General features: G+C 70.2%; 49 protein-coding genes (1 of these 49 cut by a window edge). 22 read left to right on the forward strand and 27 right to left on the reverse strand.

The features are described from left to right. Window positions 1–207, forward strand: partial view of an endo alpha-1,4 polygalactosaminidase gene (locus ACH4YP_RS19200; protein WP_361064418.1) — the 3' end only. It extends 624 nt beyond the left edge of the window; 207 of the gene's 831 nt are visible here — the last part of the coding sequence; its start codon lies beyond the left edge, outside the window; it ends in the stop codon at window positions 205–207. 348 nt (window positions 208–555) lie between these two features. Here ACH4YP_RS19200 and ACH4YP_RS19205 read toward each other — a convergent pair whose 3' ends face one another. The 3 genes from ACH4YP_RS19205 to ACH4YP_RS19215 are packed head-to-tail and all read right to left on the reverse strand — an operon-like array spanning window position 556 to window position 2,285. Further along, window positions 556–1,203 carry a DUF6247 family protein gene (locus ACH4YP_RS19205; RefSeq protein ID WP_398491326.1) on the reverse strand — a complete coding sequence of 216 codons (648 nt, stop codon included), beginning with the start codon at window positions 1,201–1,203 and terminating at the stop codon, window positions 556–558. 30 nt (window positions 1,204–1,233) lie between these two features. Beyond that, window positions 1,234–1,455: a DUF397 domain-containing protein gene (locus ACH4YP_RS19210; RefSeq protein ID WP_398491328.1), complete on the reverse strand. Its 222-nt coding sequence runs from the start codon at window positions 1,453–1,455 to the stop codon at window positions 1,234–1,236. Continuing rightward, window positions 1,452–2,285: a helix-turn-helix domain-containing protein gene (locus ACH4YP_RS19215; RefSeq protein WP_398491330.1), complete on the reverse strand. Its 834-nt coding sequence runs from the start codon at window positions 2,283–2,285 to the stop codon at window positions 1,452–1,454. The genes ACH4YP_RS19210 and ACH4YP_RS19215 overlap by 4 nt, the downstream gene beginning before the upstream one ends. Before the next feature lie 137 nt (window positions 2,286–2,422). Here ACH4YP_RS19215 and ACH4YP_RS19220 point away from each other — a divergent pair, with 137 nt between their 5' ends. Continuing rightward, on the forward strand, window positions 2,423–2,647 hold the full coding sequence (locus ACH4YP_RS19220; protein ID WP_398491332.1) for a hypothetical protein: 225 nt from the start codon (window positions 2,423–2,425) through the stop codon (window positions 2,645–2,647). Continuing rightward, entirely contained in the window at window positions 2,644–2,946 is a 303-nt protein-coding gene (locus tag ACH4YP_RS19225; protein WP_398491334.1) for a hypothetical protein, read from the forward strand. The genes ACH4YP_RS19220 and ACH4YP_RS19225 overlap by 4 nt, the downstream gene beginning before the upstream one ends. 44 nt (window positions 2,947–2,990) lie before the next feature. Here the strand turns inward: ACH4YP_RS19225 and ACH4YP_RS19230 are convergent, their stop codons facing one another. Both ACH4YP_RS19230 and ACH4YP_RS19235 read right to left on the reverse strand, forming a co-directional pair. Next, on the reverse strand, window positions 2,991–3,374 hold the full coding sequence (locus ACH4YP_RS19230) for a hypothetical protein (RefSeq protein WP_361064406.1): 384 nt from the start codon (window positions 3,372–3,374) through the stop codon (window positions 2,991–2,993). Next, window positions 3,371–6,445, reverse strand: coding sequence for an NACHT domain-containing protein (locus ACH4YP_RS19235; RefSeq protein ID WP_398491336.1), 3,075 nt, complete (start codon window positions 6,443–6,445; stop codon window positions 3,371–3,373). The genes ACH4YP_RS19230 and ACH4YP_RS19235 overlap by 4 nt, the downstream gene beginning before the upstream one ends. A gap of 314 nt (window positions 6,446–6,759) precedes the next feature. Between ACH4YP_RS19235 and ACH4YP_RS19240 the strand changes: the two genes are divergently transcribed. Next, window positions 6,760–7,413, forward strand: coding sequence for a VOC family protein (locus tag ACH4YP_RS19240; RefSeq protein WP_361064401.1), 654 nt, complete (start codon window positions 6,760–6,762; stop codon window positions 7,411–7,413). Between the two features lie 146 nt (window positions 7,414–7,559). Next, entirely contained in the window at window positions 7,560–8,387 is an 828-nt protein-coding gene (locus ACH4YP_RS19245) for an intradiol ring-cleavage dioxygenase (RefSeq protein WP_361064398.1), read from the forward strand. Between the two features lie 355 nt (window positions 8,388–8,742). Here the strand turns inward: ACH4YP_RS19245 and ACH4YP_RS19250 are convergent, their stop codons facing one another. The 4 genes from ACH4YP_RS19250 to ACH4YP_RS19265 all read right to left on the reverse strand — a co-directional run bounded on the left by ACH4YP_RS19250 (window position 8,743) and on the right by ACH4YP_RS19265 (window position 14,238). Continuing rightward, window positions 8,743–10,545: an ABC transporter ATP-binding protein gene (locus tag ACH4YP_RS19250; protein WP_361064395.1), complete on the reverse strand. Its 1,803-nt coding sequence runs from the start codon at window positions 10,543–10,545 to the stop codon at window positions 8,743–8,745. A gap of 132 nt (window positions 10,546–10,677) precedes the next feature. Next, complete coding sequence (locus ACH4YP_RS19255) at window positions 10,678–10,806, reverse strand: hypothetical protein (RefSeq protein WP_398491339.1); 129 nt, start codon at window positions 10,804–10,806, stop codon at window positions 10,678–10,680. A gap of 255 nt (window positions 10,807–11,061) precedes the next feature. Then, window positions 11,062–12,303, reverse strand: coding sequence for a DUF2993 domain-containing protein (locus ACH4YP_RS19260; protein ID WP_361064389.1), 1,242 nt, complete (start codon window positions 12,301–12,303; stop codon window positions 11,062–11,064). A gap of 123 nt (window positions 12,304–12,426) precedes the next feature. Continuing rightward, on the reverse strand, window positions 12,427–14,238 hold the full coding sequence (locus tag ACH4YP_RS19265; protein WP_398491341.1) for a bifunctional metallophosphatase/5'-nucleotidase: 1,812 nt from the start codon (window positions 14,236–14,238) through the stop codon (window positions 12,427–12,429). Window positions 14,239–14,464: 226 nt separating this feature from the next. On the opposite strand from ACH4YP_RS19265, the gene mshD reads away from it, so the two are divergent. After that, on the forward strand, window positions 14,465–15,391 hold the full coding sequence (gene mshD / locus ACH4YP_RS19270; protein ID WP_398491343.1) for a mycothiol synthase: 927 nt from the start codon (window positions 14,465–14,467) through the stop codon (window positions 15,389–15,391). Here the strand turns inward: mshD and ACH4YP_RS19275 are convergent. The 6 genes from ACH4YP_RS19275 to ACH4YP_RS19300 form a co-directional block, all read right to left on the reverse strand. Beyond that, window positions 15,351–16,025, reverse strand: a complete 675-nt coding sequence (locus ACH4YP_RS19275; RefSeq protein WP_398491345.1) for an ABC transporter — start codon at window positions 16,023–16,025, stop codon at window positions 15,351–15,353. The genes mshD and ACH4YP_RS19275 overlap by 41 nt on opposite strands. Before the next feature lie 5 nt (window positions 16,026–16,030). Beyond that, window positions 16,031–17,575: an ABC transporter permease gene (locus ACH4YP_RS19280; RefSeq protein ID WP_398491347.1), complete on the reverse strand. Its 1,545-nt coding sequence runs from the start codon at window positions 17,573–17,575 to the stop codon at window positions 16,031–16,033. Beyond that, entirely contained in the window at window positions 17,572–18,450 is an 879-nt protein-coding gene (locus ACH4YP_RS19285; protein WP_361064374.1) for an ABC transporter ATP-binding protein, read from the reverse strand. The genes ACH4YP_RS19280 and ACH4YP_RS19285 overlap by 4 nt, the downstream gene beginning before the upstream one ends. 89 nt (window positions 18,451–18,539) lie before the next feature. Beyond that, entirely contained in the window at window positions 18,540–18,704 is a 165-nt protein-coding gene (locus ACH4YP_RS19290; RefSeq protein ID WP_398491349.1) for a hypothetical protein, read from the reverse strand. Next, a complete protein-coding gene (locus ACH4YP_RS19295) occupies window positions 18,704–19,561 on the reverse strand; it encodes a zf-HC2 domain-containing protein (protein ID WP_361064450.1) in 858 nt (285 codons plus the stop codon). The genes ACH4YP_RS19290 and ACH4YP_RS19295 overlap by 1 nt, the downstream gene beginning before the upstream one ends. Before the next feature lie 53 nt (window positions 19,562–19,614). Continuing rightward, a complete protein-coding gene (locus ACH4YP_RS19300; protein ID WP_361064368.1) occupies window positions 19,615–20,166 on the reverse strand; it encodes an RNA polymerase sigma factor in 552 nt (183 codons plus the stop codon). Window positions 20,167–20,301: 135 nt separating this feature from the next. Between ACH4YP_RS19300 and ACH4YP_RS19305 the strand changes: the two genes are divergently transcribed. The 9 genes from ACH4YP_RS19305 to ACH4YP_RS19345 all read left to right on the forward strand — a co-directional run bounded on the left by ACH4YP_RS19305 (window position 20,302) and on the right by ACH4YP_RS19345 (window position 29,136). Next, window positions 20,302–20,691, forward strand: a complete 390-nt coding sequence (locus tag ACH4YP_RS19305) for a GntR family transcriptional regulator (RefSeq protein ID WP_361064365.1) — start codon at window positions 20,302–20,304, stop codon at window positions 20,689–20,691. After that, window positions 20,688–21,710 (forward strand): ABC transporter ATP-binding protein, encoded by a 1,023-nt coding sequence (locus tag ACH4YP_RS19310; RefSeq protein WP_361064362.1) that lies wholly within the window; start codon window positions 20,688–20,690, stop codon window positions 21,708–21,710. Before ACH4YP_RS19305 ends, ACH4YP_RS19310 begins: the two co-directional genes overlap by 4 nt. Beyond that, window positions 21,707–22,723 (forward strand): hypothetical protein, encoded by a 1,017-nt coding sequence (locus tag ACH4YP_RS19315; RefSeq protein ID WP_398491352.1) that lies wholly within the window; start codon window positions 21,707–21,709, stop codon window positions 22,721–22,723. The genes ACH4YP_RS19310 and ACH4YP_RS19315 overlap by 4 nt, the downstream gene beginning before the upstream one ends. After that, complete coding sequence (locus ACH4YP_RS19320; protein WP_361064357.1) at window positions 22,720–23,604, forward strand: hypothetical protein; 885 nt, start codon at window positions 22,720–22,722, stop codon at window positions 23,602–23,604. The genes ACH4YP_RS19315 and ACH4YP_RS19320 overlap by 4 nt, the downstream gene beginning before the upstream one ends. A 112-nt stretch (window positions 23,605–23,716) precedes the next feature. Beyond that, window positions 23,717–26,095 (forward strand): RNA degradosome polyphosphate kinase, encoded by a 2,379-nt coding sequence (locus ACH4YP_RS19325; protein WP_398491354.1) that lies wholly within the window; start codon window positions 23,717–23,719, stop codon window positions 26,093–26,095. After that, a complete protein-coding gene (locus ACH4YP_RS19330) occupies window positions 26,076–27,149 on the forward strand; it encodes a CHAD domain-containing protein (RefSeq protein WP_398491356.1) in 1,074 nt (357 codons plus the stop codon). The genes ACH4YP_RS19325 and ACH4YP_RS19330 overlap by 20 nt, the downstream gene beginning before the upstream one ends. Before the next feature lie 23 nt (window positions 27,150–27,172). Next, window positions 27,173–27,607 carry an NUDIX hydrolase gene (locus ACH4YP_RS19335; RefSeq protein ID WP_398491358.1) on the forward strand — a complete coding sequence of 145 codons (435 nt, stop codon included), beginning with the start codon at window positions 27,173–27,175 and terminating at the stop codon, window positions 27,605–27,607. A 388-nt stretch (window positions 27,608–27,995) separates the two neighbouring features. Continuing rightward, entirely contained in the window at window positions 27,996–28,835 is an 840-nt protein-coding gene (locus ACH4YP_RS19340) for a hypothetical protein (RefSeq protein WP_361064345.1), read from the forward strand. A 100-nt stretch (window positions 28,836–28,935) separates the two neighbouring features. Beyond that, window positions 28,936–29,136, forward strand: a complete 201-nt coding sequence (locus tag ACH4YP_RS19345; protein WP_361064342.1) for a hypothetical protein — start codon at window positions 28,936–28,938, stop codon at window positions 29,134–29,136. Between the two features lie 124 nt (window positions 29,137–29,260). On the opposite strand, the gene ACH4YP_RS19350 is transcribed toward ACH4YP_RS19345, so the two are convergent. After that, window positions 29,261–29,632 carry a metal-sensitive transcriptional regulator gene (locus tag ACH4YP_RS19350; RefSeq protein WP_383944179.1) on the reverse strand — a complete coding sequence of 124 codons (372 nt, stop codon included), beginning with the start codon at window positions 29,630–29,632 and terminating at the stop codon, window positions 29,261–29,263. Between the two features lie 203 nt (window positions 29,633–29,835). Here ACH4YP_RS19350 and ACH4YP_RS19355 point away from each other — a divergent pair, with 203 nt between their 5' ends. After that, window positions 29,836–30,456 carry a DUF47 domain-containing protein gene (locus tag ACH4YP_RS19355; protein ID WP_055614694.1) on the forward strand — a complete coding sequence of 207 codons (621 nt, stop codon included), beginning with the start codon at window positions 29,836–29,838 and terminating at the stop codon, window positions 30,454–30,456. 7 nt (window positions 30,457–30,463) lie between these two features. Next, on the forward strand, window positions 30,464–31,462 hold the full coding sequence (locus ACH4YP_RS19360) for an inorganic phosphate transporter (protein WP_361064336.1): 999 nt from the start codon (window positions 30,464–30,466) through the stop codon (window positions 31,460–31,462). A gap of 324 nt (window positions 31,463–31,786) precedes the next feature. On the opposite strand, the gene pstB is transcribed toward ACH4YP_RS19360, so the two are convergent. From pstB to pstS, 4 genes are all read right to left on the reverse strand, one after another. Next, a complete protein-coding gene (pstB, locus tag ACH4YP_RS19365) occupies window positions 31,787–32,563 on the reverse strand; it encodes a phosphate ABC transporter ATP-binding protein PstB (RefSeq protein WP_055612687.1) in 777 nt (258 codons plus the stop codon). 48 nt (window positions 32,564–32,611) lie between these two features. Next, a complete protein-coding gene (gene pstA / locus ACH4YP_RS19370) occupies window positions 32,612–33,673 on the reverse strand; it encodes a phosphate ABC transporter permease PstA (protein WP_361071061.1) in 1,062 nt (353 codons plus the stop codon). Beyond that, entirely contained in the window at window positions 33,670–34,671 is a 1,002-nt protein-coding gene (gene pstC, locus ACH4YP_RS19375) for a phosphate ABC transporter permease subunit PstC (RefSeq protein WP_361071064.1), read from the reverse strand. The genes pstA and pstC overlap by 4 nt, the downstream gene beginning before the upstream one ends. A gap of 104 nt (window positions 34,672–34,775) precedes the next feature. After that, window positions 34,776–35,900 carry a phosphate ABC transporter substrate-binding protein PstS gene (pstS, locus tag ACH4YP_RS19380; protein WP_361071067.1) on the reverse strand — a complete coding sequence of 375 codons (1,125 nt, stop codon included), beginning with the start codon at window positions 35,898–35,900 and terminating at the stop codon, window positions 34,776–34,778. 524 nt (window positions 35,901–36,424) lie between these two features. Here pstS and ACH4YP_RS19385 point away from each other — a divergent pair. Beyond that, window positions 36,425–37,996, forward strand: a complete 1,572-nt coding sequence (locus ACH4YP_RS19385) for an FAD-binding oxidoreductase (protein WP_398491362.1) — start codon at window positions 36,425–36,427, stop codon at window positions 37,994–37,996. A 108-nt stretch (window positions 37,997–38,104) separates the two neighbouring features. Here ACH4YP_RS19385 and ACH4YP_RS19390 read toward each other — a convergent pair whose 3' ends face one another. The 5 genes from ACH4YP_RS19390 to ACH4YP_RS19410 all read right to left on the reverse strand — a co-directional run bounded on the left by ACH4YP_RS19390 (window position 38,105) and on the right by ACH4YP_RS19410 (window position 43,031). Next, window positions 38,105–38,806, reverse strand: coding sequence for a phosphatase PAP2 family protein (locus tag ACH4YP_RS19390; RefSeq protein ID WP_361071073.1), 702 nt, complete (start codon window positions 38,804–38,806; stop codon window positions 38,105–38,107). Window positions 38,807–38,987: 181 nt separating this feature from the next. Further along, window positions 38,988–39,995: a bifunctional lytic transglycosylase/C40 family peptidase gene (locus ACH4YP_RS19395; RefSeq protein WP_361071076.1), complete on the reverse strand. Its 1,008-nt coding sequence runs from the start codon at window positions 39,993–39,995 to the stop codon at window positions 38,988–38,990. Window positions 39,996–40,031: 36 nt separating this feature from the next. After that, window positions 40,032–41,774, reverse strand: a complete 1,743-nt coding sequence (locus ACH4YP_RS19400) for a serine/threonine-protein kinase (protein WP_398491364.1) — start codon at window positions 41,772–41,774, stop codon at window positions 40,032–40,034. Window positions 41,775–41,796: 22 nt separating this feature from the next. Further along, on the reverse strand, window positions 41,797–42,540 hold the full coding sequence (locus tag ACH4YP_RS19405) for a trypsin-like serine peptidase (protein ID WP_398491366.1): 744 nt from the start codon (window positions 42,538–42,540) through the stop codon (window positions 41,797–41,799). Window positions 42,541–42,608: 68 nt separating this feature from the next. Further along, a complete protein-coding gene (locus ACH4YP_RS19410; RefSeq protein ID WP_398491368.1) occupies window positions 42,609–43,031 on the reverse strand; it encodes an ATP-binding protein in 423 nt (140 codons plus the stop codon). A gap of 198 nt (window positions 43,032–43,229) precedes the next feature. On the opposite strand from ACH4YP_RS19410, the gene ACH4YP_RS19415 reads away from it, so the two are divergent. Genes ACH4YP_RS19415 through ACH4YP_RS19425 form a run of 3 tightly spaced genes read left to right on the forward strand, consistent with a single transcriptional unit; the run spans window position 43,230 to window position 44,511 of the window. After that, on the forward strand, window positions 43,230–44,075 hold the full coding sequence (locus ACH4YP_RS19415; protein WP_398491370.1) for a helix-turn-helix domain-containing protein: 846 nt from the start codon (window positions 43,230–43,232) through the stop codon (window positions 44,073–44,075). A gap of 9 nt (window positions 44,076–44,084) precedes the next feature. Next, window positions 44,085–44,273, forward strand: coding sequence for a DUF397 domain-containing protein (locus ACH4YP_RS19420; protein WP_361071091.1), 189 nt, complete (start codon window positions 44,085–44,087; stop codon window positions 44,271–44,273). Further along, window positions 44,266–44,511 (forward strand): DUF397 domain-containing protein, encoded by a 246-nt coding sequence (locus tag ACH4YP_RS19425; protein WP_361071094.1) that lies wholly within the window; start codon window positions 44,266–44,268, stop codon window positions 44,509–44,511. Before ACH4YP_RS19420 ends, ACH4YP_RS19425 begins: the two co-directional genes overlap by 8 nt. 7 nt (window positions 44,512–44,518) lie before the next feature. Here the strand turns inward: ACH4YP_RS19425 and ACH4YP_RS19430 are convergent, their stop codons facing one another. Together ACH4YP_RS19430 and ACH4YP_RS19435 are read right to left on the reverse strand one after the other, a co-directional pair. Continuing rightward, complete coding sequence (locus tag ACH4YP_RS19430) at window positions 44,519–45,181, reverse strand: SRPBCC family protein (protein ID WP_361071097.1); 663 nt, start codon at window positions 45,179–45,181, stop codon at window positions 44,519–44,521. Beyond that, the gene (locus tag ACH4YP_RS19435) at window positions 45,178–45,564 is read right to left on the reverse strand and encodes a metalloregulator ArsR/SmtB family transcription factor (protein WP_361071100.1); all 387 of its coding nucleotides are present in this window, start codon (window positions 45,562–45,564) and stop codon (window positions 45,178–45,180) included. Before ACH4YP_RS19435 ends, ACH4YP_RS19430 begins: the two co-directional genes overlap by 4 nt. Before the next feature lie 308 nt (window positions 45,565–45,872). Between ACH4YP_RS19435 and ACH4YP_RS19440 the strand changes: the two genes are divergently transcribed. Beyond that, window positions 45,873–47,201, forward strand: a complete 1,329-nt coding sequence (locus tag ACH4YP_RS19440; protein WP_398491374.1) for a peptidase S8 — start codon at window positions 45,873–45,875, stop codon at window positions 47,199–47,201. The last annotated feature ends 155 nt before the right edge of the window (window positions 47,202–47,356 follow it).

The raw sequence follows: 47,356 nt of genomic DNA on the forward strand, positions 1-47,356 counted from the left end.
GACTTTGCCGTCGCCGAAGAGTGCGGCGAGTGGGAAGAGTGCGACACGTACACCGACGCGTTCGGTGACAACGTTATCGTGATCGAGTACTCGAAGAAGGGCATGTCGACGGCCTGCGCGGGCTGGGGCGACCAGCTGAGCATCGTCCGCCGTGACACGGACGTCTTGCCCGTCGGCAGCGCCGGCTACCTCCGCGCGACCTGCTGACGACCGTCACTCATCGCACCCCCGCAAGCCTTCGCGGCGAACACCTGGTAACGCGGGTGCAACTCGTCGGCCTGCGGGGGTGTGGTCGGTTGCCCTCTGAGAACCCAAGTCGCCTCGGTGGGGCCACTGAACACCGGCCCAGCCAGAACTGACCGACGCCGTCGCCCGTGCGACGAGGCGCGACGCCCTGGTACTGGCCCGCGTCCGCATCCGCGCGCTCTCGGTTGGAGGGTAGGAGAACGGGATATTAGGTGTTCTTGCTGGAATTCCAGAGCGTAAAGACGACGATCCCACACCCGATGAGTACGACGCCGGACATGTACAGGCGCTGCCGCCACAAGAGCGATTTCATGCCTTCCCGGAGTTCCTTGATGAGCATGCCGATTTCCTCCGGTCCGGCACACAGGGGCGATGTGTTGTCAGGCTGTGGGTCGGAGCGTGGCGGTCGTGTGCTGGGGTCGTGAGCTGTCGTGGTCGGCTGTGGCGGTGATGTCGGTCTGGCCTGCTTGGCGTATGAGTCCGATGGCGGGGTTGCGCGTAATGGTCATGGCGCGTGTAGACCAGCCAGCCTTTTAGTTGTCGAAGTACAGAATGCGCGGACCCTTGGGATCGGTGGACGACACCGACTCCACGCTCATGGCCTCCGGCAGGCCGGTATCGGCGTCGATCCCGCGCCTGAGCCTCGGAGAAGTCGGCGGTGTCTTCCGCACGGCGGTACAGATCCCTCACGCGCGCGTCGAGCCCGGGGTCACGGGCAATCGCGTACTCGCACCACCAGCGGGCGACGAAAGCGGGCACAGGGCCGAGGTCGTACGTGCCGGCGATCGCGCGCTGCCAGTGCTTGTCGAAGTCGGGGAGGAACTGAGGCGCGTCCTCGGCGATGGCCCTGCGCAGCGCCTTCGGGGTCCGCTCACCGGCGCCGAGGGACGCGGTTGATGAGCCGCCAAGGCGTTGGTGGTCGTGATCTCTGCCATGACGCCACCGTGGCGGGACCACACGCGTTCGCGTCTCGGTTTCCCGCGCGCTTCACCCGACGGCGTTCGCACCCGCCTCGCGCTTGACGCCCTCCGTGAACGCGGACCAGGACAACGCCGAGAACACCAGCGGTCGGGCCGCCGGGGTCTTGCTGTCGCGGACGGGGACGAGGTCGGGGTAGCCGTGGGCGACCTCGACGCAGTTCGAAGCTCCCCCGTCGCTGTAGGAGGACTTACGCCACACGGCGGTGCTGAGGTCGAGGGGTCGAGTCATGATCTGCACTCCTCCAGAAGGCGCTTGATGAACGCCGTCGACTCTGCCGGAGTCAGAGCCGCGTCCCTGACGAGATCGTAGGACAAACGGAAGGCCAGAACCTTGTCCGGATCGTCGACCAGTTCACCGAAGCCGTTGCCTTCCACGTAGGCGACGGGGTCACCGACTCGCTGCCACAGCAGAATGAGATCGCTGCTCATGAGGTCGTGGACGCCAGCAGTGAAGGGCAGCACCTGAACGGCGACCGACGGCAGTTCCGCCGCCTCCACCAGGTGCGACAACTGGTCCGTCCACACCTTCATCTGAGGGACAGGGCGCCGCAGCGCGCCCTCGTCCAGGATCACGCGAACGCTCGGCGCCGGTTCGCGGTACAGCAGCTCCTGCCGTCCCACGCGTAAGGCCACTTGCTCCTCGACCTCCTCGCCGTTGCCGGCCGTTGTCTGGGCTCCAGACAACCCAGACAACACCGCTCGGGCGTAGTCCTCGGTCTGCAACAGGCCGGGCACTCGCAGCTGGAACATCCACATGACCCGCGCGGTCGCCTCCAGCTCCATGAACGCCTTGTACTTGTCCTTGATGACGTCCTTGCGCGCGTCCCGCCACAGGCGAACCAGCAGGTCACCGGAGCCGTAGTGGGTGTCCAGGTCCTCCATGACCGCCCGCTTGGAGAGCCGCTCCCCGGTCTCCAACCGATACAGGTAACTCTTGTCGTACGACGTCTCCGCGGCCAGCTGCGCCAGCGTCCTGCCCGCCTTCTCCCGCAGGAACCGCAGTGTCCGCCCGAGTGCGACGCGCCCCGACTCCCGTTCCCCGTCAACAAGTTCGCCCATGTCACCCCTCGCCGTTGTCTAGGCGCCCAGACAACGGGCGACCCCTTCCGCAGCCTACGGCCGAGCAGTGACGATCGAGACACGAACGGTAATCACCGCTCGTCAAGCAAGCCCCTCTCTCCAGAAGGAGCACAGCCATGGGCGAACTTGTCGCGGCCCTCTGTCAGTTGCTGTTGCGCGTACTGCTGCCCGCCAGGGGCCGGCATCGGGCGACGCCCGCCACCGCCCCGCCCGACAGGCGCGAACCGTGGGCGCCCGCCGCACCCGCATGTCGGTGCCAACTCGCCTACGGGGCAAGGTCCTTCGAGTGGGACACGCCCCTCGTGCGCCCGTACCTCCACGACGTGGAGGTGTCCGCGTGACGGGTCCGCCGCGTCTGCTGCCGTGGACGACCCCTGAGGGCAAGCCCTGTTATCTGAGTACCGACAGCGAGGAGAGCAGGCTCTCCCGGCTCGCGGACGGCCTGAAGGCGGCGCAACTCGACTCCGGCGAACAGGTCCTCACGGGAGCCAGAGCCGTACTCGCCGACACCGAGGCGGGCGAGCACGCCGTGCGCTTCGCGCTCACCAGGGCGGTGGAGTGCCTGGGCGACGTACTCCGCGTCGCGGTCAGCCGGGGCGGACGCATCGGGGTCGGCAAGGACGAGGTCGACGAGTGGTGACACGGCCGGCAGGCGATGGCCGGACCAAGGAGTGGCCGAGCACCTCACGGCCCCCGCCTCCGGTCGGCTCTGAGTACCAACCCCGCGAACGCGGCCACACTCGCGCCGAAGACGCCCGCCGCGAAGGCGGGGGCGCCATGGTCCACCAGGTGCTTCGTGAGCCAGAAGACGCCGGTGATGCCCGTGCCTCCCAGCACCGCGCCGAACATCCGGAAGCGGACCTCCACCCGGTCCAGCCAGCGTCGGTGCTCGTAGTCCGCCTCGACCTGGCGCAACATCCGCTCCGCGCTTCCCGGGACGGCCGTCTCCCAGGAGTCGATCTGCTGCTCGACGGGGAGATCGCGCCAGCTGCTCCTGGTCTCCGGGGTCGCCTCCGGCCCGGGAGGGGCGGTGGGAGAGGGAGCCGGAGAGGGCGTGGGCTCGCTCATCGGGTGCCTCCCGTGGGCGGTGGGCCGAGTCGGTTGTACGCGTCGTGCAGGTGCTCGTCCCTCGTCGACCGGTCGGGCGGAGCGGCTGTGGAGCGGGGTCCGAGCAACGTGGCCGCGCTGATGACGCCCGCGACGAAGGCCCTGCCTCTCGCGGGCTCGTCTACCGGCGGGGCGCCGGAGACGGAGCCGCCAGAGACGGAAGCGGCGGAGAGGACACCCGCGCGGCGAGGGGTGAACGTCCCGATGCTCTCCGGCACCGAGGCCGCCGCGAGGCTCTGTTGGAGTCGCAGGTGGCGGAACTCGTAGTGCGCGCCCGACTGGCGCAGCACTCCCCGGCGGTGGGCCTCGTCGAGGAACCCCATCAATCGCCAAGGCGCCCGCCCCGTCAGGGCCAGCCAGATCCTGGCCGAGCCGAGCCGGCCCCAGGCGCTCAGCGCGAGCGAGGACGCACCGACCTGGACCCACACCTCGGTGTGCATGGTGCCCAGCGCGTTGCCGGGTGGCATCGCCGAGATCAGTACCAGGCAGACCCCGCCCGCGAGGAGGGCTGCGATCGCGCTCCTCGCGAGAGTGGCGTCGCGATCGGTGCGCAGGGTGCTGCGCGGGCCCGCCGCACGCATGGTGTCGGACGGGGTGTTCAGGGCGCGGTAGACACCGGAGGCGCAACCGCCGATGGCACCGATGAGCACGCCGAAGGCCACGAAAGGCACCACCGCGTCGAGGATGACGGTCCTGACCGGGCGGTGTACAAGCCAGACCTCGGCCTCGTACGGCAGGGCGACCACCACGTTGTGGGCGTCGACGGGCTTGCCCTTCCACTTGCCGCCGCCCGGCCAGACGATCACCCACCCGTCCTGCGTCTCCTCGATCTGTACCTTCCCCGTGAACTCCCCGACCTTGTCGTCAAAGTAGATCCGGGCATCCTTCTTCACGACGAACGGCTCGTCGAGTCCCGTACGCTCCACGAGCAGGAACTCCTCCCGCACGGTCGAGTGGACCAAGCGATCACCCTCGTCCGTCTCCTGGAGCCGCCAGCCGTCGATCCGCTCATTGCTCACGCGAGGTTCGGCCGAGTGGATTCGGTACGCGGCGAAGGCACCGGTGACGCAGCCGACGACCGCCCCCACGCAGACACCGATGAGCGTGCAGGCGACGAATCCCCGGAGCAGTCCCCTCCTGAAGCCGCGCAGTACGGCGGCCGGGCCTGTGTACGGTGCGGCCGTCCGCTCCCCGCGCCGCAGCCCGGCCACGAAGAGCAGCAGCCCGGCCGCGAGACAGGTGGTGGCGGGGACCGCCTCCCTCGCGTAGCCGTAGATCGCGAGACCGACGAAGAAGACGAGGGCCCCCAAGGCGCGCACGGCCCGCGGACCGCCCGGACTGCCCGCCCACGGCAGGCCCAGCGGGAGGGGGCGTCGGGGCAGACCGGCGACGCCGAACATCATCGACAGAATCAGCCCGAAACAACAGCCGTTGAGGAACCAGGCGGGTCTCGGTGTGAGCACGGCGCCGAGCCGGGAACCGACCAGGGGCGGCACCAACAGCCCCATGGCCACCGCGACGACCGCGGCGGCGGCCGCCATCTTCACCGCCATCCGCGCCAACTGCCTTGGCCCTTGCGGGGTTTGTGCCGTGGCGGGCAGCATCCGGGCGAGTCCGAAGCACAGACCCAGCAGAATGCCCGCGTAGTTGAGGACGGCCGACGGCGTGGTGTCCCAGTCGGCGACCACGCCGGTCCTGCACTTGGCCAGCGGCACCAGCAACGCGGCCGAGGCGGCCAGCGCCATGACGGCGGGACCGATCACGCGCAGAGCCCGGGGCATCGCCGCCGGAAACTCCCACCAGGCCAGCCGGCCGGTGCCTGCACCGAGGTCGCGGGCGAGCCGGCGGAGCCAGCGGTGCGCCGCGTCCGGACTCCAGGTGCCGCCCGCCTCGCCGAAGGCGGCCGGGACGAAGGCGTCCAGCAGGTGTTCCTCGACACTGGCCGCCGTGGGGAAGCGTGCCGGGTCCCGGAGCTCGGCCGGGTCACGGGAGGCGTCCCCGTACACCGTGCGTGCCAGCGCCACCATCAGCGGTGAGCCCAGGACCTGCGCCAAGGGCGGGGGCGGGTGTTCCAGGACCGGCGTCCAGGGGGTGGAGCCGCGGCCGTCCGGTCGTGCGGTCCTCTCCAGATAGCGTCGCGCGGTGGCGAGATCCAGCGGTCGCAGCCTTACGACTTCGGCGGCGGTCAGCACGTCGCCGTCGCGCACGGCCTGGGCCCAAACCCCGGCGCGGCAGGTGAGCAGGACGGGCAGCCGTGCGTCTAGCTCGCCGTTGAGGCGCCGCAGCGCTGCCGCGTGCGCCGAGTCGGGAAGCTCGTCGAACCCGTCGAGCACGGGCAACAGGAGCCCGGCGTCCAGCAGTTCGCGAGCCATCGTGCGCTGCCCCGCGACAGCGGCCAGCGGCGGGTACTCCGCGGCCAGCCGCTCGGCCAGCCAGTCGCGAAGGCCGACGGACCTGGGATCCCAGCCGGCCAGGGGGAACAGCACCGGCACCGGGTCACGCGGTTCCCGGGCGGCGAGGGCCCTGAGCACGAACCGCACGGCGAGGACGGTCTTGCCCGCCCCCGGCTCGCCCAGCACGACCAGCCGCCCGGAGGGCAGCGCGCGGAACGTCTCGACGATCCGGTCGAGCCGCTGATCGCCGTCGCGCGGCTCCGGCAGCACGGTCCCGGGCCGGATGTTGTCCTCGTGGTCGGCGAGCGGCGGACCGACCCTGGACCAGTGGACGTTCAGCGGCTCCGGGTCCTGCAACCGGCGTCGCCGGGCCTCCTCCTCCCATTGGGCCCGTACCGCGTCGGCGAGTTCGTCGGCCGCCCGCTGCCGTCGGTCGGTGCCGGTGTCCGCCGGCTCGCGCAGCAGGTCGGCCAGGAAGGCGAAGACCGAAACGACCGCCGAGACCGCGGAGATCCACATCGACGTCCCGTCGGGAGCCTCGCCGCGGGCCAGCGCGACGGCCAGCGCGAGCAGCGCCGCGGCGGCCATGCCCAGCCCGATCCGTCGTTGTACCCGTGCCTCCCGCAGTGGCACCCGCATGCTCCGACCCCCGTGTCCCCGACCCACCGTCCGAAAGGTGAACGACAAGCCGGGCGGTCATGTACCGGCCGCAGAGGCAGGCGCACGGGAGCATGCCGGGAGCACATCCTCGTGCCCGGCGCGCAACGTGTCGCACCGACCGGCCCGACGCGTCGCATCGGCCGACCCGACAGGGCCAGGCGATGCAACGAGCACCGAAACTCGCTTGCGGAGTCCTCCGACGCCCAGGTACTTCAAAATCCCTGGCCGTTCGAGATCCGCCCGCACCTCCGAGTCCGGACGGCCGGACATGCCCGACATGAAGGAGCCCCAGGATGACCGCCGCCCGTCTCGGTTCGCTGAACGAGTTCTGCTGGATGGACCTGAAGACCCGCGACCTGCCCGGCACCGGGGAGTTCTTCTCGAAGGCCCTGGGGTGGCGGTTCGCGGTGGCCGAGGACGACTGGCGGCGGGCCACCGGGATCACGGCCGGCAGGCATCGCATCGGGGGCGTGAGCGATCTCGCGAACCCGACCTACCCGCCGGGAACCCCCGCTCACATCGCCTACTACCTGGCCGTCGACGACGTCGACCGGCGTGCCGAGGCCGCGACGGCGAACGGCGCGCGCCTCGTGGTGCCGCCCTTCGACGCCGGCGACCAGGGGCGGATCGCGACCCTGATCGATCCCGTCGGGGCGGCCTTCTCGCTCTGGCAGCCGTACGGGTTCGCCGGGTGGAGCTTCCCCGCGGGCTCCGCGCGTCTGCCCCACCGCATGGTCCTGGCCTGCGAACAGCCGGACCTGGCACGGGACTTCTACCGCGGAACGACGGGCGCCCCGCTCGTCCACGCCGACTTCCGCACCGCGTACGAACCGGCCGCGGCCGCTCCCCGGTGGGAGCTGGAGATCGGCGTCGAGGATGCCGGTCCGGTCGGCCGGTTGAGCAGCCCCGAGGGGCTCAGCTTCCTGCTCCGCCCCCTCAGCCGATGAACAGCCGCTCCATGGATGCCCCACAGACAATGCGCCTACTGTCGCTTTCAATCAGCGGGTGACACGGACGCGGACGCGGAAGCGGCCGTGGACAGGCACAGGCGCAGGCACAGACACAGGGCGAGCAGCCATGAGGGAGAGCAGCCATGAGTGAAGAACTGCACGACCACGACAAAGGTCTCTTCTTCGACCTGCCGACTCTTCACCGTCGGAAGATGATCCGGCTGCTGGCCGGTGCCGGTCTGGTGCCGCTGGTGGGATGCAGCAGCGACGACTCGGACAGCGCGGCCTCCTCGGCCGACCCGTCCACCGGTTCCTCCTCCGCCGCCTCCTCCGGAAGCGCCGAGTGCGAGACCATCCCCGGTGAGACCGCCGGCCCGTACCCCGGTGACGGTTCCAACGGCGTGAACGTCCTCAAGGAGAGCGGTGTCGTCCGCAAGGACATCACCTCCAGCTTCGGGACCGCGAGCGGCAAGGCGGAGGGCGTCCCGCTGACCGTGACCCTCACCGTCGTCGATGCCGCCTCCGGCTGCGGTACGCCCAAGGAGGGCGCCGCCGTCTACCTCTGGCACTGCGACCGGGACGGCAACTACTCCCTCTACTCGGAGGGCGTGACCGAGGAGAACTACCTGCGCGGCGTCCAGGAGACCGACGCCAAGGGGCAGGTCACGTTCACCAGCATCTTCCCGGCCTGCTACACGGGCCGCTGGCCCCACATCCACTTCGAGGTGTACGGCAGCCTGGAGGACGCGACCAACGCCACGTCCATCACGGCCACTTCACAGCTCGCCCTCCCCAAGGACGTATGCGACACCGTGTACGCGACGGACGGCTACGACCGCAGTGTCCAGAACATGGGCCAGCTCTCCCTGGAGACCGACAACATCTTCAGCGACGGCTACGACCAGCAGCTGGCGACGACGAAGGGCAGCGTGGAGAAGGGCTACACGGCCACGCTGACGGTGCCCGTGTAGGCGCCGCCCCGGCGCCTCCGCCAGGTGCCTCCCCCAACTCGCGCCTCCGTCCCCTCCCCCGGGGCGGGGGCGCGTTCGCGTTCCATGGCTCGGCAACCCTTCCGGCAACCTCTCCGGCAACCTTTTCCGCGCGGGCGACCACCAGGAACACCGGCCCCGGCTCGGGCGCCGCGAGTGGCGACCGCCCGCAGCTGACCGACTCCCAGGCCACCGGCCAGGAGGTCGCGGACTGGCTGGGCGACTGGACCCCGACCGCCTGACGTCACCCTGACGCGGACGCCGGTCGGCAGCCGTCCGGCTGGGGAGTGCGAGCCAAGAGCCGCTCCCCAGCCGGCGCCCCTGCCAAGCCACGCCCTCAGGGGATCGGCCGCGCCAGCAGCCTCATCGTCGTCTCCGCGTCCAGGTCCACACCCACAGCCGCACCCACCGGCAGCGGCCCCGCGAGCCCCGCGTACACCCCTCCCCGCGCCATCAACTCCGCGTGCGTGCCCTCCTCCACCAGCCGTCCGCCGTCCACGACCAGGATCCGGTCGGCGTCGGGGGCGAGGGTCAGATCGTGGCTGATCATGACGGTCGTACGGCCGGAGACCAGGCGCCGCAGCGGCTGTACGACCCGGCGGGCGGCGGGCCCGTCGAGGCCGGTGGTCGGTTCGTCGAGTACGAGGACGGGGGCGGCCCGCAGGATCGCGCGGGCGAGGGCGACGCGCTGGAGCTGGCCGCCGGACAGGATGGCCGTGCCGGGTGCGATCTCCGTGTCGTACGCGTCCGGCAGTGCGCCGATGAACGCGTGGGCGTCGGCGTCCCGCGCGGCCCGTTCGATCTCCTGCTCGCTCGCGCCCGGCCGCCCGCACGCGATGTTCTCGCGGATCGTGCCGTGCAGGATCAGCGTCTCCTGGGGCAGCAGGGCGACGTTCTCGCGGAGGAACTCCAGGGGTACGTCCGTGAGCGGGACGCCGTCCAGGCAGATCACGCCCGCCGTGGGGTCGTAGAAGCGGGTCAGGAGCTTGGAGAGCGTCGACTTTCCGGCGCCGCTGGGGCCGGTGACGAGGACGAACTCGCCGGGTCCCGCGGTGAACGTCACGTCGTGCAGCGCGTCGCGCTCCGGCCCGCCCGGGTAGCGGAAGGAGACACCGTGGAAGCTGACCCAGCCGCGTACGGGCCAGGGCCCGACCGGTTCGGCGGGGTCGGTGACGGCGGGCTCGGTGTCCAGGATCTCCTGGAGCCGCTGGGCGCCGGCCGTCGCGGCGGTCAGGGTCAGACCGAGCTGACCGAGGTCGCGGATCGGCGGGTAGAGGTAGCCGAGGAAGGCGGCGAAGGCCAGCAACTGCCCGAGCGACATGCGCCCTTGGGCGATCTCCCAGGCGCCGAGCCCGATGACCGCGAGCACGCACACCGTCTCGACGACCTCGACGAACTGCTCGTACAGCTCACTCGCGCGGGCGCCCCGCACGCTGGCCCGCAGCCAGGCCCTGGCCTCGCGGTCGAGGCGTTTCTCCTCGGCGCGGCGGCGGTTGTAGGCCTGGGTGAGCACGACGTTGCCCAGTGACTCCTCTACGACCGAGGTGATCGCGCCGTCGGCGGTGCGCTCGTCCTGGGCTGCGGTCCTGATCCGGCCGGCGAAGCGGCGGGCGGCGACGAGGAAGAGCGGAGCGAGGAGGAAGGTGACCAGGGCGAGGTCCCAGCGGAGCCAGAGGGCGGCGGCGGAGTAGAAGAGCGCGGAGAACACGGCGGAGACCGTGCCCACGACCCCCGACACGACCATCTGCTCGATGGCCTCGACGTCACCCGTGAGCCGTTCGACGAGATCGCCCTGCCGGTGCTTCTGGAAGAAGTGCGGCGGCAGGTCCTGGACATGGCGGAAGACGCTCGCGCGCAGCCGCAGTACGAATCGCTCGGCCGTCCAGACCGCGAGGGAGTTGCCGAGGTAGCCGACGATCGCGCCGAGCACGGCGACGCCCAGCCAGGCCCCGGCCGGTCCCCAGAAGGCGGCGAGCGAACCGGCTTTCAGCGCGTGGTCGGTCAGTTCCGCGAAGAGCAGGATCGAGGCCGTCTCCGCCAGCGCCGACACGATCACGCACGCGACGATCAGCAACAGCCACCTGCGGTCGCCGCGCGTCAACGGCCAGAACCGCGCGAATGCCTCCCGGACTTCCCGCATGCCGTTCAATTCCCTTCCCTCACCGGAAGCTTCACCGAGAACCTCACCGTTAACCTCACCGGTGAACCGCCCGAAAAATGGCCGAGGCGGGGTCTCCGGAACGAATCCGGAGACCCCGCCTCGCGGCAATGGCTACTTCTTGCCCACCGGACGACGCTGCGGCTTCTTGGCACCGGGCTTCGGCGCGGGCTTCGCGGCCTGCTTCTTGGGGGCGGCGGGCTTGCGGTTCTTCTTGACCGGGGTGACCTTGTGGAAGCTCATGAGACGTCCCTCTTTCTTCTGCTTCTTCTGTGGTGTATTTCCGTTTGCCGTAAGCCCCGTTCGGCTTCGACATGGAAAACACTACGAGACCGCAGAAGCGAAAATCGCCAAATCCGCTGAGACCTCAATTAATTGCGGCTGAGATGGATTTTCAGGAACTTGCGGGAACCGGGCGGCAATTCACACAGACTTTATTACGCCGCTCACCCGGAACTTATTTACCCGCGCGGCCTACTTGCCGGCCTGCTTGGCGGCCTACTTGCCGATCGCCAGTCCCTGTCCGGTGACCCGCACTCTGATCCCGTCCTTCTGTACGCGCACGTCCCGCAGGCTCAGTTCGCCCTTCGGGGGCTTCGGGAGGCGGAAGCCGATGGAGAGGCGGTCGACGAGGGCGGGGCGGGTCAGGCGGGAGAGCCCGTCGAGGAGGGCCAGGTCGAAGCCGAGGCGCTTGAGGAGCTCGGGGTTCGCCACGGCGAGGTCGATGAGGTTCATCCTCATCAGCTGACCGGCGAACCGCGGGGAGCCGGTGAACTCCTCGAACCTGGAGTCGTCGCTCAGTGCTTCCTTGACCGCGGAGTCCGGCACACCGATCCGCTTCGCGATCGACGGCACCGACAGGAGCTCCTTGGCCTTCTTCTTCTCCTTCGCCAGGCGCGTGGCGGACTTGCGGGTCAGGTGCAGGCCCTGGGACTCGCGGGTGCCGGGACGGAAGGTGGCCAGGTCGCCGATGTCCAGGCGCATACCGCCGACCTCGGTCGAGATGCCGCGCTCACCGTCCCGCTTGATCCGCGCGTCGGCCCGCATCCGCAGGTCGTGCCCGGCGACGGGCAGCACCCCGCGCGCCCGCACCTCGTCGCCGCCGTGCCCGGTGAACGTCATCTGGGACGCGCCGAGTTCACGGTTCAGGTCGTCGAAGGAGAGCAGCACCTCGCCGTGCAGCTCCGGGATGCGGACGCCGCGCAGGGAGGTGGGGCCGCCGTCGACCCGTACGCCCGTCGCGGTGGCGGAGACCTTCGCCAGGGAGACCCGGTCGGCCGCCACGTCCGGGACGGTGACCGACACGGAGTCGAGCCGCTGGTCGAGGATCTGGGTGACGAAGGGGAAGCCGTCGATCTCGACCTCGGGGGACGCGCTCAGCTTCAGCTGGTCCCGGACCTTCTCGGCCGCGGTGCGCTCGGCGTACAGGAGCGCCCAGCGGTCGCCGAGGGCGAGGAAGGCGGCGAGGACGAGCACCGCGATGACGGCCTTGACGGCGAGGGACAGCCCCGCGAGGGGATTCCGGCGGCGCCGACGGGTCCGGCGGCGTGCGCGGCCTCCGGAGTCCCGGCGGTGGTCGGGCGGTGCCCAGTCTGCTTCTTCTCCGGCCCCTTCGATCACGTCGGGTTCCTCGTGGAGGAAGTCCTCCAGAGGTCCGTCGTCGAGGGCGGCGAGATCCTCGTATGGATTGGGTGGGGCGGTGCGTGGGGAATGCGCCGCGATGGGGTGGGGGGTACGCATCGTTCGATTCGACCATGCGTACCAACCCCACCCGCAACTCGAACGCGGGGTTTGCGATCTACCTCACGGCCAACCGGCCGTCACCCCTTGGTCACTTGCGGTTTCAGGGGCTGGTGGAGCGCACTACTTCACGATCGCGATCCGGTTCGCCGCCGGCGGCACGATCGGGTCCGTGGCCGAGGAGTTGGCCAGCAGGTACTTCTCCAGGGCGGCGAGGTCGTCGTCGCCCACCAGGTCGCCGGTGCCCTGGCCCAGGGTGGTGAAGCCGTCGCCGCCGCCCGCGAGGAAGCTGTTCGTCGCGACGCGGTAGGTGGCGGCCGGGTCGATCGCGGCACCGTTCAGCTTGACCGAGTCGGCGACGACACGGTCGGCGCCGGTCTTCGTCAGGTCGAGCGTGTAGGTGAGGCCCGAGGAGACCTGGAGCACCTTCGGGGAGGCCGCGTTCACGCCGGTGACCTGCTCCTTGAGCACCTGGACGAGCTGGGCGCCGGTGAAGTTCTGCAGGTTCACCGTGTTGGCGAACGGCTGGACCGTGAAGCCCTCTGCGTAGGTCACCACGCCGTCACCCTCGGCGCCCTTGGCCGCGTAGGTGAGGGGTGCCCGGATACCGCCCGGGTTCATCAGCGCGAGGTCGGTCTCGGGGTCCAGCTCCTTGCCGTACGCGAGCTGCGCGTCGGCGATCAGGTCGCCGATCGGGGACTCGGTGCCGACGTTGGAGATGTCACCGGAGATGTAGCCGATGGGCTTGTTGCCGATCGGCGCGGCGAGCGTGTTCCACTTCGTGATCAGCTCGGTCATGTCCGTGGCCTTGGGCACGGTACGCGTCACCACGTGGTTCGCGGAGGCGACGGAGGTCCGGGCGATGTCGCCGGTCCAGCGGTCGTACGTCAGCGTCGTGTCGGTGTAGAGCCGCCCGAAGGACGCGGCCGAGGTGACCATGCGGGGCTTGCCCGACGGGTCGTTGATCGTGCAGGCGTACGCGGCGTGGGTGTGGCCGGTGACCAGCGCGTCGACCTTCGGCGTGATGTTCTTGGCGATGTCCACGATGGGGCCGGAGATGCCGTCGCCGGCACCGGGCGAGTCGCAGTCGTAGTTGTACGCCGCCGAGGCGGGCAGCCCGCCCTCGTGGATCAGCGCGACGACGGACTTGACGCCCTGCTTCTCCAGCTCCTTGGCGTACTTGTTGATCGTCTCGACCTCGTCCTTGAACTTGAGGCCCTTCACACCCTCGGCGGAGACGACACCCGGGGTGTCCTCAAGGGTCACGCCGATGAAGCCGACCTTGACGCCGTTCTTCTTCCACACCCAGTAGGGCTTGAGGATCGGCTTCTTGGTCTTCTCGTCGAGGACGTTCGCCGCGAGGTACGGGAAGTCGGCGCCCTTGAACTTCTTGCCCTTCACATAACAGCCGTCCGTGGGGTGGCAGCCACCCTTCTGCAGGCGGCCCAGTTCCTTGGCACCCTCGTCGAACTCGTGGTTGCCGACGCTCGTCACGTCGAGGTCGAGCTTGTTCAGCGCCTCGATGGTGGGCTCGTCGTGGAAGAGCCCGGAGATCAGCGGGGAGGCACCGACCATGTCGCCGCCGGCCGCGGTGACTGTGTACTTGCTGCCCTCGCGGGCCTGGCGCAAATGCGTCGCCAGGTACTCGACACCACCCGCGTCGATCGTCTTGCTGGTGCCGTCCGGCTGAAGCTCGGTGACCCGGCCGGAGCTGCCGGCCGGCGGCTCCAGGTTGCCGTGCAGGTCGTTGAAGGAGAGCAGCTGGACGTCCTGGTAGCGGCCCGGCTTCTGGTGGCCGGGCTTCTTCTTGCCCGTCTCGCCCGCGGACGCCGGCATCGCGGCGACGAGGGCGCCGACGGTGGCGACGCCCGCGGCCGCAGCGAGGAAGCGGGTGCTGCGGCGTCTGCGTCGGTACGGATTGGGTGTGGCTGACATGTGCCCCCCTGTGGGTCGGCTGAAATGTGGGCCCCGTCCCGGCGCAGCCTAGAGTCAACGCGCGTAGCGCGACAGGGGGTTCAGGGTTACGGACTGGTTGCCGCGCGGGGCGATTCGCCGCGAACCGGACAGGTTGCGGCCCGATGGCGCACTCCCGGCGCACTGGCCGTGTCCACACTCGTCGGGCCACTTCGCCATGAACCGGACACGTCGTACTCTCGTACTCATGACCAGCGAAGACACCGCACCGGCTGTCCCGGCCCGCTCCCTCGACATCCTGTCCGCACTGAGCCCCGAGCAGACCGAGGCCGTGCTCGACCTCCTCGCGGAGGCCGCCCGGGCCGACGGACAGCAGGCGGTGTCCGAGCAGGGCCGGCTGCAGCTGCGCGGCGGCGCCCGGGACGGGGTCCGGCATCTGCTGCTGACCTGCCAGGACCGGCTCGTCGGGTACGCGCAGCTGGAGGACACCGATCCCATCGAGGCCCCGGCCGCCGAACTGGTCGTCCACCCGGCGCACCGCGGGCACGGGCACGGGCGGGCGCTCGGCAACGCGCTGCTCGCCGAGTCCGGCAAGCGGGTGCGTGTCTGGGCCCACGGCGGCCACTCCGCCGCCCGCCATCTCGCCCAGGTCCTCGGCCTCACGCTCTTCCGCGAACTGCGGCAGCTGCGGCGGCCGTTGACGGACCTGGACCTGGCCGGGCCGAAGCTTCCCGACGGTGTGCACGTACGGACGTTCGTGCCCGGCGAGGACGACACGGCGTGGCTCGCCGCGAACGCCGCCGCCTTCGCGCACCACCCCGAGCAGGGTTCGCTCGGTCAGCGGGACCTCGACGACCGCAAGGGTGAGTCGTGGTTCGACCCCGCCGGGTTCTTTCTCGCCTTCCGGGGGGACGAGCTGATCGGGTTCCACTGGACGAAGGTCCACGCGGAGGAGGGGCTCGGCGAGGTGTACGTCGTGGGCGTACGGCCCGGGGCTCAGGGGGGCGGGCTCGGCAAGGCCCTCACCACGATCGGGCTTCGGCATCTGGCGGAACGGGGGGTGCCGACGGCGATGTTGTACGTAGACGCGGACAACAAGGCCGCGGTGACCGTCTACGAGCGGCTCGGGTTCGTCACGTACGAGACGGATCTGATGTACCGGACGGAGTCCTGACCCCCAGCGAACCCGGACGCCACGCCCGCAGCGGTTCCACGCACGCCCTCGTGCCCACCACCAGTGCCACCGCCAGCAGCATCGCCCAGCGTTCGTGGATGTCGGTCCAGCGGGGGTCGCCCGCGGGTACCAGGAGGCTCCAGCCGTCGGGCAGGAGCAGGAACGCGGCGGCCGCGGTGGACAGGAGCCAGGCCGACACCGCCACTCCCGGCTCGGTGACGGTCGAGCGCCGGACGACCAGGGCCGCCCCGGCGATGGCGAGCACGGCGACGGCGATCGCCTCCAGGGTGAGGGCGCCGACCGGCGGCCGGACCTCCTCGGGGACGAGGAACACCGCCGCCGTCCAGCAGAGCGCGGCCCACGGGGCGGCGAGTGCCACGCGCAGGCCGACGCGCAGCGGGCGCCTGACCGGCACCGCCGAGGTGATGTGCCGGGCCGGGTCGTCCAGCAGGAACGCGAGGCCCAGGGCGAGCACGAGCGCGGCACCCCGCAGCGCGAGGAGGCCGAGCCACGGGTCGGGGGCACCGGACAGCAGGCGCGGGACGGCGGCCAGCAGCAGGCCCGCCGCGCCGGCCGCCGCGAGCGCGCGCCGGGGCAGCGTGCGCCACACAGGGGTGAGCAGGGCGCGTGTCATGACGGTCATTCCTCGCACAAGTCACCGTCCGCTTCCGCCCCGGCCGCCGACTTGTCCGCGGCCGGCACTCCCAGCAGTTCCGCCACCCGTGCCGTCGACGTCTTCGGCGAGGTGAGCTCCGTCCACTGGGCCTTCACCTTGCCGGCCACGTCGTAGCGGGGCTTCTTGAGCAGGTCCACCACGATCCGGGTCTGTTCGGCGCTCATGCTCATGGATTCCGTGGGGGACAGGACGATGGCGGAGCCCGAGGCGCTGTCGTCGAGGCGGACGTTGCGGAGCGAGGTCATCGGGTCGGACGCTCCGCCCAGCGCCAGCCACATGATCGTCACCATGCGGGCGTCGCACACCTCGCTGCCCGCCTTCTCGTTCCCCGCCACCAGCACGGACGCGACGGCGGCGGCGAACTCGGGCACGCGGTTGCCGCCCCAGTCCGTGCCGACGGTCACCTGGCCGGGCGTGGTGGCCGCGGAGATCGTGGTGTCGGACGTCAGCCCGTAGGTGGCGTCGACGCGCTGCCGTACGGTCAGCCGCTCGCCCCTGGCGCTGCCGCCCGCGAGGTTCTGGACCCGGTCGACGACCCCGGCCCAGTCGGCGGTGCGGCCGGTCCACTGGGGGAAGGCGCAGTACGTGGAACGGCCGTGCTTCAGACACGACTGGACCTTCTCCGGAGCGTTGGTCGCCCGGTCGCGGGCCGGCGTCGACCCGGCCGGAGTGCCCGCGGACTGGCCGACCACGCCCACCACGGTCAGCGCGACCGACCCTGCTATCGCCGCCTTGACGACCGTCGTGCGCCCACCGCTGACCAGCACCGCGAGGGCGGCCAGGGAGAGACCGAGCCCGACGAGGTACAGGGCGTGCCAGGCGGCGGGGCGCTCCAGCAGGTCGGAGGGGAAGGCGGTGGCGCCGCTCTCGGTGACGACCGGGCCCAGCCAGCTCGTCCAGTCGGCGCCGGACGGGCTCGTGACGACGAACTGGCTGAAGAGCAGGAGGAGCAGCAGGATCGGCGCGGCGAAGAGCGAGCGGACCAGGCGGGCGAGGAGGACACCGAGCACGCCGAACAGCAGGACCGTCAGCGGGCCGACGGCGAGTTCGGCGGGCGAACCGTGTCCCACCGCGCCGGGCTTGAGCGCGGCCCAGGTGAACTGGACGAGGACGCACACCGCCGTGAACAGGACGGCCGGGACGATCGACAGCACGTGGGCGACCGTGCGCCGCCACGGCTCGACGACCAGCACGCCGAAGTGGCGGTCCGTGTCGTGCCGGTGGGAGCGCAGGACCGCGCGGTTGGCGCCGAGCATGACGGCCAGCCCGACCAGCATCGGCAAGGTCTGCGTGGCCCGGTCGACGTCCTGAAGGACCGGGTAGTCGCCCTGGCGTTGCGTGGTCAGCCACACTATCCAGCCGACGTACAGGACCGCCGCGGCGAGGAAGGAGACGGTCCGCAGCAGTTCGCGCGCCTCGAAGCGGGCAAGGGCGAACACGGCCGCCCAGGAGCGTGCCGGGTGCGCCGGCTCGACTGCCCGCGCCGGTGTCTCAAGAACGGTGCTCATGCCGCCGCCACCTCCGAGTCCTCGCCGTCGAGGGTGAGCAAGTAGCCGTCCTCCAGGGTCGGTTCGACGAGTTCGGCGCCCGCGGGGGGCTCGCCGACGTTACGGAAGGAGCCGGTGCCGGTGCGCCATCCGGCCCACGCGCCCGGGTCGCGTTCGGTGCTGCTCCACACCCGGCCGGCCGCCCGTGCGGTCAGCTCCGCCGGGGTGCCCTCGAAGCGGACGCCGCCGCGGACCATGACGATCACGCGGTGGCAGAGCATCGCGACGTCCTCGGTCTGGTGGGTGGAGAGCAGCACGGTCCGCCCCTCCCCCGCGCGGGCGATCAACTCCCTGAAGCGCATGCGCTGTTCGGGGTCGAGGCCGACGGTCGGCTCGTCGAGGACCAGGAAACCGGGGTCACCGACGAGGGCGGCGGCCAGCGCGACCCGCTGGCGCATCCCGCCGGAGAGCTTCTTGATGCGCTTGCCCCGTACGTCGGACAGCGCGACGGCGTCCAGCACCCGCCGCACCTCGCCGTGCCGGGCCGTGCGGTCCGTCAGCTCCTTGAGGATCGCCACGTAGTCGACGAACTCGAAGGCCGTGAAGTCCGGGTGGAAGCCAGGTGCCTGCGGCAGATAGCCCAGCGTGCGCCGCACCTCCTGCCGTCCGGCGGTCGTGCCCGGGTCGTGCCCGAGCACCGTGAACGCTCCCTTGTCCGGAGGCACGGCGGTGGCGAGCACCCGCAACAGGGTGGTCTTTCCCGCCCCGTTGGGCCCGAGCAGCCCGGTGACGCCCTGGCCGAGCCGCACCGACACGTCGTCGAGCGCGGCCGTTCCGCCGTAGCGGAGGGTCAGCCCGGAGGCGGACACCGTAGGCGTCGTAGGAAGGTCGGACATGCGTGACTCCTGTGGCAGAGAGCGGAAGCAGCGGAGGGGGAGACGGCGGCCGGGGTGCGGCACCGGCGCCGGAGGGAGGGCGGTGGCCCTCACCCGTCGCCCCCGTCGTAAGAAGAAGCGGAGGAGGAACTCCGGTTGCCGGAGCTCTTCGGAAGCAGCACGGCGATGAAATGGAGGATCCGGAGGACGACCGAAGCGGTCATCAGCAGCCCGGCCTTGAAGAGCTTGAGCCTCCTGCGCGTGGTGTCGGACATCACGCGGCACCCCCATCCGTGTGGCCCGCGAACGGTGTGTGCGCGGAGGTCGAGTCGAATCGGTCGCGGCCGAGGTAGAAGAGCCCGGCGGCGAGTGCGGCGACCGCGGCCGCGATGCCCTGCCCCACCGCGGTGTACGGCGCGAGGGTCTCCTCGGTCGTCCGCTGCGCGACCACCAGCAGGGCGATCCACGTTCCGCCGACCAGACCGGGCGCGAGGACCGGACCCAGCCGGGGCGTCAGCGCGAGCCCCGTCGTGGTGAGCGCGAGCGCGGGCAACAGCCAGGCCAGGGCCCGCAGTCCGTACGAGGGAAGCGCGAGGGTCGCCAAGCCGTTCAGGGCGAGCGCGACGGCCAGCACGGGAACCGTGCGGATCAGCAGCAGCCGGAACCCGTGCGTCGGCGACACCACGGCCATCTCGTACGTCGGGTCGAGCACCGGCCCGTACGACAGTGCGACCCCGGCCAGCGGCAGCAGCGGGGCGAGGGCGAGGAACATCGCCGGGGACTCGTCCGTCCGGACGGAGTTGGCGACGATCACCGTGATGACCAGCACGGCGACGACCGCGCCCAGCCACGACCGGCGCAGCACCGGCGTCGCGGCGAGCAGCCGGGCGGTGTGGTCGGCCACGCCCATCCGGACGAGCAGCGACTCCATGAACCCCGGCCGCGGTACGTCCAGTTCGGCGTCGAGCCGCTCCCATCCCGCGTCCAGGGCGACCGGGTCGCTCACCTCGCCGAGCTGTGCCCGGCAGCGCGCGCAGGCGAGGAGATGCGTGTCGGCCGACCAGAGCATCGGCGCCGCCAACTCGCCCCGTGCGTACGCCCGGAGGTCGTCCTCCGCGACGTGCCAGGTCATGCCGTCCGCGCCGCTCACACCGTCCGCGTCACTCATGTCGTTCGTGTCGCTGCTCATGCCAACTCCTCCCGCAGCTGCCTGCGGGCCCGAAGGGCCCGTGTCTTGACCGTCCCCGGCGGGATGCCGAGCAGGACGGACGCCTCCCTGGTGGTCAGCCCGTCGATGACCGTGGCCTGGAGCACCGCCCGCAGCTCCGGCGACAGCCGGACCAGGGCACCGGCGAGGTCTCCGTGTTCGACCCCCGCCAGTACGCGCTCCTCCGCGGACGCCTCGTCCCGGTGCCGCAGCCGGGCGAGCGCCTGCCGCAGCCGGCCCCGGGCGCCGTCGTTGCGCAGGGCGTCGATCAGCCGCCGCGAGCCGATGCGCCACAGCCAGCCGGCAGCGTCCGAGGTGGCACCCTCCTCGCGGTAGCGGGCACTGCCGCGCCAGACCGCGAGGAACGTCTCCTGTACGACGTCGTCGACGATCCCCGCGTCCGCGCACCGCCCGCGCAGCCGTGCCGCGAGCCATGGCGCGTACCGCCGGTACAGCTCTTCGAAGGCGCGCCGGTCACCGTCCGCCGCGATGGCCCGCAGCAGATCCCCGTCGCTTCTCGTTTCCCTCACACCCCCTCATCGCACGAGCCCCACCGATCGGTTCACGTCTCCGCGAGAGATTTCCGGAATCCGGCATTCACCTTGACAGACCACCGACCATCCACCACTCTTTAACTACTCAATTAGTGAAATGGTGATGTTCGAGTGGTCGAGTACCGCATCGACCGGCGCAGCGGTGTCGCCACGTACGTCCAGATCGTCCAGCAGACCAAGCAGGCCCTGCGTCTCGGCGTCCTGGAACCGGGCGACAAGCTCCCCACGGCCCGTGAGGTCGTGGAGGCCACCGCGATCAATCCGAACACCGTCCTGAAGGCCTACCGCGAGCTGGAGCGCGAGGGCCTGGTCGAGGCCAGACGCGGCCTCGGCACCTTCGTACAGCGCTCGCTGGGCGCCGCACCCGCCGACCACACCGCCCTGCGCTCCAAGCTGACCGCCTGGCTGGACGAGGCACGCAAGGAAGGCCTGGAGCGCGAGGACATCAGCGCGCTCTTCGCCTCCGTACTGGACGAGAAATGCCCTGAGGGGGAGCGATGAGCAGGGTCGAGGAAGGGACCGCGCTGACAGCGGCCGGGCTGGGCAAGCGGTACCGGCGCCGACGCGGCCATGTGCTGCGGGACTGCTCCTTCCGGCTGCCGGCCGGCCGGATCTGCGCCCTGGTCGGCCCGAACGGCGCGGGCAAGTCGACCCTCCTGCAACTGGCGGCCGGTCTGATACGCCCCACCGAGGGCACCCTGACCGTCCTCGGCACCAGCCCCGCCGGGGCCCGCGAGCGCTTCGCCTACGTCGGCCAGGGCAAGCCGCTGCCGCCCCAGCTCACCGTCGCCGCCACACTCCGCCTCGGCGCCGAGCTCAACCGCGCCCGCTGGGACCGGCCGACCGCGGAACGCATCGCGTACGGACACCCCACTGCGCAGGGCCCTCGGGACGGCGCCCTCGAACCCACCGCGAGGATCCGCTCCCTCTCCGGCGGCCAGCGCACCCGCGTCGCCCTCGCCCTGGCCTTCGGCAAGCGGCCCGAACTGATGCTGCTGGACGAGCCGATGGCCGACCTCGACCCGCTGGCCCGGCGCGAACTCCTCGGCGCGCTGCTGGGCCAGGCCGCCGAACACGGCACGACGATCGTGATGTCCTCGCACGTCGTCGCCGAGCTGGAGGGCGTCTGCGACCACCTGCTCCTCATGGGCGGCGGCCGGATCCGGCTCGGCGGCGACCCGGACGAGCTGCTCGCCGCGCACACCCTGGTCACCGGCCCGGCGCGCGACCTCACCGGCCACACCGTCGTCGAGTCCCGCGACACGGGCCGCCAGGTCACCGCCCTGATCCGCCCGGACGGCCCACCGTCCGACGACTGGCAGACCGCCGCGCCCACCCTGGAAGAGCTGCTCCTGGCCCACCTGCGCAACCCGAAGGCCCCCGACCTGTTCACCGAGGACACCGAAGGGGACGAGGAGAAGAGCGCGAGCCAAGCGGAAGAGACCGAAAGGGCCGGGAAACCCGGAGAGACCGGCAAGCCCGGAGAAGACCAGCAGAACGAGGAGAACGCGCGCGCATGACGACCCTCCTCACCGCCACCGGCACCTCCTCCAGCGCCTCCCCGGGCGTCGGCCGCGGCCTCGCCCGGTCCGTGCTGCGGCTGCACCGGTCGGCCCTGTGGCTCTGGCTGCTGCTCGTCGCGGTCGTCTCGGCGGCGCTGCTCTGGGCGTACGGTCCGGGCTTCGACGCCGCCGACACGGACCTCCGGGAGCGGTGCCGCGCGAGCGTGGAGGCCTGCCACTTCCCCGACGGCCCCGCGTTCATCCGGTACGACAGGGTCGTGTCGTACAGCACCCTCGCCGTCACGTACCTCCCCTTCCTCGTCGCCGCCTGGGCGGGCGCGGCCCTCATCGGCCGCGAACTGGAGAACGGCACCGCCCACCTCGCCTGGACCCAGTCCGTCTCCCCCACCCGCTGGCTCGCCGCGAAGCTCGCCGTGCCCGCGCTGCTCGTCACCGCGGGCACGGCCGTACTGATCCCGCTGCACCGCCTGATGTGGAACCAGGACGCGGGGCTGCGCTCGATGGACTGGTACGAGCGGAACGTCTACCCGTCGAGCGGAACCATCCCGCTCGCCTACGCCCTGTGCGGCCTGGCCCTCGGCGCCCTGGCGGGCCTGGTCGTCGGCCGCGCGCTGCCCGCCCTGGCCGTCGCCTTCGCCGCCCTGCTCGCCGTGTTCCACCTGGGCAACGAGTACCGCCTGAGCCTGTGGCCCACGGTCACGGTCACCGGCGCCAAGGCCCTGAACCTGCCGGACGACGCTCTTCAGCTCGACCGGGGCGTGATCACGGACGAGGGCACCCGCATCGGCAACAACCTGGCCTGCGTCGACGCCGACGGCGCGGCCGGCCTCCGGCGCTGCCTGGCAGGCAGCGACCTCGACGAGATCTGGGCCACCTACCACCCGCGCTACCACTACTGGCCGCTCCAGCTCGCCGAGACCGGCGTCGTGCTGGCCGTCGCCGCCCTCGCGGTCACCGCCGCGTTCGTCCTGCTCCGCCGCCGTACCGCCACCGAGGGGGTCGCCGTATGAGTGCCTTCGCCGTGAAAGGCACAGCCGAGGCACCCGGAGTGCCGCCCGGCGGGCCGGTCAGGGGGCTGCCGTGGGCCGTGCTGCGGCTGCACCGCGCGGCGCTCGCCGTGTGGGGCGCCTTCCTGCTGGTCGCCATCGGCATGCTGGTGTGGGAGGTCGGGATCAACGCGGACTCCGTACGGAACCGGATCGCCGCCTGCGGCCACGACGCCGCCCTGTGCCGTTTCAGGGCGGTCGTCGACTACGGCGGGACCACCGGCTGGGCCTCCACCCTCGTCTACTACAGCTTCTTCGCCGTGGCCGCGTTCGCCGCCGGCGCGCTGATCGGGCGCGAGCTGGAGAACGGCACCGCCCACCTCGCCTGGACGCAGTCCGTCTCGCCGACGCGGTGGCTGGCCGCCACGCTCGCCGTGCCCGCGGTACTGCTGGTGGCCGGCGGCACGGTGTTCGTGTTCGTGTTCCGGTGGGCCTGGGCGGCCAACCGGGACCTGATGGGCGACGACTGGACCTTCAACGACGTGTTCGCCGCGCGGGGGCCCGCCCTGGTGGCGTACGGGCTGTGCGGGCTGGGCGTGGGCGCGCTCGCCGGGGTCGTGCTGCGGCGGTCGCTGCCCGCGCTGGGGGTCGCGTGCGGGGTGATGTACCTGATCAACCACAACCTGGAGAAGTACCGCGAGGACCTCTGGCCCGCGGATACGCCTGCCCCTGGCAAGGGGGTCGAGATGTCCCGGGACGTGTGGCAGATCGGGGACGGGACCGGCCGCTTCCATCCCCGGTCCCACTACTGGCCCATGCATCTCGTGGAGACCGGGATCGTGCTCGGGGTCGCCGTCGTCGCCACGGGAGCGGCATTCTGGGTGCTTCGACGCCGTACGGGCTGAGAAGTGGAGTACGTGCGGGCCAGGCACGTGGACCCCGGGGAGCCGCCCCCCGATATCCCGCACGTCATGTCGCCGTAACCGGTCATTCAGACGGGCTTGCGACGCTCGGGCAATGAACCCCGTCGCGCCCGAGCCCTCGCCTCCGCCGGAGCACGAGCCCTCGTCCGTGAGGGAGAACGGAAGCCCGCACATCCCCGAACAGCTCCCGCCCGCCCTCTCCGACGCGCCCGTTTCGGCCCCGGCGCGGAAGAATGGGTTCATGAGTCAGCCCAACGCCAGCGCACAGGTCCAGCACCCGCAGCCGTCCGTCGGCTCCATAGCCGCGCACCGCCCGCACACGGTGGCCGCGAACGTCTCCGACCTGGAGCCCGACCTCGACGCCGACCTCGACGCGTACGAGGACACCGTGCAGGACGGCGTCCAACTTCCGCAGGGCAGGTTCCTCGACCGGGAGCGCAGCTGGCTCGCGTTCAACGAACGGGTCCTCGAACTCGCCGAGGATCCGAACACGCCCCTCCTCGAACGGGCGAATTTCCTGGCGATCTTCGCCAGCAACCTGGACGAGTTCTTCATGGTCCGCGTGGCCGGCCTGAAGCGCCGCATCCACACCGGCGTGGCCACCCGCTCCGCCTCCGGTCTGCAGCCCCGCGAGGTGCTGGAGATGATCTGGGCCCGCTCCCGCGAGCTCATGGCCCGGCACGCCGCCTGCTACCAGGAGGACGTGGCCCCCCAGCTCGCCGAGGAGGGCATCCACCTCGTCCGCTGGAGCGAGCTGACCGAGAAGGAGCAGGCCCGCCTCTTCACGCTCTTCCGCCACCAGATCTTCCCGGTGCTGACCCCGCTGGCGGTCGACCCCGCGCACCCCTTCCCGTACATCTCAGGCCTGTCGCTGAACCTGGCCGTGGTCGTGCGGAACCCGGTCTCCGGCCACCGCCACTTCGCGCGCGTCAAGGTCCCGCCGCTGCTCTCCCGCTTCCTGGAGGCCTCCCCGGACCGCTACGTCCCCATCGAGGACGTCATCGCGGCCCACCTGGAGGAACTGTTCCCGGGCATGGAGGTCCTGGAGCACCACACGTTCCGCGTCACCCGGAACGAGGACCTGGAGGTCGAGGAGGACGACACCGAGAGCCTGCTCCAGGCCCTGGAGAAGGAACTCATGCGGCGCCGCCTCGGACCGCCGGTGCGCCTGGAGGTCGAGGAGTCCATCGACCGGTACGTACTCGACCTGCTGGTACGGGAGTTGAAGATCACCGAGGCCGAGGTGTACCCGCTGCCGGGTCCCCTGGACCTCACCGGTCTCTTCGGCATCGGCAAGCTCGACCGGCCCGAGCTGAAGTTCCCGAAGTTCATCGCGGGCACCCACCGCGACCTCGCGGAGGTCGAGTCGGCGTCGGCGCCGGACATCTTCGCGGCGCTCAGGGAGCGGGACGTACTCCTCCACCACCCCTACGACTCCTTCTCCACCTCCGTCCAGGCCTTCCTGGAGCAGGCGGCCGAGGACCCGGACGTCCTCGCCATCAAGCAGACCCTGTACCGGACCTCCGGCGACTCCCCGATAGTCGACGCGCTCATCGAGGCCGCCGAGTCCGGCAAGCAGGTGCTGGTCCTGGTCGAGCTCAAGGCCCGCTTCGACGAGCAGGCCAACATCAAGTGGGCGAAGAAGCTGGAGGAGGCGGGCTGCCATGTGGTCTACGGCCTCGTCGGCCTGAAGACCCACTGCAAGCTCTCGCTGGTGGTGCGCCAGGAGAGCGAGACCCTCCGCCGCTACTGCCACGTCGGCACGGGCAACTACCACCCGAAGACCGCCCGGCTCTACGAGGACCTGGGACTTCTGACCGCGGACCCGCAGGTCGGCGCGGACCTCTCCGACCTCTTCAACCGGCTCTCCGGCTACTCCCGCCGCGAGACGTACCGCCGTCTCCTCGTCGCGCCCAAGTCCCTGCGCGACGGCCTGATCGCCCGGATCAACAAGGAGGTCCAGCACCACCGTGCCGGACGTCCCGCCTACGTCCGCATCAAGGTCAACTCCATGGTGGACGAGGCACTCATCGACTCCCTCTACCGCGCGTCCGAGGCGGGCGTGCCGGTGGACGTGTGGGTGCGCGGAATCTGCGCCGTACGACCGGGAGTCCCGGGCCTGTCCGAGAACATACGCGTACGGTCCGTCCTCGGCCGCTTCCTCGAACACTCCCGGGTCTTCGGCTTCGGCAACGGCGGCGAGCCCGAGGTGTGGATCGGCAGCGCCGACATGATGCACCGCAACCTCGACCGCCGTATCGAAGCCCTGGTCAGGATCACCGACCCCGCTCACCGGGCAGCCCTCAACCGGCTGTTCGAGACCGGCATGTCCGACACCACTTCCTCCTGGCACCTCGGTCCCGACGGCGACTGGACCCGGCACGCGACCGACGCCGACGGCCAGCCACTGCGCAACGTCCAGGAGATGCTCATAGACGCCCGGAGGCGCCGGCGTGGCACAGCAACACCTTGACCCCACGGCCGGACCCGTGGCCGGGGACACCCTGGAGGCCTATCTCCAGGCCCAGGCCACGGAGTTCCTCCGCGCGCTGCGCCAGCACCGCGAGACCGGCGGTGCAATGGCAACGGCGACGGCGGCCAACGGGACGGAGGAGGCCGTGGACGCGGCGCGCGCCCTGCGCCGCTCGGCCCGCCGCATCAGCGGCACGCTGCACACGTTCCGGCCGCTCCTCGACGAGGGCTGGTCGGAGGGCATGCGCCCCGAACTGGCCTGGCTGTCGGGGACGTTGGCCCGCGAGCACGCGTACGGGGCCCGGCTGGAACGGCTGTTGGCGGCCCTGCACCGCCTGTCGGGCTCTTCGGCGTTCCCGGCCCAGGCCTCGGATCCCACCACGCACCCCGGCACGCACCCCGGCGCCCGCGCCCAACTCCCTTCGGAGAAAGGCGCTTTGACCGTCGGGGCGGCCAAGGCGGGCGCCCTTCTGGAGCGCCAGCTGACGCTGGCCCGCACGCGCGCCCACTCCGCCGCGCTGCAAGCACTCGGCTCCTCCCGTTTCCACGCCGTCGCCGACAACGTCGCCGTCCTCGCCAGCGAGGTCCCGCTGACCGCGACCGCGTCCGTCACCGGCCTTGGGCCGATGGCCGCCGCCGCGGAGGAACGCCTCCGCGACGCCGTGGCCGGGCTGCCCCTGATCACCGCGGGCCACCCCTACAACGCGGAGGCCCTCGTCCACGGCCTCTCCGCCGACACGGCCCCGCAGCCCCAGGACTCCCCCTGGCACCAGGTGCGGCTGCTGCTGCGCCTGTACCGCTATGCGCGCGAGGTGCTGTTCGGCGACGAAGCCCCCGTGGACGTACGCCTGTTGACCTCGGGTCAGGCCCTGGACCGGCACCGCGACGCGGCCGAGGCGGCAGCGGCGGCGGCCTCCGCGGCCCGCACCCCGCGGATCGCCCCGGCGACGGCGTACGCGCTCGGGGTGCTGCACGCGGACCAGCGACACGAGGTGGAAGCGGCCAGGTTCGCGTTCCAGCGGGCCTGGCTGAGGGAGACGGTCGGCACTCCGTGACCCGCGGAGGCCCCGTACACGCGATGGGAGGCCCAGTGCACGCGACGAACCAAGACCCCGTGCTCGCGGCGGGCTGCGTACTGTGGCGCCGCTCGCCCTTCGACGGCGAACTGGAGATCTGCCTGGTCCACAGGCCGAAGTACGACGACTGGTCGCATCCGAAGGGCAAGCTGAAACGCGCCGAGGAAGCGCTCGCGGGCGCGATGCGCGAGGTGGAGGAGGAGACCGGCTACCGCTGCGCCACCGGACCCCGCCTCGCCACCCTCCACTACCTGGCCAACGACCGCCCCAAGCAGGTCAGTTACTGGGCGGCCGAGGCGACGGAGGGCCGCTTCGCCCCCAACCGCGAGGTCGACCGCATCCTCTGGCTCTCCCCGACGGGAGCCCGCCACCGCCTCACCCAGCCCCGCGACAAGGATCTCGTCGACGAACTGCTGGCCGTGCTGCGGCACGCGTAGCGCCGCGCGGCCTGCACATGCAGGGCGGCCTGTACATGCAGGGCGGCCTGTACGTGTGTGGCGGCCTGCACGTGTACGGCTGAGGGGACGGCTCAGGCCGGAGCCGTTGAGTGGGTCTCCGCGTCCGTGCGGGCCAGGCTGCGGGCTCGACGGGCCGGGCCTCTCCAGCCACAGGTGCAGCGGGCCAGGCAGAAACGGCCTTGGTCGACCGTCGTCGTGTGATGTTCGGGAGGGTTGCTCTGCTCCTGATGCGCCACGAGAACAACGGTACCCACCGCGGGTGAACACCACCCCGGGCCGGGTCCTCGCGTGACAACACCCCCCACCCGTCGTTAAGCGGACGACAGGAGGCCCGCGCGAGGACGGCCCGGCTGGGGGTTGGCAGGCGATGGTGGAGCGGCAACTGAGACTGCGGGGCGGCGCTGTCGCCCTGGCCGCCGCGACGGCGGGGCTGGTGGTCTGCGCCGCCGGTTGCTCGGGCCCCGGGGCCGCCGCCGAGGACGCGCGGGCCGCCGAGGACCCGGTCGGGATCCTCCACCGGAGCGCGGAGAACCTGGTCCGGGCGGGCAGTTCCAAGGCGCGTACGTCGATGGAGATGGCCACCGGCGGCACCCGCGTGACCATCCGGGGCGAGGGCGTCTACGACTACGGGGACCAGGTGGGCCGCCTCAAGGTGCTCCTCCCCCAGGACCCGGCCGGCGCCGACGAGCGCCGCCCGATCACCGAGCTCCTCGCGCCGGGCGCCCTCTACATGAAGAACCGCGGCGCGGGTGTCCCGGCCGACAAGTGGGTACGCGTCGACACGGCCACGCTCTCCGACGGGAACCTGGTCACCGGCGGCGCCACCGACCCGTTCGCCGCCGCGGAACTGCTGCGGGGCACGCGCGAGGCGACGTACGTGGGGAGGACGTCGGTCGCGGGCACCGCCGTACGGCACTACCGCGGCACCGCCGATCTCGGCGCGGCCGCGCGCGACGCCTCCCCCGGGGGCCGGGCGTCCCTGCGGGCGGCGGCGAAGGGCTTCGCCACGGCGACGGTCCCCTTCGACGTCTACCTCGACGACGAGGGGCGCATCCGCAAGGTCCGCCACCGCTTCAGTTTCGTGAACGGGCAGCAGAAAGGTACGGTCGCCGTCTCCTCGACGACCCTGCTGTACGACTTCGGAGCACCCGTCGACGTACGGCTGCCGGATGCGAAAGACATCTACGCCGGACGGATCGCCGAATAGGGAGGCCGGAATGTGCGGGGCCGGAAATGGTCCGTTGGTGCCATGCGCCGTCCGTGGGCCGCTCCCTACTCTAGGAAGTCGGTGACGGCAGGAAGAGGTGATGCACGTGGCTCCGGCGCGCGGTACGGCAGTTCAGGACCACGTGGCCCTCGCCGAGATCGAGCTGTGCGGCGACCTGATCATCGCCGCCTCGACCGCCCGCGAGGACCGGCTCAGCCCCGACCGCATCGACGAGGTCCTGAAGCTGGCCGAAGAGCGCTTCCTGGAAGAGCACGGCGAAAAGACCGATGGCTCAGCCTGACCGGCTAGCTCGCGCCCCACAAGGGGCGCGGGGAACTGCGCAATCTTTTGGCTTTAGGGGCGCGGGGAACTGCGCGACCAGCCCCGACGGACCCGCACCTAACACACCGCCCGCCCCCGGAGGGTCACGTACGCAGGAGCCGCCCGATCGCCTTCGTGGCCTCCTCCACCTTCGCGTCGATCTCGGTGCCGCCCTTGAGGGCCGCGTCCGCGACGCAGTGACGAAGGTGCTCTTCGAGGAGCTGCAGGGCGAACGACTGGAGCGCCTTGGTGGAGGCGGAGACCTGGGTGAGTATGTCGATGCAGTAGACGTCCTCGTCGACCATGCGCTGCAGGCCGCGGATCTGGCCCTCGATGCGCCGCAGCCGCTTGAGGTGCTCGTCCTTCTGCTTGTGGTAGCCGTGGATCCCGCGGTCGTGGTCGGTCACGATCTCCTGGGCCCCGGCCTCCCGCGCCTCCCCGGAGGGCACTGTGGCGCCGGCCTCGGTGGTCGTCATCGCGTCCTCCTGCTGACTGATACCCCTACCGGGTATATGGTAACGAACTTTGCTGGGTATAGGGCCCTTGGCCGACGTCCCCGAAGGACCCCGTGCTGATCACTGTGCCCGATGGGCGACACTGGTGGGCGGCCGGTTAGCCGTGGCCGAATGATGCGCCTAGCATCAGCCTGACCGAAACCGAAGCAATCCGAGGACCCCACGTGCGATTTCGTCTGACCCCCAGGGAGACGAGCTTCTACGACATGTTCGCCGCATCCGCGGACAACATCGTCACGGGCTCGAAGCTCCTGATGGAACTGCTCGGGGCGGACGCCTCCGGCAGGGCCGAGATCGCCGAGCGTATGCGGGCCGCGGAACACGCCGGTGACGACGCCACGCACGCGATCTTCCACCAGCTGAACTCCTCGTTCATCACGCCGTTCGACCGCGAGGACATCTACAACCTCGCCTCGTCCCTCGACGACATCATGGACTTCATGGAGGAGGCCGTCGACCTGGTCGTCCTCTACAACGTCGAGGATCTCCCCAAGGGCGTCGAACAGCAGATCGAGGTACTGGCGCGGGCGGCCGAGTTGACCGCCGAGGCCATGCCGAACCTGCGCACGATGGACAACCTCACCGAGTACTGGATCGAGGTCAACCGCCTGGAGAACCAGGCCGACCAGATCCACCGCAAGCTGCTGGCGATGCTCTTCAACGGCAAGTACGAAGCCATCGAGGTACTGAAGCTCAAGCAGATCGTGGACGTGCTGGAAGAGGCCGCCGACGCCTTCGAGCACGTGGCCAACACGGTGGAGACCATCGCGGTCAAGGAGTCCTGACCTTTTCATGGACACCTTCGCTTTGATCGTGACCATTGGTGTCGCGCTCGGATTCACCTATACCAACGGCTTCCACGACTCGGCCAACGCCATCGCCACCTCCGTGTCCACGCGCGCGCTGACGCCACGGGCGGCGCTCGCGATGGCCGCGGTGATGAACCTCGCCGGCGCGTTCCTCGGCAGCGGGGTCGCCAAGACCGTCAGTGAAGGCCTGATCGAGACACCGCACGGCAACAAGGGCATGTGGATCCTGTTCGCCGCGCTGGTGGGCGCGATCGTGTGGAACCTCGTCACCTGGTACTTCGGCCTCCCGTCCTCCTCCTCGCACGCGCTGTTCGGCGGCATGGTGGGGGCGGCGCTCGCGGGCGGGATCGGGGTCATCTGGTCCGGCGTCCTGGAGAAGGTCGTCATCCCGATGTTCATCTCGCCGATCGTCGGTCTGGTCTCCGGCTACCTGGTGATGTGCGCGATCCTGTGGATGTTCCGCAAGTCCAACCCGCACAAGGCCAAGCGCGGTTTCCGTATCGCGCAGACCGTGTCCGCGGCCGGTATGGCCCTCGGCCACGGCCTCCAGGACGCCCAGAAGACGATGGGCATCGTGGTGATGGCCCTGGTCATCGCAGACGTGGAGGACGCGGGCGATCCGATCCCGGTATGGGTCAAGATCGCGTGTGCCGTGATGCTGTCCCTGGGTACGTACGCGGGTGGCTGGCGCATCATGCGGACGCTCGGCCGCAAGATCATCGAGCTGGATCCGCCGCAGGGGTTCGCCGCGGAGACGACCGGTGCCTCGATCATGTTCACCTCGGCGTTCCTCTTCCACGCGCCCATCTCGACGACCCACGTCATCACCTCCGCCATCATGGGCGTCGGCGCCACCAAGCGCGTGAACGCCGTCCGCTGGGGCGTCGCCAAGAACATCATCCTCGGCTGGTTCATCACGATGCCGGCGGCCGCGCTGGTCGCCGCGGCGAGCTTCTGGGTCGTGAACCTGGCGTTCGTGTAGGAACGTTTCTCGCCCCCGCCGCCCCTACCCGTCCCGTCTCGGGGGCCGGCCCCCGAACCCCCGCTCCTCAAACGCCGGAGGGGCTGAATACATTGCGGCCCGGGCCGACACCTTCAGCCCGTCCGGCGTTTGAGGACGAGCGCGTCAGCGCGACAGCGGGGGTCTGGGGCGCAGCCCCCAGGGACGGGAAGGGAAGGGGCGGCGGGGGCGAGAGAAAAAGCCGACGGGCCCGCCCCCCAAAGCCAGGGGGCGGGCCCTATCGGACCCCGCGGTGGCACCGCCATGCAGCACCGCGGGGGGTCGGGAAAAGCGGAGCGCAACCGCTCAGCCGAAGCGCCCGGAGATGTAGTCCTCCGTGGCCTGAACGGACGGGTTGGAGAAGATCCGCTCCGTGTCGTCTATCTCGATGAGCCGCCCGGGCTGACCGACCGCGGAGAGGTTGAAGAACGCCGTCCGGTCGGACACCCGCGCCGCCTGCTGCATGTTGTGCGTCACGATGACGATCGTGAAGCGCTCCTTCAGCTCACCGATCAGGTCCTCGATGGCCAGCGTCGAGATGGGGTCGAGCGCCGAGCAGGGCTCGTCCATCAGCAGCACCTGCGGCTCGACCGCGATCGCCCGCGCGATGCACAGCCGCTGCTGCTGACCACCGGAAAGCCCGGACCCCGGCTTGTTCAGCCGGTCCTTGACCTCGTTCCAGAGGTTCGCGCCCTTGAGCGACTTCTCGACGACATCGCTCAGCTCGGACTTCTTGTAGGAGCCGTTGAGCTTCAGCCCGGCCGCCACGTTGTCGAAGATCGACATGGTCGGGAAGGGGTTCGGCCGCTGGAAGACCATGCCGATGGTGCGGCGCACGGCCACGGGGTCGACCCCGTGCCCGTACAGGTCCTCGTCGTCCAGGAGGACCTTGCCCTCGACCCGCCCGCCGGGCGTGACCTCGTGCATACGGTTCAGCGTGCGCAGGAACGTCGACTTGCCGCAGCCGGACGGACCGATGAAGGCCGTCACCGAGCGCGGCTCGACGGTCATCGAGATGTCTTCGATTGCCTTGTGGGCACTGTAGTAAGCGGTCAGCCCGCTCACGTCGATTCGCTTGGCCATGGGATCTACTTCTTTCGCGGGGGTAAGTCTGGTCGCTGTATGGCCGCGTCAGCGACCGGTCTTCGGGGCCTTCCAGCGGGCGATGCCGCGGGCCGCGAGGTTGAGGATCATGACGATGATGATCAGCACGAGTGCCGCGGCCCAGGCACGGTCGTAGGCCGGGGCGTTGCCCGCGCTCTGAGCGTACTGCTGGTAGATGTAGAGCGGCAGCGACGCCTGAGCACCCTCGAACGGGTTGTTGTTGATGAAGGGGCTGCCCCACACCAGCAGCAGTACGGGCGCGGTCTCACCGGCGATGCGCGCGACGGCGAGCATCACACCGGTGGTGATACCGCCGATGGACGTCGGCAGGACCACCTTGATGATCGTGCGCCACTTCGGGATGCCCAGGGCCAGCGAGGCCTCGCGCAGCTCGTTCGGTACGAGCTTGAGCATCTCCTCGGTGGAGCGGACCACGACCGGCATCATCAGGATGGCGAGAGCGAGCGATCCGGCGAACCCGAAGGGCTCCAGTTGCAGTTGGAGCATGATCGCCAGGATGAACAGACCCGCGACGATCGACGGGATGCCCGTCATGACGTCGACGAAGAAGGTGACCGTCTGGGCGAGCTTTCCGCGCCCGTACTCGACGAGGTAGACCGCCGTGAGCACACCGACCGGCACGGCCATCACCGTGGCGAGGCCGACCTGCTCCAGGGTTCCGATGATGGCGTGGTTGATACCACCGCCGACCTCCGAGTCCGCGACCACACCCATCGAGTGGCTCAGGAAGTAGAAGTCGAGCACCTTCACACCGCGGCTGACGGTCTCCCAGATGACGGAGGCCAGCGGGATGACGGCGAGGAGGAACGCGACCCAGACGAGGCTGGTGGCGAACCGGTCCTTGGCCTGCCGGCCGCCCTCGACCTTGACGCCGAGCCCGTAGCTGACCAGGACGAACAGCAGCGCGGCGATCAGCGCCCACTGGATGCTGCTCTCCAGCCCGGCCGCCGCGCTGATGCCGAGGCCCGCTCCCACGGAGCCCACGGCGACCGCCCACGGGGTCCAGCGGGGAAGGCGCGCGCCCTGAAGGTCGCTGCTGGGGCGCTGGTCCATGACGACGTTGCTCATGCGTTGGCCCCCGAGTACTCCTTGCGGCGAGCGATGATCGCACGGGCCGCGCCGTTGACCAGCAGGGTGATGACGAAGAGGACCAGACCGGAGGCGATCAGCGCGTCGCGGCCCGTCTCGGTGGCCTCACCGAACTTGCTGGCGATGTTCTGGGCGAAGGTGCCGCCGCCCGGGTCGAGCAGGCTGGTCTCGATCAGGAAGCTCGGCGAGAGCACCGTGGCGACGGCCATCGTCTCGCCGAGGGCGCGGCCGAGGCCCAGCATCGAGGCGGAGATGACGCCGGAGCGGCCGAAGGGCAGCACCGACATGCGGATGACCTCCCAGCGCGTGGCGCCGAGGGCGAGCGCGGCTTCCTGGTGCATCTGCGGGGCCTGGCGGAAGACCTCGCGGCTCACGTTGGTCACGATCGGCAGGATCATGATCGCGAGCAGGATGCCGACGGTGAACAGGGAGCGCGCGGGGCCGCCCTGCCAGTCGAAGAAGCCGGTCCAGCCGAAGTAGGAGTCAAGCCAGCCGAACAGACCGTTCATGTGCGGTACGAGGACGAGGGCGCCCCAGAGGCCGTACACGATGGACGGGACGGCGGCCAGCAGGTCGATCACGTAGCTGATCAGCCCGCCGAGCCTGCGCGGGGCGTAGTGCGTGACGAACAGCGCGATGCCCACGGAGACCGGGACCGCGATCACCATGGCGATGATCGAGGAGATGACCGTGCCGTAGGCGAGGACCGCGATACCGAACTTCGGCGGGTCGGCGTTGGCCTCCCACTCGAAGGCGGTGAGGAAGTTGGCCTCGTCCTCGGAGATGGCGAGAGCGGCACGGTAGGTGAGGAAGACCGCGATCGCGGCCATGATCACCAGGAGCAGGATGCCCGAGCCTCGCGAGAGACCGAGGAAGATCCGGTCTCCGGGGCGGGTGGCACCTCGCGCGGCGCGCTTCTCCTCGGTGGTCTGTGTGGTGGGGGGAGGGACTGGTGCGTCTTGAGTGGATATGTCCATGGAGTTCTCCGGTCTGCGGAACCCTTGGGTGCGGGCTCCAGGCGGCGGTGCACCGGACGGTGCGGCCCGCTCCGGTTGCCACCGGTGCGGGCCGCACGCTTGGGTCAGCTCAGGCCGGCGACGGTCGTGCGGACCTTCGTGATGATCTCTTCGGGCATCGGGGCGTAGCTGGCGTCCTTGAGGATGGCCTGCCCCTCCTCGCTGGCGACGTAGGTGAGGAAGGACTTGGTGGCGGCGAGGCTCTCCGCCTTGTTGCCCTTCTCGCACGCGATCTCGTACGTCACGAGGGTGATCGGGTACGCGCCCTCGGCGGTGGGCTTGTAGTTCAGCTCAAGGGCGAGGTCCTTGCCCTCGCCGACGACCTTGGCCTCGGCGATCGCCTTGGTGGCGTTGTCGACGGTGGCCTCGACGGGCGTGGCCGCACCGGTCTTGACGTGGACCGTCTGGGCCGACTTGGCGTACGAGAGCTCCATGTAGGAGATCGCGCCGGCGGTCTGGGTCACCTGCTGGGCGAGACCGGAGGAACCCGAGGCGGACTGGCCGCCCTTGGCCTGCCAGGCCTTGCCGCCCTCGTACTTCCAGTCCGAGGCGGCCGCGGCCTTCAGGTACTTGGTGAAGTTGTCCGTGGTGCCGGAGTCGTCCGAGCGGTGGAACGTCTGGATCTTGGTGCTGGGCAGCTTCGCGGCGGGGTTCAGCTTCTTGATCGCCTCGTCGTTCCAGGTCTTGATCTTGTCGTCGAAGATCTTGGCCAGCGTCGAGGCGTCCAGGACGAGGTCGTCCACACCCGGCAGGTTGTACGACACGGCGATCGGGCCGCCGACCATCGGCAGGTCGATGGCCTGGCTGTCCTTGCAGACCTCGCCGGACTTGGTGATCTCCTCGGAGTCCAGCGGGGAGTCCGAACCGGCGAAGGCGGTCTGGCCCTGGAGGAAGTTGGTGATACCGGCGCCGGAACCGTTCGGGTTGTAGTTGATCCGAACGTTCTTGCAGGAAGCCGTGTACTGCTTCACCCAGGCGTCGACCGCGTTCTTCTGCGCGGAGGAGCCGGCCGCGAGCAGCTCGCCCTTGGCGTCGTCACACTTGATGGCGCTGTTGGCCGCGGGCGCGCTCTCGTCGCCGCTGCCGCCGCCGGTGTCGTCGGAGCCGCACGCCGTCAGCGCCAGGGCGCCGGAGACGGCGACAGCACCGAGCGAAAGGGCGCGAAGCCGGTTCTTGCGCTGAAGCTTCACTTTCGGGAGTTCCTTCCAGGAGCCGCCGTGTACCGGCGGCGTGCGAGGTCGTGGTGCAGCCTCTCGTCCGCACGAGACTGCCGTCATACTGCGTATTACTGCTGCTATCAACTGATATCGACAGATACGTGAGCGGGTCTCTGCTCGCACCACGCACCGGGTAAGGCCGAAATTAGGCAGATCAGGTGAAGCGGCCAATGGCCGTGGGTGAACGGAGGGTGAACCCCTGCCGTCAGTGCGGTGAGGTCACGGAACGCTCACGGGGAGAACACGTGTGGGTCCCGACTACCGGAACCACCTCCTTCGGAAGGATCACTCCCCTCTTCCGGCCGCTTCTCACCCCTCCCGCCCCTCCTCTCACCCCTGCATCCGCCCCGTACGCACCGGCGTTCGCATGGCCGAAAACCGGCGTCCCAGAGCAGTCGCATACGCAATTCCCGGAGCCCGCCCGTGGAACCCGCCGGACTGTGGAACCCGCCGGACCGTGGACCCGTCTCGTTCCACGGGAGCAACAGGAGGCGCGTATGCGACGGCGTACGTTCATGGGTGGCGGCGCCGCACTCGCGGCGACGGCGGTTTCGGCCGCGTGCACCGGCGGCGCCGACGACACCGGCGGGGGTTCCGGACCGCGGGCGGGTGAGGAGGCCCGTACGTCCGGTACACCGCGGAAGACGACGAGCGCCACCGCCGCGGCCGGCCTCAAGGCCCTGGCGCGGGACCTCGACGGCCCCCTGGTCCGCCCGGGCGAGGCGAACTGGGCCGCGGCCCGCCAGCTCTACAACACCCGCTTCGACTCGCTCAGACCGACGGCCGTCGCGTACGTCGCCCACGCCGAGGACATCCGTACGACGCTCGCGTACGCCCGGGCCCACGCCGTCCCCGTCTCGATCCGCAACGGCGGCCACTCGTACGCGGGCTGGTCCTCGGGCGACGGCCGGCTGATCGTCGACATCTCGAAGCTGTCCGCGGTCCGGGCCTCCGGCGACGAGGCCGTGGTCGGCGCGGGCGCCAAGCTGATCGACGTCTACCGCGCGCTGGCGGCGAAGGGCGTCACGATCCCGGCCGGTTCCTGCCCGACGGTCGGCGTCTCGGGCCTGACACTGGGCGGCGGCCACGGCGTCGTGTCCCGTGCCTACGGCCTGACGTGCGACAGCCTCACCCGGGCGACGCTGCTGACGGCGGCCGGAAAGCAGCTCACCGCGAGCGCGACCGAGAACAAGGACCTCTTCTGGGCCCTGCGCGGCGCGGGCAACGGCAACTTCGGCGTCGTCACCGAGCTCCGCTTCAGGACCCACCCGGCCCCGCAGGGCGTCTCGGCGTTCATGTCCTGGCCGTGGTCCAGGGCCGCCGCCGTCCTCAGGGCCTGGCAGGAGTGGGGCCCCGACCAGCCCGACGAGATCTGGTCCTCGTGCCACTTCGAGAACGCGGCCGGCGGCACGCCCACGGTCTCCGTGGCGGCCTTCTCCCTGGGCACGTACGGCGAACTCCAGAACGCGGTGGACCGCCTGGCCGACCGCATCGGCGCCTCCGCCCGCAGCGTCTCCCTCAAGCGCCGCTCCTACGAGGAGTCGATGGAGGTGTACGCGGGCTGCTCGGCCTTCCCGGACGACGCCCAGTGCCACCTCCCGGGCGGGACACCGGGCCGCTCCCCCGAGGGCGCACTGGGCCGCGAAACCTACGCGGGCCGCTCGGACTTCTTCGACCGCTCGATCTCCGCGGCGGGCATCCAGACCCTGCTCTCCCAGATATCGGGGGTCCGGGGCGGCACGGGCAGCATCGCCCTGACCGCCCTGGGCGGCGCGATCAACAGAATCGACCCCACGGCAACGGCCTTCGTCCACCGCCGCTCCCGCATGCTGGCCCAGTACATCGCCGCCTGGCGCCCGGGAACCTCCGGCACCACATCCAACTCCTGGCTCACCCAGGCCCACACAGCGATGAAGCCGTACGCATCGGGCGCGGCCTACCAGAACTACACCGACCCAACCCTCAAGAACTGGCGCGAGGCGTACTACGGCGAGGCGGCCCCCCGCCTCAGGACACTGAAGACGAAGTACGACCCGGAGGACTTCTTCAAGTTCCCGCAGTCGCTGTAAGGCACGGGCCGGCTGGGGGCGACCCTTCAGGGGCGCGGGGAACGGCGCAGTCCTGTGGCCTTCAGGGGCGCGGGGAACGGCGCAATCTTTTGGCTTCTACCCCCACACCTACGCCGCGAGATCCCGCTCCTCCGCCTCAACCTCACTCCGAGCCCCAGGAATCACTTTCCCCCGCTCCCCGGCGGCGCCACCCGCCCGAACCAGCCACCCCACCCGGGGCGACCTCTCCACCGCGGCCACGACCGGCGTCAGCAAGGCCATCGCGAGCGGCGAAAGCAGCAGAGCCACCGCGGTCCCGAGCGCAAAGCCACCGATCACATCGGTCGGATAGTGCACGCCCATATAAACCCGGCAGAACCCGCCGAGCAGGGCCAGCACTATCCCCACGAGCCCGAACTTCCGATTCGCGACGAACAGCCCGACCCCCATCGCCATCATGAGAGTCGCGTGATCGCTCACGAACGAAAAGTCGCTCTTGCCACCGATAAGAACGTCCAGCCCGTCATGGTCGACAAAAGGCCGAGGCCGCTCCACAAATCCCCGTATCGGCACATTCACGAGTACGGCGATGCCGGCGGCGAGCGGCGCCCAGACCAGCGCGGCGACGGACGAGGCGGCGTCCTCCCCGCCCCGCTTCCGCACGGTGAGCCAGCACCAGAGCACCAGCATCACCATGGCGAGCAGGAGCCCCCACTCGCCCACGAACTCCATGACACGGTCGAACCAGTGCGGCGCGTCTTTGGCGAGACCATTGATGTCGTAGAGCAAGTCAACGTCAGGGTTCGAACCGGATTCGGCGAGTCCAGCCATGGTGCAACGGCCCCTTCGTCATCTTCTTACCGACGCACCCACCGGTACGCCGCGCCTCAACCCCCGTCATCGGCTACGAGAACAGGAACGCACACTCCCCTTCAATACGTTCCACCCTCCACCGAATGATCACTCAGACGTTATCGAAGAGAGATACATCGCCGCAGCTCAGGGGAGGGTTTCACACAGAGGTGGGCAACGCTTTCGCGCCATCTTCGGTGACCCGGGTCGCCCCGAAGTAGTCGGGGGTGTCGATCGGGTCGAACCGGATCACCGCACCCGCCCGGGGCGCGTTGATCATGTACCCACCGCCCACGTAGATCCCCACGTGCCGGATGGCCCGGGAGTTGGTGAGGTCGTCCGAGAAGAACACCAGATCCCCCGGCAGCAGCTCGTCCCGGCTCGGGTGCGGCCCGGCGTTGTACTGGTCGTTGGCGACCCGCGGCAGCGTGATCCCCACACTCTCGTACGAGGCCTTGGTCAGCCCCGAACAGTCAAAACGTCCGCCCTGGTCAGCGGTACCGTTCCCACCCCAGAGATACAGCGTCCCCAGTTTCTTCTGCGCGTAGTAAATGGCCCCGGCGGCTTGCTTGGAGGGGTCGACACGGGTGACCGGAGCGGCGAAGCTCTCCTCCAGCGTCGTGATGGTCTTCACGTAGTTCTGCGTTTCCTTGTACGGCGGTACGCCCCCGTACTTGATGACGGCGTACGCCCCCGCGTTGTACGCGGCGAGCATGTTCTTCGTCGGGTCGCCGGGCGCGTCCTTCACGTACTTCGCAAGTGTGCAGTCGTACTTCGCGGCCGATGGAATCGCGTCATTCGGATCCCATACGTCGCGGTCGCCGTCCCCGTCGCCGTCGATTCCGTGCGTTGCCCACGTTCCCGGGATGAATTGCGCTATCCCCTGCGCGGCGGCCGGGCTCTTGGCGTCGGGATTGAACCCGCTCTCCTGATACAGCTGTGCGGCGAGAAGTGCGGGATTGATGGCGGTGCACAGATTGCCCCACTTCTGCACGAGCGTCTGGTACGCGGCCGGTACGGCCCCTTTGGCCAGGCCACGGGCCCCCTGTCCCACGCCGTTGGCGAGGTTCCCGGCGACCATGTAGACCCCGACGACCAGCACCATGACGAAGCTGAGCCCCGCCCCCGCGGCGACGGTCACCACGATCCACGCCTTACGCACCGTCAACCGCCCTCCACAGCTCCGGAATCAGCCCACGTCAGTCTAGGAGCTTCCCACCCTGAAGCCGGTGCAACCGACGCTTTCGTAGTCGGTGGGGCTGCCGTTGACGTGGTAGAAGACGACGGTCCAGTCACCGGGGTCGTTGGCGACGGGGATCGCCTCCCAGGTCTCGCCCGCCACGTGTTCCTGGAAGTCGTCGGGGTACGTGAGCTCGATGTCTCCGCCGTCCTTCCAGTGGGTGTAGATGTCCACCGGCTTGCTGGTGTAGCCGATGCTCTTGTTCTCCGTGAGGACCTCGTTCGGCAGGCCCGTATCGGCGTCGATGTCGTGGGGCGACTTGACCCCCACCGACACGTAGTAGGGCTCGGGCCTCTTCTTCTCCAGTTCGGCGTACTTGAAGCGGAAGGAGATCTTCGCCCTCTCTCCGACCTCCGCGCCGTCGGGGCGGTCGGCGTCGACAGCGCTGTACTGGAGTTCCTTCGGCGCGCTGACCTGCCCGACCTGTACGCACTCGCCGCGGCCGTACGTCGCGTCGTTCGGGTCGTCCGAGGACTGCCAATGATCGCGGGAGACCTTGTTGTTCTCGATGTACGCGGGCACCTTCCGCGCTGCGGCGGTGCCGGACGCGGACGGCGAGGAGGACGACTCCCCGCTGTCCCGTTCCCCGCTCTCTTTCCCCTCCCCGCCGGGCAGCATCTGCCAGGCGACGACCGACGCGGCCACGAGCACCACGGCACCCGCGATCCCGGCCACCACGGGCACACGCCGTCTGCGGGCGGGTGCCGTCGAAGGCACGGCCGTCGGCACGTAACCCGGCCCGACAGTCGGCACGTAACCGGGCCCAACCGTGGGCCGATACGCGGGCGGGGTCGCCACCCCGTGCCCGGCGGGGACCAGCCCGGCGGCGACGGCCGCCGGGAGGTCGGGCGGCGCGGTGTCGCCGGTGCCGGCCAGCGGGCGGTAGAAGGGGTCGTCGGCGAGAGCGGCGGAGACCGAGCAACGGGCGATGACGGTGTCGAGACCGGGTCGCTCGGCGGGCTCCTTCGCGACGCACTCCCGGATCAGCGCGGCCAGCTCCGGCTCGATACCGGTCACGTCGATGTCCTCGTGCACGGCCCGGTAGGAGACGGCGTGCGCGTGCCCCGCCCCGAAGGGCGCCCTCCCGGTCGCCGCGTACGCGATCGTCGCGCCCAGCGCGAACACGTCCGCCGCCGAGCCCACCTGATTGTCCTTCAGCACCTCGGGGGCGGTGAAGCCGGGCGTGCCCGGGGCGAACCCGGTCTGGGTGAGCGCCGTGTCCGCCGTACCCCGCGCTATGCCGAAGTCGATGAGCAGCGGCCCCTGCGGGGAGAGAATCACGTTCTGCGGTTTGAGGTCCCGGTGCGTCACGCCGTACCCATGGACACTCGCCAGTGCTTCGGCAAGAGCCGCGAACAGCCGTCGCGCACTGTCCGCAGGGAACGGCCCCCGCTCGGCAACCGCCCCACCCAACGTCGGCCCCGACACATACTCCGTGGCGAGCCAGTACGGCGCGGCATCCAGCGACGAGTCGATGAGGTTCGCCGTGTACGCGCTCCGCACCGCCCGAGCCGTCTCCACCTCGCGCCGGAACCGCGCCAGTGCCTCCGGATGGTCGGTGATCTCGTCCCGGATGACCTTGATCGCCACAAGCCGCCCACCGGGCGACCGCCCGAGGTACACCTGCCCCATCCCACCCGCCCCCAGCCGGGCGAGCAATGTGTACGCGCCTATGTGGGCGGGATCCCGCTCTCTGAGTGCCTCCACCCAACTGACCTTTTCACACAGGTCACTTCGACGCCTCCCGGTACAACGCGGCGGCCTCGCCCCCCAGCACGACGCTGTACGACACGTCATCGGTGGCACCGCCCTGCTGGAACCCGCCCAGCACCCCCACGACCCGCCCCTCCGCGTCGATCCACGGACTCCCACTCGTGCCCCCGCTGTACCCCGGACACTCGATCCGCTGCTGACTGCCGCCGTACGCGGTGGAGATGTTCGTGCACCACACGGGCACTTCCCGCGCCCTGGGATACCCGACAACGGTGACGGCCCGCCCCACCGGACTCAGCCCCCGCCCGGCGACCAGCCGGTTACCCCCCACCACATCCTCGATCTCCTTCCCACCCCGGGAGACAATCCGAGCGAACGCCACATCACTGTCCTCGTCCTGCCGCCCCTTCCACCCGTCACCGACGTACGTCGTCGTCACGGCCCACTCCCCGTGGGGCGCTTTCCCTTCCCGATACCCGGGCACGAACTCGATGCCCCCGCTCCCGCCCCCGGTCAGACAGTGAGCAGCGGTGACGATCAGATCCCGCTGCTCGCTGTGCACGACGGAGGCGGTGCAGTAGTGGGCCCCACCCCTGACCAGCACTCCGACCCGCGCGCCCCCGGCACTCACAGGAGCCGTCGCCGTCACACCGAGCGGCTCAGGCGTACGCACCCGCCCATGCGCCGCCGCCACGGGAACCGACCCGGTGGCCAGCAGCGCGAAGGCAACGAGGAGGGGGAGACGGACGGGGCGCTTCATCGAAGGAAGCCTTGCCACGCGGGGTGAGAGGAATCCTCACCCCTGCCTGAGAATCCCGTATGAACCGGTCAGCGCCCCGACTCGGCACACTCGGCCCACAGCAGCTTCCCGCCCCGGTCCCCACCCAGCGCGTACGCACCCCACGTGTCCGCGCACGCCCGTACGAGGTGCAGCCCGCGCCCGTTCTCCGACGTGTCCGGCGGTACGGCCCCGGGGGCGTCGAAGCCCTGCGGGACGGTGGGGTCGGAGTCCCACACACCGATCCGCAGCCGCCCGGACTCGGCGGCGCGCAGCCGCAGGGCGTACGGACCGTTGGTGTGGAGATGGGCGTTGGTGAGCAGCTCGGCGGCGAGCAGCTCCGCCGTGGGAGCGAGTCGAGTGAGGCCGTGAGCGGCGAGGACGGTTCGCAGGGTCGCGCGGGCGATGCCGGGGGCGCGGGGATCGTGCGGGAGTTGAAGGGTGTAGGCCCAGGACGGGGATACGGTTGCCATCGGAAGTCTCCGATCACGGAGGGGAGTTGGACGGTTGCTCAGTGACCGCGGTCGCTCCGTCGAGCGGGGTACTTCTGAGCGGGGCGCCTGACAATCAAGGTAGCGGCAGGAGTTATATTCTTCACTCGATAACGGTGAAGAGTAAGTACAACCATCCGTGTGGGTGACTTACAGCACGGAAGATCGAGGAGCATCGCCGTGCGGACCAACCCGACAGGACGTCAACTCCGGCTCGGGGCCGAGCTGCGCAAGTTGCGCGAACAAGCAGGTCTCACATCAACGGCGGCCGCTCAACTCCTCGGAATGCCGCAAGCACAGGTCAGCAACATGGAGACCGGCCGGCTCGGCGTCAGTGCAGAGCGCGTGCGCCATTTGGCCCGCCAGTACGAGTGCTCAGACAAGGCCCTCGTGGAAGCCATCGCGGGGATGGTTGGAGGCCGCAAGCGCGGCTGGTGGGAGACGTACCGCGAGATCCTGCCCAGCCCGCTGCTCGACCTGGCCGAACTGGAGCACAACTCCCAGTCGTTCCGCACCACCCTCACTGCCCGCATCCCCGGCCTGCTCCAGACCGTCGACCATGCCCGTGAAATCTTCCGGCACGCGGTCACGGAGCTTTCCCCACCGGACATCGAGCACCGCGTCTCGTTCCGCATCAAGCGCCAGGCCGTGCTGTACCGGGACGACCCGACTCCGTACGAGGCGATCATTCACGAGGCAGCTCTGCGGATGAAGATCGGCGGGCCATCGGTGTCCCAACAGCAGCTCAAGCATCTGCTCGACGCGAGCGAGCGGGAGCACATCACCCTGCGCGCCATCACTTTCGACGTCGGCGCCTACCCCGGATCGGGCCAGTCCATCTTCTACGCGCACGGCCCAGTACCGGAGCTCGACACAGTGCACCTGGACCAGTCTCACGGCCTCACATTCCTGGACGCCCAGGCCCAACTGCGCAAGTACCGGAACCTCTTCGAGAAGTTGGACGCCGTCGCTCTCTCACCCGACAGGACCCGCGACCTCATCCACGCCGTGATCAACGACCTCTAAGGAACTCCCGTGACTCCGCACGCCTGGCAGAAGTCGTCCTACTGCTCCGAGGGCGACTCATGCATACACATGACCTCCACCGCTGAAGCCCTCCACCTCACCGAAAGCGGCGACCCCGCCCACTCCATACTCGGGGCCTCCCCCAAGGCCTTCGCCGCCCTCATCCACGTACTCAAAGAGAACCCGGCCCATGTCTGACATCCCCGCGAACCTCACCTGGGAACGCGCCGCCCCGCCGGAGGCAACCGGCCCGGGCCCCTGGATCGAGCTCGCCTTCGGTGACAACGACCTCGTCTACATCCGCGAGACCAGCGACCCGGCGACCGTCGTCACGACCACCCAGAAGAAGTGGGACGCCTTCGTACTCGGCGTACAGGCAGGCGAGTTCGACCACTTCGTGGAAGGCGTGGAAGGCCTGGAGGACGGGTCACCCTAGACCGACGTCAGTCCGACTCGGCACCGGCACCCGGGTCGACGTCCGCACCGGTGTACGCCGCAGTCGTCCGGTCCGCCCGCGCCCGTGCGACCCCCTCCGCCTCACCGTCGGAGACACTCGCCGCGTACCAGCTCTCGCTGCTCAGGGTCACGAACCGGAGGCCCTCCTCGGTGGCGAACCAGGCCATGGCCTCCTCGGGGTTCACGGCCTCGCCGGTGGCCAGGTGCAGGGTGAGGCCGATGAGGGCCATGTCCCAGCCGACGCCGACGGCCCCGGGGCCGAACTGGGCCCACTTCTCGTCGTCGTCGGGGGCGATGTGGTCGAGCTCGAAGCGCGTACCGCCGTCCTCCGCGGGGGTCAGCCGGAGCTCGATCCAGGTGACGTCCCCGTCGAACTCCCAGGTCGCGGTGAAGCCCCTCGGCGGATCGCAGCTCTCGACGGTGCCGTTGGCGTTGCCCTGCAGCTGGTACTTGCCGCCGACGCGGAGGTCGCCGGTGACGGGCAGGAACCAGCGCGGGACGCGCTCGGGGTTGGTGCAGGCGTCCCAGAGGTCCTCGACGGTCGAGTCGTACGTCTGGCTCAAGGTCACCACGTGTCCTTCGCCGGCCTCGATGACACGGCTGCCGACGCGGCGCCGCACGGCGTTGATCTGGTGGGTGACGTCGATCATGGCGTTCTCCTCTGCTGTACGGGTTCGTCGCCGCCGGTGCCGTCGGCGGACTCACGGAGCCGGCGCTCGCGCTTGCCCCGGGCCAGTTCGGTGGCCAGGGCGTCCAGGTGGGGGGTCCAGAAGTGCCGGAAGCGGGCCAGCCACGCGTCGATGTCGCGCAACGGGTCGGAGTTGACGGCGTAGAGCCGCCGGGTTCCCTCCGGCCGGACCGTGGCGAAGCCGTTCTCCCGCAGCACCTTCAGATGCTGCGAGACGCCCGGCTGCGATATGCCGAACTCCTCCCTGATGACCTCTGAGACGGCCCCGGAGCTCAGCTCGCCGTCGGCGAGCAGCTCAAGGATCCGGCGGCGTACGGGATCCCCGAGTACGTCGAATGCGTGCACGGCACCAACGTATCACCGCTCACTTATATAAGCGCAAGCAAATAGATGCACCGCTTGTCGTTCCTGTGAGTCGGGTCAAGCCACAGCCAGCCCCTTGCCATCGCACAGCCATTGATCAGTAAGGCGGGCGCCGGGTTCGGTAAGGCGGAAGTCAGGATTCCAGGACGCGCCTTGTTGTCACGTACTCAACAAGGGATGGTCATCCGCGGGCCGCTTGATCCTTTCGACCCAGGCCCTCCGCCGGGGACACCGCACCGGCGGCACCGCACCCGCACCGCTCCTGCCAACCACGCCCAGGAGGCTGTCCGTTGCGCACCGCAACTCCCCACATCACCCCGAACAGACGCTCCATACGCGGCAGATGGAGCCGCCTCGGATCCGCCGCCGTCGCCACCGCCACACTCGTCCTCGCCGGCCTCGGCGCCGCGGGCCAGGCGACCGCGGCCCCCGCCACCCCCTCCAAGTCCACCGCCGGCAAGGTCACATGGACCCGCGCCTGCGCCACGCCCGCCAAGGGCCGGATGGCCTGCAAGGCACTGCGCGTCACCGGCGGCACCACCGCCTTCCAGGAGGCAGAGGCGAAGGCCGACGGCGTCACGCCGAAGGCCGCTGACGCCTCCACCCCCTCCGGCTACGGCCCGAGCGACCTCCAGGGCGCGTACGGCCTGACGTCCGCCGCCTCCTCCAAGGGTTCCGGCGAGACGATCGCGATCGTGGACGCGTACGACGACCCGAACGCCGAGGCGGACCTCGCCAAGTACCGCTCGCACTACGGCCTTTCCTCCTGCACCACGGCCAACGGCTGCTTCAAGAAGGTCAGTCAGACCGGGTCCACGACCGCCCTCCCCACCGCCGACAGCGGCTGGGCCGAGGAGATCTCCCTCGACCTGGACATGGCGAGCGCCACCTGCCCGAACTGCGACATCCTGCTGGTCGAGGCCAAGTCGTCGTCCATGGCCAACCTCGGCACGGCCGTGAACAGGGCCGTCACACTCGGCGCGAAGTCCGTGTCCAACAGCTACGGCGGCGGCGAGTCGTCCTCCGACTCCTCCTACGACACCTCGTACTTCAAGCACCCGGGCGTCGCGATCACGGTCAGCGCGGGCGACAGCGGCTACGGCGCCGAGTACCCGGCGGCCTCCCAGTACGTGACCGCGGTCGGCGGCACCGCCCTCTCCTCCGACTCCTCCTCCCGCGGCTGGAGCGAGAAGGTCTGGTCGACCAGCAGCACCGAGGGAACCGGCTCGGGCTGCTCCTCGTACGACACGAAGCCGACCTGGCAGACGGACACGGGCTGCACCAAGCGAGCCGTCTCGGACGTCTCCGCGGTCGCCGACCCGGCGACCGGCGTCTCGGTCTACGACTCCTACGGCGTCACGGCCGGCTGGTACACCTTCGGCGGCACGAGCGCCTCGGCCCCGATCATCGCGGGCGTGTACGCCCTCGCCGGCACCCCCTCCACCGGCTCCTACCCGGCGAAGTTCCCGTACGCGGCGGCCGGCACGTCCGCCCTCAACGACGTGACCAGCGGCAGCAACGGCACCTGCACCACGAGCTACCTCTGCACGGCCACCTCGGGCTACGACGGCCCGACCGGCCTGGGCACACCCGAGGGACTCACGGCCTTCACCGGCTGACGGTCACTCAACCGAACGGAACCGGCGGGGGGGGGGGGGGGGGGCCCCCCCCCCCCCCCCCGCCCCCCCCGGGGCACCCCCCCCCCCCCCCCCCCCCCCCCCCCGGGCCCCCCCGGGTAACCCCAAACATATGGGGCCGTCGGTTGGTTAAAATT

The organism is Streptomyces sp. NPDC020747 (assembly GCF_044334695.1).
GTDB lineage: Bacteria > Actinomycetota > Actinomycetes > Streptomycetales > Streptomycetaceae > Streptomyces.

Excerpts from the sequence above, each read along its gene's own strand:
- ACH4YP_RS19360 (WP_361064336.1), top strand. The coding sequence starts at position 30,464 with ATGGACACCTTCGCTTTGATCGTGACCATTGGTGTCGCGCTCGGATTC.
- ACH4YP_RS19345 (WP_361064342.1), top strand. The coding sequence starts at position 28,936 with ATGCACGTGGCTCCGGCGCGCGGTACGGCAGTTCAGGACCACGTGGCC.
- ACH4YP_RS19220 (WP_398491332.1), top strand. The coding sequence starts at position 2,423 with ATGGGCGAACTTGTCGCGGCCCTCTGTCAGTTGCTGTTGCGCGTACTG.
- ACH4YP_RS19240 (WP_361064401.1), top strand. The coding sequence starts at position 6,760 with ATGACCGCCGCCCGTCTCGGTTCGCTGAACGAGTTCTGCTGGATGGAC.
- ACH4YP_RS19280 (WP_398491347.1), bottom strand. The coding sequence starts at position 17,575 with ATGAGCACCGTTCTTGAGACACCGGCGCGGGCAGTCGAGCCGGCGCAC.
- pstA (WP_361071061.1), bottom strand. The coding sequence starts at position 33,673 with ATGAGCAACGTCGTCATGGACCAGCGCCCCAGCAGCGACCTTCAGGGC.
- ACH4YP_RS19390 (WP_361071073.1), bottom strand. The coding sequence starts at position 38,806 with ATGGCTGGACTCGCCGAATCCGGTTCGAACCCTGACGTTGACTTGCTC.
- pstB (WP_055612687.1), bottom strand. The coding sequence starts at position 32,563 with ATGGCCAAGCGAATCGACGTGAGCGGGCTGACCGCTTACTACAGTGCC.
- ACH4YP_RS19315 (WP_398491352.1), top strand. The coding sequence starts at position 21,707 with ATGACGACCCTCCTCACCGCCACCGGCACCTCCTCCAGCGCCTCCCCG.
- ACH4YP_RS19295 (WP_361064450.1), bottom strand. The coding sequence starts at position 19,561 with ATGACCTGGCACGTCGCGGAGGACGACCTCCGGGCGTACGCACGGGGC.
- ACH4YP_RS19260 (WP_361064389.1), bottom strand. The coding sequence starts at position 12,303 with ATGCGTACCCCCCACCCCATCGCGGCGCATTCCCCACGCACCGCCCCA.
- ACH4YP_RS19350 (WP_383944179.1), bottom strand. The coding sequence starts at position 29,632 with ATGACGACCACCGAGGCCGGCGCCACAGTGCCCTCCGGGGAGGCGCGG.
- ACH4YP_RS19340 (WP_361064345.1), top strand. The coding sequence starts at position 27,996 with ATGGTGGAGCGGCAACTGAGACTGCGGGGCGGCGCTGTCGCCCTGGCC.
- ACH4YP_RS19405 (WP_398491366.1), bottom strand. The coding sequence starts at position 42,540 with ATGAAGCGCCCCGTCCGTCTCCCCCTCCTCGTTGCCTTCGCGCTGCTG.
- ACH4YP_RS19250 (WP_361064395.1), bottom strand. The coding sequence starts at position 10,545 with ATGCGGGAAGTCCGGGAGGCATTCGCGCGGTTCTGGCCGTTGACGCGC.
- ACH4YP_RS19230 (WP_361064406.1), bottom strand. The coding sequence starts at position 3,374 with ATGAGCGAGCCCACGCCCTCTCCGGCTCCCTCTCCCACCGCCCCTCCC.
- pstC (WP_361071064.1), bottom strand. The coding sequence starts at position 34,671 with ATGGACATATCCACTCAAGACGCACCAGTCCCTCCCCCCACCACACAG.
- ACH4YP_RS19335 (WP_398491358.1), top strand. The coding sequence starts at position 27,173 with ATGGGAGGCCCAGTGCACGCGACGAACCAAGACCCCGTGCTCGCGGCG.
- ACH4YP_RS19245 (WP_361064398.1), top strand. The coding sequence starts at position 7,560 with ATGAGTGAAGAACTGCACGACCACGACAAAGGTCTCTTCTTCGACCTG.
- ACH4YP_RS19320 (WP_361064357.1), top strand. The coding sequence starts at position 22,720 with ATGAGTGCCTTCGCCGTGAAAGGCACAGCCGAGGCACCCGGAGTGCCG.
- ACH4YP_RS19290 (WP_398491349.1), bottom strand. The coding sequence starts at position 18,704 with ATGTCCGACACCACGCGCAGGAGGCTCAAGCTCTTCAAGGCCGGGCTG.
- ACH4YP_RS19430 (WP_361071097.1), bottom strand. The coding sequence starts at position 45,181 with ATGATCGACGTCACCCACCAGATCAACGCCGTGCGGCGCCGCGTCGGC.
- ACH4YP_RS19410 (WP_398491368.1), bottom strand. The coding sequence starts at position 43,031 with ATGGCAACCGTATCCCCGTCCTGGGCCTACACCCTTCAACTCCCGCAC.
- ACH4YP_RS19235 (WP_398491336.1), bottom strand. The coding sequence starts at position 6,445 with ATGCGGGTGCCACTGCGGGAGGCACGGGTACAACGACGGATCGGGCTG.
- ACH4YP_RS19310 (WP_361064362.1), top strand. The coding sequence starts at position 20,688 with ATGAGCAGGGTCGAGGAAGGGACCGCGCTGACAGCGGCCGGGCTGGGC.
- ACH4YP_RS19255 (WP_398491339.1), bottom strand. The coding sequence starts at position 10,806 with ATGAGCTTCCACAAGGTCACCCCGGTCAAGAAGAACCGCAAGCCCGCC.
- ACH4YP_RS19210 (WP_398491328.1), bottom strand. The coding sequence starts at position 1,455 with ATGACTCGACCCCTCGACCTCAGCACCGCCGTGTGGCGTAAGTCCTCC.
- ACH4YP_RS19425 (WP_361071094.1), top strand. The coding sequence starts at position 44,266 with ATGTCTGACATCCCCGCGAACCTCACCTGGGAACGCGCCGCCCCGCCG.
- ACH4YP_RS19385 (WP_398491362.1), top strand. The coding sequence starts at position 36,425 with ATGCGACGGCGTACGTTCATGGGTGGCGGCGCCGCACTCGCGGCGACG.
- ACH4YP_RS19215 (WP_398491330.1), bottom strand. The coding sequence starts at position 2,285 with ATGGGCGAACTTGTTGACGGGGAACGGGAGTCGGGGCGCGTCGCACTC.
- ACH4YP_RS19275 (WP_398491345.1), bottom strand. The coding sequence starts at position 16,025 with ATGACACGCGCCCTGCTCACCCCTGTGTGGCGCACGCTGCCCCGGCGC.
- ACH4YP_RS19325 (WP_398491354.1), top strand. The coding sequence starts at position 23,717 with ATGAACCCCGTCGCGCCCGAGCCCTCGCCTCCGCCGGAGCACGAGCCC.
- ACH4YP_RS19285 (WP_361064374.1), bottom strand. The coding sequence starts at position 18,450 with ATGTCCGACCTTCCTACGACGCCTACGGTGTCCGCCTCCGGGCTGACC.
- mshD (WP_398491343.1), top strand. The coding sequence starts at position 14,465 with ATGACCAGCGAAGACACCGCACCGGCTGTCCCGGCCCGCTCCCTCGAC.
- ACH4YP_RS19265 (WP_398491341.1), bottom strand. The coding sequence starts at position 14,238 with ATGTCAGCCACACCCAATCCGTACCGACGCAGACGCCGCAGCACCCGC.